General features: G+C 45.1%; 43 protein-coding genes (2 of these 43 running past the window's edge). 29 read left to right on the top strand and 14 right to left on the bottom strand.

Annotated elements, in window-relative coordinates:
* Nucleotides 1–1,127: the 5' portion of an N-acetylglucosamine-6-phosphate deacetylase gene (gene nagA, locus H6F98_RS15630; protein WP_192219620.1), read on the bottom strand. 91 nt of this gene lie to the left of the window's left edge; 1,127 of the gene's 1,218 nt are visible here — the first part of the coding sequence; its start codon is at nucleotides 1,125–1,127; its stop codon lies off the left edge, out of view.
* Nucleotides 1,128–1,207: 80 nt separating this feature from the next.
* Here nagA and purE point away from each other — a divergent pair, with 80 nt between their 5' ends.
* The 12 genes from purE to H6F98_RS15690 all read left to right on the top strand — a co-directional run bounded on the left by purE (nucleotide 1,208) and on the right by H6F98_RS15690 (nucleotide 16,536).
* Complete coding sequence (gene purE, locus H6F98_RS15635) at nucleotides 1,208–1,726, top strand: 5-(carboxyamino)imidazole ribonucleotide mutase (protein WP_192219621.1); 519 nt, start codon at nucleotides 1,208–1,210, stop codon at nucleotides 1,724–1,726.
* A gap of 725 nt (nucleotides 1,727–2,451) precedes the next feature.
* Nucleotides 2,452–4,077: an ammonium transporter gene (locus tag H6F98_RS15640; protein ID WP_192219671.1), complete on the top strand. Its 1,626-nt coding sequence runs from the start codon at nucleotides 2,452–2,454 to the stop codon at nucleotides 4,075–4,077.
* 185 nt (nucleotides 4,078–4,262) lie between these two features.
* Nucleotides 4,263–5,105 carry a GDSL-type esterase/lipase family protein gene (locus tag H6F98_RS15645; RefSeq protein ID WP_192219622.1) on the top strand — a complete coding sequence of 281 codons (843 nt, stop codon included), beginning with the start codon at nucleotides 4,263–4,265 and terminating at the stop codon, nucleotides 5,103–5,105.
* 131 nt (nucleotides 5,106–5,236) lie between these two features.
* Nucleotides 5,237–6,442: a 4-hydroxy-3-methylbut-2-enyl diphosphate reductase gene (locus H6F98_RS15650; RefSeq protein WP_192219623.1), complete on the top strand. Its 1,206-nt coding sequence runs from the start codon at nucleotides 5,237–5,239 to the stop codon at nucleotides 6,440–6,442.
* Between the two features lie 162 nt (nucleotides 6,443–6,604).
* Complete coding sequence (gene clpB / locus H6F98_RS15655; RefSeq protein ID WP_192219624.1) at nucleotides 6,605–9,247, top strand: ATP-dependent chaperone ClpB; 2,643 nt, start codon at nucleotides 6,605–6,607, stop codon at nucleotides 9,245–9,247.
* 152 nt (nucleotides 9,248–9,399) lie between these two features.
* Nucleotides 9,400–10,395 (top strand): glycosyltransferase, encoded by a 996-nt coding sequence (locus H6F98_RS15660; protein WP_192219625.1) that lies wholly within the window; start codon nucleotides 9,400–9,402, stop codon nucleotides 10,393–10,395.
* Nucleotides 10,396–10,496: 101 nt separating this feature from the next.
* On the top strand, nucleotides 10,497–11,480 hold the full coding sequence (locus tag H6F98_RS15665; protein WP_192219626.1) for a glycosyltransferase: 984 nt from the start codon (nucleotides 10,497–10,499) through the stop codon (nucleotides 11,478–11,480).
* A gap of 32 nt (nucleotides 11,481–11,512) precedes the next feature.
* Nucleotides 11,513–12,526 carry a glycosyltransferase gene (locus tag H6F98_RS15670; RefSeq protein ID WP_192219627.1) on the top strand — a complete coding sequence of 338 codons (1,014 nt, stop codon included), beginning with the start codon at nucleotides 11,513–11,515 and terminating at the stop codon, nucleotides 12,524–12,526.
* A 6-nt stretch (nucleotides 12,527–12,532) separates the two neighbouring features.
* A complete protein-coding gene (locus tag H6F98_RS15675) occupies nucleotides 12,533–13,519 on the top strand; it encodes a glycosyltransferase (RefSeq protein ID WP_192219628.1) in 987 nt (328 codons plus the stop codon).
* 33 nt (nucleotides 13,520–13,552) lie between these two features.
* Nucleotides 13,553–14,539, top strand: a complete 987-nt coding sequence (locus H6F98_RS15680; RefSeq protein WP_192219629.1) for a glycosyltransferase — start codon at nucleotides 13,553–13,555, stop codon at nucleotides 14,537–14,539.
* A 31-nt stretch (nucleotides 14,540–14,570) separates the two neighbouring features.
* Entirely contained in the window at nucleotides 14,571–15,563 is a 993-nt protein-coding gene (locus H6F98_RS15685; protein ID WP_192219630.1) for a glycosyltransferase, read from the top strand.
* A gap of 19 nt (nucleotides 15,564–15,582) precedes the next feature.
* On the top strand, nucleotides 15,583–16,536 hold the full coding sequence (locus H6F98_RS15690; protein ID WP_192219631.1) for a glycosyltransferase: 954 nt from the start codon (nucleotides 15,583–15,585) through the stop codon (nucleotides 16,534–16,536).
* Between the two features lie 43 nt (nucleotides 16,537–16,579).
* Here the strand turns inward: H6F98_RS15690 and H6F98_RS15695 are convergent, their stop codons facing one another.
* On the bottom strand, nucleotides 16,580–17,335 hold the full coding sequence (locus H6F98_RS15695; protein WP_192219632.1) for a bifunctional 2-polyprenyl-6-hydroxyphenol methylase/3-demethylubiquinol 3-O-methyltransferase UbiG: 756 nt from the start codon (nucleotides 17,333–17,335) through the stop codon (nucleotides 16,580–16,582).
* Nucleotides 17,336–17,650: 315 nt separating this feature from the next.
* Here H6F98_RS15695 and htpG point away from each other — a divergent pair, with 315 nt between their 5' ends.
* The 7 genes from htpG (at nucleotide 17,651) to H6F98_RS15730 (ending at nucleotide 30,018) form a co-directional block, all read left to right on the top strand.
* On the top strand, nucleotides 17,651–19,681 hold the full coding sequence (htpG, locus tag H6F98_RS15700) for a molecular chaperone HtpG (RefSeq protein ID WP_192219633.1): 2,031 nt from the start codon (nucleotides 17,651–17,653) through the stop codon (nucleotides 19,679–19,681).
* Nucleotides 19,682–19,917: 236 nt separating this feature from the next.
* Entirely contained in the window at nucleotides 19,918–20,154 is a 237-nt protein-coding gene (gene rpmB / locus H6F98_RS15705) for a 50S ribosomal protein L28 (protein ID WP_192219634.1), read from the top strand.
* Between the two features lie 634 nt (nucleotides 20,155–20,788).
* A complete protein-coding gene (hpsA, locus tag H6F98_RS15710) occupies nucleotides 20,789–26,221 on the top strand; it encodes a hormogonium polysaccharide biosynthesis protein HpsA (protein ID WP_192219635.1) in 5,433 nt (1,810 codons plus the stop codon).
* Between the two features lie 348 nt (nucleotides 26,222–26,569).
* Entirely contained in the window at nucleotides 26,570–27,331 is a 762-nt protein-coding gene (locus H6F98_RS15715; RefSeq protein WP_192219636.1) for a prepilin-type N-terminal cleavage/methylation domain-containing protein, read from the top strand.
* A 120-nt stretch (nucleotides 27,332–27,451) separates the two neighbouring features.
* Nucleotides 27,452–28,534: a hormogonium polysaccharide secretion pseudopilin HpsC gene (hpsC, locus tag H6F98_RS15720; protein WP_192219637.1), complete on the top strand. Its 1,083-nt coding sequence runs from the start codon at nucleotides 27,452–27,454 to the stop codon at nucleotides 28,532–28,534.
* Between the two features lie 29 nt (nucleotides 28,535–28,563).
* Complete coding sequence (locus H6F98_RS15725; RefSeq protein WP_192219638.1) at nucleotides 28,564–29,259, top strand: prepilin-type N-terminal cleavage/methylation domain-containing protein; 696 nt, start codon at nucleotides 28,564–28,566, stop codon at nucleotides 29,257–29,259.
* A 207-nt stretch (nucleotides 29,260–29,466) separates the two neighbouring features.
* On the top strand, nucleotides 29,467–30,018 hold the full coding sequence (locus H6F98_RS15730) for a Tfp pilus assembly protein FimT/FimU (RefSeq protein WP_192219639.1): 552 nt from the start codon (nucleotides 29,467–29,469) through the stop codon (nucleotides 30,016–30,018).
* A gap of 301 nt (nucleotides 30,019–30,319) precedes the next feature.
* On the opposite strand, the gene glgB is transcribed toward H6F98_RS15730, so the two are convergent.
* The 3 genes from glgB to H6F98_RS15745 all read right to left on the bottom strand — a co-directional run bounded on the left by glgB (nucleotide 30,320) and on the right by H6F98_RS15745 (nucleotide 33,574).
* A complete protein-coding gene (gene glgB / locus H6F98_RS15735; protein WP_192219640.1) occupies nucleotides 30,320–32,614 on the bottom strand; it encodes a 1,4-alpha-glucan branching enzyme in 2,295 nt (764 codons plus the stop codon).
* Between the two features lie 276 nt (nucleotides 32,615–32,890).
* The gene (locus tag H6F98_RS15740; RefSeq protein WP_192219641.1) at nucleotides 32,891–33,181 is read right to left on the bottom strand and encodes a hypothetical protein; all 291 of its coding nucleotides are present in this window, start codon (nucleotides 33,179–33,181) and stop codon (nucleotides 32,891–32,893) included.
* 255 nt (nucleotides 33,182–33,436) lie between these two features.
* The gene (locus H6F98_RS15745; protein ID WP_192219642.1) at nucleotides 33,437–33,574 is read right to left on the bottom strand and encodes a hypothetical protein; all 138 of its coding nucleotides are present in this window, start codon (nucleotides 33,572–33,574) and stop codon (nucleotides 33,437–33,439) included.
* Nucleotides 33,575–33,937: 363 nt separating this feature from the next.
* Here H6F98_RS15745 and H6F98_RS15750 point away from each other — a divergent pair, with 363 nt between their 5' ends.
* The 3 genes from H6F98_RS15750 (at nucleotide 33,938) to H6F98_RS15760 (ending at nucleotide 38,876) form a co-directional block, all read left to right on the top strand.
* Entirely contained in the window at nucleotides 33,938–36,286 is a 2,349-nt protein-coding gene (locus tag H6F98_RS15750; protein ID WP_192219643.1) for a GAF domain-containing protein, read from the top strand.
* Between the two features lie 236 nt (nucleotides 36,287–36,522).
* A complete protein-coding gene (locus H6F98_RS15755; RefSeq protein ID WP_192219644.1) occupies nucleotides 36,523–37,044 on the top strand; it encodes a hypothetical protein in 522 nt (173 codons plus the stop codon).
* 11 nt (nucleotides 37,045–37,055) lie between these two features.
* Complete coding sequence (locus H6F98_RS15760) at nucleotides 37,056–38,876, top strand: peptidoglycan D,D-transpeptidase FtsI family protein (protein WP_396812092.1); 1,821 nt, start codon at nucleotides 37,056–37,058, stop codon at nucleotides 38,874–38,876.
* Between the two features lie 51 nt (nucleotides 38,877–38,927).
* Here H6F98_RS15760 and H6F98_RS15765 read toward each other — a convergent pair whose 3' ends face one another.
* A complete protein-coding gene (locus H6F98_RS15765; protein WP_192219645.1) occupies nucleotides 38,928–40,991 on the bottom strand; it encodes a thioredoxin domain-containing protein in 2,064 nt (687 codons plus the stop codon).
* 142 nt (nucleotides 40,992–41,133) lie between these two features.
* A complete protein-coding gene (locus tag H6F98_RS15770; protein ID WP_192219646.1) occupies nucleotides 41,134–41,349 on the bottom strand; it encodes a hypothetical protein in 216 nt (71 codons plus the stop codon).
* Between the two features lie 140 nt (nucleotides 41,350–41,489).
* On the opposite strand from H6F98_RS15770, the gene H6F98_RS15775 reads away from it, so the two are divergent.
* Together H6F98_RS15775 and H6F98_RS15780 are read left to right on the top strand one after the other, a co-directional pair.
* On the top strand, nucleotides 41,490–42,071 hold the full coding sequence (locus H6F98_RS15775; RefSeq protein ID WP_192219647.1) for an HD domain-containing protein: 582 nt from the start codon (nucleotides 41,490–41,492) through the stop codon (nucleotides 42,069–42,071).
* Between the two features lie 311 nt (nucleotides 42,072–42,382).
* The gene (locus H6F98_RS15780; RefSeq protein ID WP_192219648.1) at nucleotides 42,383–42,604 is read left to right on the top strand and encodes a hypothetical protein; all 222 of its coding nucleotides are present in this window, start codon (nucleotides 42,383–42,385) and stop codon (nucleotides 42,602–42,604) included.
* A 78-nt stretch (nucleotides 42,605–42,682) separates the two neighbouring features.
* Here H6F98_RS15780 and H6F98_RS15785 read toward each other — a convergent pair whose 3' ends face one another.
* Nucleotides 42,683–43,666, bottom strand: a complete 984-nt coding sequence (locus tag H6F98_RS15785; protein WP_192219649.1) for a dienelactone hydrolase — start codon at nucleotides 43,664–43,666, stop codon at nucleotides 42,683–42,685.
* Between the two features lie 434 nt (nucleotides 43,667–44,100).
* Nucleotides 44,101–45,291 (bottom strand): 1-deoxy-D-xylulose-5-phosphate reductoisomerase, encoded by a 1,191-nt coding sequence (dxr, locus tag H6F98_RS15790; RefSeq protein WP_192219650.1) that lies wholly within the window; start codon nucleotides 45,289–45,291, stop codon nucleotides 44,101–44,103.
* Nucleotides 45,292–45,424: 133 nt separating this feature from the next.
* Here dxr and H6F98_RS15795 point away from each other — a divergent pair, with 133 nt between their 5' ends.
* Nucleotides 45,425–47,038 carry a hypothetical protein gene (locus H6F98_RS15795; RefSeq protein WP_206759656.1) on the top strand — a complete coding sequence of 538 codons (1,614 nt, stop codon included), beginning with the start codon at nucleotides 45,425–45,427 and terminating at the stop codon, nucleotides 47,036–47,038.
* A gap of 65 nt (nucleotides 47,039–47,103) precedes the next feature.
* Nucleotides 47,104–48,552 (top strand): DUF2079 domain-containing protein, encoded by a 1,449-nt coding sequence (locus H6F98_RS15800; RefSeq protein WP_242058556.1) that lies wholly within the window; start codon nucleotides 47,104–47,106, stop codon nucleotides 48,550–48,552.
* A 191-nt stretch (nucleotides 48,553–48,743) separates the two neighbouring features.
* Here H6F98_RS15800 and puuE read toward each other — a convergent pair whose 3' ends face one another.
* The 3 genes from puuE to H6F98_RS15815 all read right to left on the bottom strand — a co-directional run bounded on the left by puuE (nucleotide 48,744) and on the right by H6F98_RS15815 (nucleotide 51,024).
* On the bottom strand, nucleotides 48,744–49,664 hold the full coding sequence (gene puuE / locus H6F98_RS15805; RefSeq protein WP_192219652.1) for an allantoinase PuuE: 921 nt from the start codon (nucleotides 49,662–49,664) through the stop codon (nucleotides 48,744–48,746).
* 153 nt (nucleotides 49,665–49,817) lie between these two features.
* A complete protein-coding gene (locus H6F98_RS15810) occupies nucleotides 49,818–50,399 on the bottom strand; it encodes a Uma2 family endonuclease (protein ID WP_313929879.1) in 582 nt (193 codons plus the stop codon).
* The gene (locus H6F98_RS15815; protein WP_192219653.1) at nucleotides 50,392–51,024 is read right to left on the bottom strand and encodes a type I restriction endonuclease; all 633 of its coding nucleotides are present in this window, start codon (nucleotides 51,022–51,024) and stop codon (nucleotides 50,392–50,394) included. The genes H6F98_RS15810 and H6F98_RS15815 overlap by 8 nt, the downstream gene beginning before the upstream one ends.
* 121 nt (nucleotides 51,025–51,145) lie before the next feature.
* Here H6F98_RS15815 and H6F98_RS15820 point away from each other — a divergent pair, with 121 nt between their 5' ends.
* Nucleotides 51,146–53,320 (top strand): DEAD/DEAH box helicase, encoded by a 2,175-nt coding sequence (locus H6F98_RS15820; protein ID WP_192219654.1) that lies wholly within the window; start codon nucleotides 51,146–51,148, stop codon nucleotides 53,318–53,320.
* Between the two features lie 60 nt (nucleotides 53,321–53,380).
* On the opposite strand, the gene H6F98_RS15825 is transcribed toward H6F98_RS15820, so the two are convergent.
* Together H6F98_RS15825 and H6F98_RS15830 are read right to left on the bottom strand one after the other, a co-directional pair.
* A complete protein-coding gene (locus H6F98_RS15825; RefSeq protein ID WP_192219655.1) occupies nucleotides 53,381–53,830 on the bottom strand; it encodes a hypothetical protein in 450 nt (149 codons plus the stop codon).
* Nucleotides 53,831–54,059: 229 nt separating this feature from the next.
* Nucleotides 54,060–55,019, bottom strand: a complete 960-nt coding sequence (locus H6F98_RS15830; protein ID WP_192219656.1) for a ribonuclease Z — start codon at nucleotides 55,017–55,019, stop codon at nucleotides 54,060–54,062.
* Between the two features lie 503 nt (nucleotides 55,020–55,522).
* On the opposite strand from H6F98_RS15830, the gene H6F98_RS15835 reads away from it, so the two are divergent.
* Together H6F98_RS15835 and H6F98_RS15840 are read left to right on the top strand one after the other, a co-directional pair.
* Nucleotides 55,523–56,674 carry a SpoIID/LytB domain-containing protein gene (locus H6F98_RS15835; protein ID WP_192219657.1) on the top strand — a complete coding sequence of 384 codons (1,152 nt, stop codon included), beginning with the start codon at nucleotides 55,523–55,525 and terminating at the stop codon, nucleotides 56,672–56,674.
* 501 nt (nucleotides 56,675–57,175) lie between these two features.
* Nucleotides 57,176–57,671: the 5' portion of an endonuclease/exonuclease/phosphatase family protein gene (locus H6F98_RS15840; RefSeq protein WP_242058557.1), read on the top strand. Its footprint extends 230 nt past the window's final position; the window shows 496 of its 726 coding nt (coding positions 1–496); the start codon lies at nucleotides 57,176–57,178; the stop codon falls past the right edge of the window.

The following is a 57,671-nucleotide window of genomic DNA, read 5'->3' on the forward strand; positions in this document are numbered from 1 at the left end:
GCAATTTTAGGTAAATTGATTGCGTATCGAGGCGCATCTGTAGCCAGTGCGATCGCTTTTTCTGGCTCACAAATTCCCCACTCCACAAGATTCTGCACTCCTACCAATAGCGGTAGCGTTGTCCCCGCCAGAGTCCCATCCGGTAGCTGTGCTGTGCCGTTTTTCACTTCAATCTGCCGCGTATCCCAGGCGTAAATACCATCAGGTAGCCCTAAGGGGGAGAGCGCATCACTGACAAGAAAAATTCCTTGCTCGTAGCCACTCGCGCCAAGTAGCAACTGAATCATCGTAGGACAGACGTGCTGACCATCTGCAATTAGACCACACTGAACATCTGGATGGACGAGAGCCGCACCTAGTAAGCCAGGTTCCCGATGATGTAATCCCGGCATGGCATTAAACGCATGAGTAACCATTGAGGCTCCGAGTTTAAATGCTTGCTGGGCTTGAGCGGCTGTAGCGAGGGAGTGACCAAGGCTAATGGTGATACCAAGAGAATGTAGGTAAGGAATTACCTCTCCGGTGCTGTCTAATTCTGGTGCTAAGGTTATCACTTTTACAAGCTCGGCGTAATCGCCCAAAACCCGCTTTACATTATCTAGGGTTAGAGGCAGCAGATACTCGGCTGGATGCGCCCCTCGCTTTTGGGGATTAAGGAATGGCCCTTCGAGATGCACGCCCAGAATTTGAGCAATTGGTTGCTCATCGGGTGGAGAGTTCACAAATTCAGCTAGTACCGAGAGTGACTGATGAATCTTTTCTACAGACGTTGTAACTAAGGTCGGTAAAAAGCCATCAATGCCTTGCTGCCATAGAAATTGGCAAATTTTTTGAAGTGTTTCGCCATCACCCGAACTCAAGTCTGGAAAGGCCAAGCCCAAGGCTCCATTGATTTGGAGATCGATACCACCGAGTGATACCCAATCTCCAGCAACATCGATAGTTTGTAAACCCTCACGAGGCAATCGCTTGAAAACAGCGTCAGTTGGCAATATTTGTGAAATTATCCCCTGTGAATCAACACAGATTTGCTGTAAACCTTGGTAACCAGGCACCTGAGCATTGATAATGTCTACGTTAGTGCAAGTGAAATTTGATTGAGCGATCGCATATCGTATTGCTTCCATAATCACTTTGGCGACAAAATGCCTAAACTTCCATACAAATTCAGTAATCCATTGAACAACCCTTAATCCAAAAGCGGAACATGACTCAAGCGTTAATTGGCATCATTATGGGCAGTGATTCAGATTTACCAATCATGCAGGATGCGATCGCAATTTGCGAAGAATTCAGCATCCCTTGTGAGGTCGCCATTGTCTCTGCTCACCGAACACCAGAACGGATGGTGAAATATGCCCAAGAAGCCCATCAACGTGGTATTAAAGTCATTATCGCGGGTGCAGGGGGAGCAGCTCATCTACCCGGTATGGTAGCCTCACTGACACCTTTGCCTGTGATTGGGGTACCTGTACCCAGCCGTCATTTACAAGGTGTCGATTCACTGTACTCGATTGTGCAAATGCCTGCGGGGATTCCTGTCGCTACGGTTGCGATCGGTAATGCCAAAAATGCTGGTCTATTGGCTGTGCAAATTTTAGCTTCCCATCAATCCGAATTACTAGAGCAAGTGCAGCAGTACCGTCAGAATTTAGCTCAATCTGTCATGGAAAAGCAGACTAAGCTTGATCAACTCGGCTACCAGCAATACTTGGCAAAGCAATAACCTGTCTCAACACTGCGTATCGAGTTTTACCTTTGTAATTGTGCTTACTAGAATGCTGAGTTCCGATTTAATTGCAAATCTTTCTCAAGTAGTAATAACTTGAGAGTTTTGTTAGATCTGCCCGTTCGATTTAGATAAACACAGGTGGTCTTTATAAATAGCAAATTATTAAATATTAAGCCTAAAGTTTAACATTCTTACAGTCGAGTCAGTTTTATTTTTTATCACGCATTTAAGTCTCTAATAACTCCTATCCGATTAATACACTTATTTGACAAAACACACACCTTGTGAATGGACAGCTACCTATGAGTGTTAAAGGCGTTTTTATTGTTTCTGGCAGTTGTAGAACTTCAAACGCTTCCCAAAAAGGTATATTCTGATACAGAAACTCAGGTTAAGAAAATCCAAAATTTGGAGATTTCTAATACATAACTGTCTTTGTGCAAGGGGAACTAAATCTCTTGACTAGGTTACCGCTTGTTTGTACGGTTTTGTCTGAAGGTGACGATTCAGCTTTATACTAAGCTTCTTGATTTCTTAAGACGAGAAGTGTTCTAGTAGCTGGTAGGAAAATGTCTAAATAGGAGCAGCATTCTACTTAACGAAGCTCCTCAACTTAAGGATATGCTCCTCGATTAAAATGACCAGATTTCCGGCTTCTGGCTAAGGGTTGGGATGTGTTTTGCAGACGAAGGAAAGTCCAGTAGATGATGTCCAGGCTAATGCTCAATAAAACTCTCAAGAGAAAAAAATTGCCAACTCAAAGTAGGCGACGCTCTTCTAATCAACCCGCTCAATTTCGTCGGGTTACCTCATCTTTTAAAGAATTACAAACGGCTATCAAGCGGCTAACTCCAAGTTGGCAAGCTTGCATACCCCTAGCCGCCGTTATCGTGCTGGTATGGAGCTATGCTGCATCGGCTCAGGCTCCAGCGGCTGAAGGTCCGACCACAGCTGACCTGAAGGTGGGTTTAGACACCATGTGGGTGATGATTGCTGGAATGCTGGTGTTTTTCATGAACGCTGGCTTCGGTATGTTAGAGACAGGCTTCTGCCGCCAAAAGAACGCCGTTAACGTTCTGGCAAAGAACCTGATTGTGTTTGCTCTATCTACCATTGCGTTCTGGGCTATTGGCTTTGGCTTAATGTTCAGTGATGGCGGTGGTTTAAATAGTTTCATGGGCACAGGCGGATTCTTTTTGGCTGGGGCGGATAATAGCCCTGCAACTGGAGATGCCTATCAGGGAGTTTTTGGCTCTCTCAATTGGACAGGGGTGCCACTACTCGCGAAGTTTTTCTTCCAATTGGTGTTTGCTGGAACAGCGGCAACGATTGTTTCGGGTGCTGTTGCTGAACGGATTAAGTTTGTTGACTTCTTAATTTTCAGCCTCTTACTGGTAGGGATTGCTTATCCCATCACCGGACACTGGATTTGGGGCGGTGGCTGGCTTGCACAAGCAGGCTTCTATGATTTTGCAGGCTGTTCAGTGGTTCACTCCGTTGGGGGTTGGGCGGCTTTAATGGGTGCGGCATTTTTGGGACCCCGTTTGGGTAGATATCAAGATGGTCAGGTAGCAGCCCTACCCGGTCACAATATGAGCATCGCTACCCTAGGGTGTTTGATTCTCTGGTTGGGCTGGTTTGGTTTCAACCCCGGTTCAACAATGGCAGCCGATCCAAATGCGATCGCTCATATCGCCATCACTACCAACACAGCAGGCGCATTTGGCGGCGTAGCTGCAACTGTTACGGCTTGGCTATACCTTGGTAAGCCAGACCTCTCGATGATCATCAACGGTATCCTCGCGGGCTTGGTCGGTGTAACAGCCTCTTGTGCGTTCATCAACATCCCATCCGCTGCGATTATTGGTCTAATTGCAGGTGTCTTAGTCGTTTTCTCGGTTGGGTTCTTTGACAAACTCAGAATTGACGATCCAGTAGGAGCTACCTCAGTTCACCTGGTTTGCGGTATCTGGGGAACCTTAGCCGTTGGTTTATTTAGCGTTGGTCCAGACGTCGTGTTACATGGAGGCACTCCGCTATACACAACAGGTCCTGCGGCAGGATTGTTATTTGGGGGAGGCATTAGCCAATTGTGGCCCCAAATCCTCGGTATTCTTTCTGTGGGGGGAATGACAGTTCTTCTGAGTACAATCTTCTGGGTAGTACTCAAGGCAACCCTAGGTGTTCGTGTGACTCCTGAAGAGGAACTGGATGGCTTGGATATTGGCGAACATGGTATGGAAGCCTACAGTGGGTTTGTTAAAGAGGCCGGTCCTGGCGGTCTGTCCCGTAGCAGCATGAGTGGTTTGCAGGGTAGTGCTGGTGAGATTCCTGGTAGCTATTAAGTAGACTTTCCTAGTTACCTTTTCTAATAAGAAATAGAGAGAAATCGGCTTGCCCTTTTGACAATTAGTTGCAAAGGGCAAGCTGTATTTTTTGCTTTTCAACGCTAAACGAAGCTGAAGTTTATTTGAGTCGAGGGTGCGATGCCACTAAAATCTGATTCAAACCCGATGCTGGATCTAATCAAGTGTCCACTCGCTCGAAGACTATTCCGACTTGGCTCTTTTTTTCACTCGCGGCTAATGGCTTGTTGCTCTTAGCGATCGCGTGGGTACTACAGCGTGAGTACCAATGGTCAGTACCCTCTCCTGCCAGCCACTCCACCGTGACGACTGGGTTAGCTTATCCGACACCTAGCCCACTACCTCCTGAACTAGGCCCACGCCATCAGCTCAATTACCAACAGTGGGTTGCCCTTCTCGAAAAGGAAGCAGAGGTAATTGCTGACCAAAAGCCCGAAAACCTCAGCATCCTCATTGGTGATTCTCTAAGCTTGTGGTTTCCTAGTGAACTGCTGCCGAAGGAGCGTTCTTGGCTAAATCAGGGAATTTCTGGTGAAACCTCAGCCGGATTAATGAACCGCTTAGAGCTGTTGGACAAGACGCAGCCAGAGGTCATTTTTGTAATGATCGGCATTAATGACTTAATACGGGGTGTAAAAGACAAAACAATTTTGGCAAACCAACAGCTAATTGTTCGCTACCTACAACAAGTGCATCCCCAAGCTAAGATTGTTGTTCAATCGATTTTGCCCCATAGTACCGACAAAGTAACTTGGGAGGGGCGCGATCGCTTGTTGAAAATCCCCAACAGCCGCATCCGAGAACTAAATCGGCAGATAAAAGCGATCGCTCAAGATGAAGGCATCATTTATCTTGACCTGTATCCCCTCTTTGCCGACACAGAAGGTAACCTCCAAATTGAGTTGAGTACTGATGGCTTGCACTTAAATCCCCAAGGTTATCTGGTTTGGCGTAATGCACTCCTAGTCCTTACTCAGCTTCTACTAGAGCCTGCTGCTAAAGAGTAGGGACTGGGGAGTAGGGGGGATTTTCAAGAACTTCTTATCTTCCAATTCCCAATTCCCTAACCAACGTGCCATGAGCATCTTATGATCAAGGGTGGTAAGAGTTGTATCAGTAATCTCAGTAGACACGCGGCATGGATACAAAAGCCTTCAAACGCTCACTCCACAATTCAGAGAACTACCATCGCAAAGGATTTGGTCACGAAGCCGAAGTTGCTACTCAGCTAGAGTCGGAGTATCAAAGCAACCTGATTCAAGAAATTCGCGATAACAACTACAGACTGCAACGGGGAGAAGTCACCATCAGACTTGCAGAAGCATTTGGCTTTTGCTGGGGTGTTGAGCGAGCGGTAGCCATGGCGTATGAAACTCGTCAACACTTCCCCACAGAGCGCATCTGGATGACCAATGAAATTATTCATAACCCCTCTGTAAACCAGCGTTTGCAGGATATGCAAGTAGAGTTTGTTCCAGTTGAGGCAGCCGAGAAAGACTTTTCCGTCGTCGGTGCTGGTGACGTGGTGATTTTACCGGCTTTCGGCGCAAGCGTTCAGGAAATGCAGCTCTTGAACGACAAAAACTGCAAGATTGTTGATACGACTTGTCCGTGGGTGTCCAAAGTTTGGAACACCGTAGAGAAGCACAAGAAAAAAGACTACACCTCAATTATTCACGGCAAGTACAAGCACGAAGAAACAGTCGCTACCAGTTCCTTTGCAGGCAAATACCTAGTAGTGCTGAATCTGAAAGAAGCCCAGTACGTCACTGACTACATCCTCAATGGTGGCAACAAGGGCGAGTTTATGGAGAAGTTTAGCCGCGCTTGCTCGGTTGGCTTTGACCCGGATCAAGATTTAGAGCAGATTGGGATTGCCAACCAAACTACCATGCTCAAGAGCGAAACCGAGCAGATTGGCAAGCTGTTTGAGCGCACGATGATGAAGAAGTATGGCCCATCTGAGTTGAATAATCACTTCCAAAACTTCAATACCATCTGTGATGCTACCCAAGAGCGGCAGGATGCCATGCTAGGGCTAGTAGAAGAAAAATTAGACTTGATGGTGGTAATTGGTGGCTTCAACTCCTCCAACACCACACAACTTCAACAAATTGCCATTGAGCGAGGTATTCCTTCCTATCACATTGATAGCGCCCAGCGGATTGCAGGAAATCAGTTGGAGCATAAACCTTTAGGGCGCGATTTGGAAGTAACAGAAAACTGGCTTCCCTCAGGCTCGATTGTTGTAGGCATCACCTCCGGAGCTTCGACCCCCGATAAAGTGGTGGAGGATGTCATTGAGAAGATTTTTGAGATTAAAGCAGCAACAGTGCTGATTTAGGGCAGAGCGCTCAATGCGGGTTTAGACTAGAGGGTAGAAGGATGTAAGTTGTTGCTTGTTGGTTGTAGTAAGAAAAAGAACAAAAACTGCCACTACAATACCCGTCAAACAACTAACAACTGACAACTAGCAACTAACAACTAACAACTAACGACTGAGTAAATGCAGCCCACTGACTCTAGCAAATTTACCGATAAAGCTTGGGACGCGATTGTAAAATCCCAAGATGTTGCCCGCCGCTTGAAAAATCAACAGCTAGAGGTAGAGCATGTTGCGATCGCACTTCTAGAACAAGAAGACTCAGCCAATGATATTCTGACGCGGGTTACCGTTGATATCCCTCAATTTCAGCAACAACTCGAAGCCTTTGCCAACCGTCAAGCCAAAGTACAGATTGTTGACCAATTGTACCTAGGGCGCGGCTTGGACATCATGCTGGACAAAGCTGAGGCAGCCAGAACGGCATTACAAGACGATTTCATCGCTGTCGATCATCTCTTGTTGGGTTTAGCCGAAGATGACCGGGTAGGGCGGCGCTTGCTAAAGACCCATAACGTTGATACTCCAAAGCTAGAAGCAGCGATTAAAGCGCTGCGAGGTAGTCAAAAAGTTACCGATCAAAGTTCCGAGTCGCGTTACGACGCTTTAGCAAAGTATGGTCGGGACTTAACCGAACAAGCCAAAGCTGGCAAGCTTGACCCAGTGATTGGACGGGATGAAGAAATTCGTCGGGTGGTGCAGGTACTATCGCGTCGCTCAAAAAATAACCCGGTACTGATTGGAGAACCAGGTGTTGGTAAAACTGCGATCGCAGAAGGACTCGCTCAGCGTATCGTTAATGGTGACGTTCCTGAATCCCTGAAAGACCGCCAGCTAATTTCTCTCGATATGGGTAGCCTGATTGCCGGGGCAAAATATCGGGGAGAATTTGAAGACCGCCTGAGAGCGGTTTTGCGAGAAGTTACCCATTCTGAGGGTCAGATTGTCCTATTTATTGATGAGTTGCACACCGTTGTTGGTGCAGGGGCAACCCAAGGGGCAATGGATGCGAGTAACTTACTCAAACCGATGCTGGCACGGGGAGAACTGCGCTGTATCGGCGCAACCACCCTGGATGAGTACCGCAAGCACATCGAAAAAGATGCAGCGCTTGAACGACGGTTTCAACCCGTTTTTGTTAAGCAGCCATCGGTTGAGGATACGATTTCGATCCTACGCGGTCTTAAGGAACGCTATGAAGTTCACCACGGGGTCAACATCACCGACTCTGCCTTAGTGGCGGCGGCTACTTTATCTAATCGTTATATTAGCGATCGCTTTCTTCCCGATAAAGCGATCGATTTAGTGGATGAGGCGGCTGCCAAAATCAAAATGGAGATTACCTCCAAACCAGTAGAACTGGAGGCAACCGATCGACGGCTAAGGCAGCTAGAGATGGAAAAGTTGTCCCTAGAGGGAGAAAATAAAACGTCTTCTGGTAGCATCACAGCCGAACGACTCCAGCGCATCAACAAGGAAATCGTCAATCTAACGGAGAGACAACAAGCTTTATCCTCTAAATGGGAATCTGAGAAGCATTTATTACAAGAGATTAGTACGCTCAAAGAAGAAGAAGAACAACTGGGGCGACAGATTGACCAGGCAGAACGAGCTTACGACCTCAACAAGGCAGCGCAGCTAAAGTATGGGCGTTTAGAGATTGTCCAGCGTGAGCGCGAAGCTAAAGAAACCTTGATGTTAGAAATTCAAGCAGGTGGCACAGCTTTGTTGCGCGAACAAGTCACCGAAGCAGATATTGCCGAAATTGTTGCCAACTGGACAGGTATTCCAGTAACCCGACTGCTAGAGTCAGAACGTCAAAAGCTCTTGCAGTTGGAAGGACATTTGCATCAACGGGTAATTGGACAAACCGAAGCCGTTGCCTCTGTTGCGGCGGCGATTCGTCGTGCGAGGGCGGGGATGAAAGACCTCGGACGTCCTATCGGTTCCTTCTTATTTATGGGGCCAACTGGTGTTGGTAAAACTGAACTCGCTCGTGCTCTTGCTCAGTTTCTCTTTGACAGCGATGATGCCATAGTCCGGATCGATATGTCTGAGTACATGGAGAAACACGCTGTTTCACGCTTAGTTGGTGCCCCTCCGGGATATGTGGGTTATGAGGAAGGCGGACAACTCTCAGAAGCTGTGCGTCGTCGTCCCTATTCTGTGGTGCTACTAGATGAAGTGGAAAAGGCACACCCGGATGTTTTCAACATCTTGCTGCAAGTGCTGGATGACGGACGGATTACTGACTCCCAAGGGCGAGTGGTAGATTTCCGCAATACGATCATTGTGATGACCAGCAACATTGGCAGCGATCATATTCTGAGTGTTGCTGGAGATGATTCTCAGTACGAAGAAATGCAGAAACGGGTGACGGGTGCTTTGCGTAAGCACTTCCGCCCGGAATTTGTCAACCGTGTTGATGACATCATCATCTTCCACACCCTCAGCCGTGAGGAACTGCGCCAGATTGTCAGCATTCAACTCAAACGCATTGAGCGTCTCTTGGCTGATCAAAAAATCACGCTTGAAATTTCTTCAAAGGCTGTTACTTATCTAGCGGATGTTGGGTACGATCCAGTGTACGGGGCGCGTCCACTCAAACGGGCAATTCAGCGGAAACTGGAAAATGCGATCGCAACCAAAATCCTGGAAAACACCTTTATCGAGGGCGACACCATTTTCATTGATTGTGTGGATGATGCTCTCACCTTCAGCAAACAAATACCACTTAAACTCTCGGAACCTCAGGCAATTTCATGAAAATCGGCATTCCCCTAGCAGGTGCAAACGCGACGATGGAGGTTTTCTGGACACAGTTAGCCCATTCTTGACGACGATAGCAATTTGTGGGGACGTTACCTGTAGCGTCTCTACAAAAAGGATGACTTCTACCACTAACTAATGGAGCTGGTATGCCATTAATCTCCGTTGTTATTCCTGCTTATAATGCTGAAAAAACAATAAAAAATACGATTGAATCAGTTCTAAATCAAACGTTTTCAGATTTTGAGCTAATCGTTATCAATGACGGTTCCCAGGATTCAACATTAGCGATTGTCTCTAATATTCCTGACTCTCGAATTAGGGTATTTTCTTACTCAAATTCTGGTCCTCAAAAAAGCCGCAATCGGGGAATCTCTCAATCAACGGGTGAATACGTTTCCTTCATTGATGCCGATGACCTCTGGACACCTGATAAGCTAGAAGCTCAGCTCAAAGCCTTGCAAGAAAATCCCAAAGCGGGTGTAGCTTATAGCTGGACTGACTATATTGACGCGGAATCTGGTCAAGTTTTACCTCAAGGACCCCACGCAATTTTTGCTGGTAATGTCTTTGCGACGCTCTTGTTAGCTGATTTTATTGGCAGTGGTTCTAACCCTTTAATTCTCAAGCTGGCTTTAATTGAGGTGGCTGGTTTTGATGAATCACTTGTCGCGGGGCAAGATTGGGATATGTGGTTGCGGTTGGCTCATCGCTATCATTTTGCCGTGGTACCCTCTGTTCAAGTTCTTTATCGCCTCTCTGCTAATTCTTGGTCGTCTAATTTAGAAAGGCGGGAAGCTGGTTTCAGACGAGTGATTGAAAAAGCGATCGCTCAAGCTCCCGACTCTCTAAAGCTTATTAAGAAAGACATCATTTCTAATCGCTACAAGTGCCTTACTATTGATGCTTTGCAAGGAGACCCAGAGCGAAAAAGAGGTTTACTTGCAGCTAAGTTTCTTTTGATTGCTGTTAGGCATGACCTTATGAGCCTGCGAAGACGGGCAACCTGGCAAGTATTATTGAAAATTGCGATTATAGTTTCCTTTCCTACTAAAACAGCTCAATTCTTACTCAATAAACATAAAATAAAGCGTCTGTCTAACCTTGATAGTTTTCTTTTACATCTTCGACTAGAACCATTTTGAATTATTGATTTCTTATCCAAGAACATCTATGACGTAGTAGGCGAGTAAGTAGTTTTTTAGCAGAAAGGAAGCTAGGAAGTCTTCTAGATAGCTGAGATAATATGCCGATAATTTCTGTTGTCATACCAGTCTACAATGGTGAAAAAACCATTCGAGAGACGATTGAATCAGTTTTAGAACAAACCTTCCAAGATGTTGAAATAATTGTAGTTAATGATGGTTCTCAAGACAAAACGTTAGAAATAGTTGATAGCATCAAAGACCCACGTATTAAGGTATTTTCTTATCCAAATGCGGGTCCAAGCCCTAGTCGTAATCGAGGAATTTCTCCGGCAACTGGCGAATACATTGCTTTTCTTGATGCCGACGATCTATGGAAACCCGATAAACTAGAAGCTCAATTAAAGGCACTACAAGCTAATCCTCAAGCGGCTCTTGCTTATAGCTGGACGGATTACATTGATGAATCTGGGCAATTTTTACGTCAAGGTGCCCACATTACTATATCGGGGGATGTTTATAAACACCTTGTATTAAGTAATTTTTTGGATAGTGGTTCAAACCCTTTAATTCGCAGTCACGCTTTAGCAGAAGTGGGTGGCTTTGATGAATCATTAACCCATGCTGAGGATTGGGACTTATGGCTTCGGCTAGCTAGCCGTTATCCTTTTGTAGTTGTGCGATCGCCACATATCTTATATCGAACATATGGTACTTCAAACTCTTCTAATCTTTCTAAGCTAGAAGCTGGCAGCTTGCCAGTCATTAACCGAACGTTCGCTCAATCTCCGTCGTTGGGGTACCTCAAGCAGACCTCTATTGCTAACCTCTACAATTACCTGATATTCAAAGCCCTTGAAGAACCACCAGTACGACACAAAGGTTTGTTAGCGCTAAGATTCCTCTGGAAGGCTGTCAGCAACGACCCTTCACTCATCCAGAAGCAAATCATCTGGAAAGTGTTGTTGAAAATTGCGATCGTGGTTCTACTTCCTCCTCAACAGGCTTTAGTCTTGCTAACAAAAAGAAAGCGACTTTCTAATCTCGACACTTTACTTTTAAGTAATCGACTCGAACCGTTCTAAATCAAGGCTATCTCCTGACGAGGTGAGCTACTATGCCAGTCGTTTCGGTAATTATTCCAGTTTACAATGGTGAAAAAACAATACAAGAGACAATTGAAGCTGTCTTAAACCAAACGCTATCAGATTTTGAATTGCTCATTATTAATGATGGTTCCCAGGATGCAACAGTAGAGATTGTTGAGCGCGTCCAAGACACCCGTCTGAAGATATTTTCTTACCCTAACGCGGGCTTAGCAGCGAGTCGTAACCGGGGAATTGCTCTAGCCGTTAGCAACTATATTTCTTTTATAGATGCTGATGATCTGTGGACACCCGATAAACTAGAAGCCCAATTTAAAGCATTGCAAGCCAATCCTCATGCGGCTGTTGCTTATAGCTGGACTGACTGTATCGACGAATCCGGTCAATTTTCACGCCAAGGTAGCCACATCACAGCTAATGGAAATGTTTATGCAAATCTCTTATTACTTAATTTTTTAGAGAATGGCTCTAACCCTTTAATTCGGCGGGAAGCATTAACTGAAGTCGGTGGTTTCGACGAATCCTTAACAGCGGCGGAAGATTGGGACATGTATCTGCGATTAGCTGCCCTGTATCATTTTGTTGCTGTACCGTCTTCTCAAATTCTGTACCGAGTTTCTGTCAAGTCTATGTCTTCTAATCTTACTAAGCAAGAAACAGAGACTCTAAAAGTGCTTGAACAAGCTTATACTCAAGCTTCTAAATCTTTACAGCACCTGAAAAGACATAGCCTCGCTAACTTCTACACATATCTTACCTTCAAGTGTCTTGAAGGAATCCCAGAACGAGGGAAATCCTTGGCAGCTATTAGATTTCTTTGGCATATTGTCAACAATGATTTGTCACTTTTGCACAAGCAAATTATTTGGATGGTTTTGTTAAGAATTGTGATTGTCATTTTTCTCCCTACTCACCTAGCTTTAGCCTTGCTAGCAAAAAAGAAGCATTTATTTAATCCTGAGACTTTATTTATATACAACAAAGTAAATCCATCTGATTTGAAAATATCTCACAAATTAAGCTAAGTTAATATGACTCTAATTTCGGTGATTGTACCAGTATATAATGGAGAAAAAACAATTGAAGAAACAATTAATTCTGTTTTAAATCAAACTTTCTCGGATTTGGAATTGTTGGTAATTAACGATGGATCAAAAGATTCTACGTTAAAAATTATTTCAACAATTCAAGACCCTAGATTGAAGGTATTTTCTTATACAAATGCAGGCTTGTCTGCAACGCGGAATCGAGGAATTTCTCTAGCAAAGGGTGAATATATTTCGTTCATTGATGCTGATGATTTATGGACATCTGATAAGCTACAATCCCAACTAAAGGCATTGCAAGAAAATCCACAAGCCGCTGTTGCCTATAGCTGGACTGATCATATCGATGAATCTGGTCAATTTTTGCGTTCCGGTCCTCAACAAACTTTCAACGGCGATGTTTATGCAAGACTATTATTGGAAGATTTTATTGGCAATGGGTCTAATCCTTTGATTCGCGCTCATGCTTTTGCCGAAGTTGGTAACTTTGATGAGTCACTCCTTGCCGTTGAGGATTGGGATATGTGGCTGCGGTTAGCTGCCCGATATCATTTTGTCGCTGTACCACACCCTCAAATTCTCTATCGGGTGTTTGTTACGTCTATGTCTTTTGATGTTAGGAAGATGGAAGTAGCCAGTTTGCGAGTTATTGAGAGAGCTGTTGCAGTAGCTCCTGAAACTGTAGGACATTTGAAACAAGCTAGCCTTGGAAATCGCTATAAGTACTTGACGTGGAAAGCACTAGATGGAATTCCAGAGCGCCATCGAGCTATTACTGCAATTAGATTACTTTGGCATACAGTTAGGAACGATCCACCACTTCTGTACAAACGTATCGTCTGGAAAGTGTTGTTGAAAAGTGCGATCGCGCTTTTCTTCCCTCCTCAAGTAGCTTTATCATTGTTACAAAAAATGGGTCGGCTATCCAATCTTGATACCTTATTTATACACAAACAAAGTGAACCATTTTAACTTCCGATTTTATCCTAACGGAGTTGAGCTAATATGCCAGTAATATCGGTAATTATCCCAGTTTACAATGGTGAAAAAACAATTCAAGAAACTATTAAATCCATTTTAAATCAAACCTTTTCAGATTTTGAATTACTAGTCATCAACGACGGTTCGCAAGACTCTACTTTGAAGATTGTTTCCGATATTCATGACTCTCGAATCAAAGTGTTTTCCTATCCGAATGCCGGGGTATCAGTAAGCCGTAACCGTGGATTGTATCATGCCACGGGCGAATTTATTTCCTTTATCGATGCTGATGACCTTTGGATACCCAATAAGCTAGAAGCTCAAGTCAAAGCATTGCAAGAAAATCCCCAAGCGGCAGTCGCTTATAGTTGGACGGATTGGATTGATGAATCAAATCAATTATTAGGTCGAGGTAGCTATCTTCCTGAGCAAGGAGATGTATTTGCTAAGCTGTTGTTAAATGATTTTGTGGCAAGTGGCTCCAACTGTTTAATTCGGCGGCAAGCTTTAATCGAAGTTGGTCGTTTTGATGAATCACTGGCTCATGGAGAGGATTGGGATTTGTGGCTGCGGTTGGCAGCACGTTATGAGTTTATCCTTGTTCCTTCACCACAAATCTTATATCGAGTTTCTTCTAACTCAGCATCTTTTAATGTTTGGGAAATGGAAAGAGGAAGCTTAAAAGTTATTGAAAAAGCCTATGCTATTGCTCCTGAATCTCTACAGCACCTGAAGCAGCAGAGCTTAGCTAATCGATACAAATACCTTACCTTCAAAGCACTTGAAGGTTCTCCTGAAGGTAAAAAAGGTTTACTAGCAGCAAGGTTTCTTGGGTACGCTATCCGCAACGATCCGGCTCTACTCCGAACCAGAGTTATCTGGAAAGTATTGCTTAAAATTGTGACAGTTGTGCTACTGCCTCCTCAACAAGCTCAGATGTTGCTAACTAAGATGAAAGGATTGTTTAATATCGGTGCTTTATTTGTTCATGTTCAAAGAGAACCCTCTTGAATGAAGCCGTTCTTCTTATGGAATAAGTTATATGCCGTTAATTTCAGTTATAGTCCCAGTCTACAATGCTGAAAAAACAATTCAAGAAACAATTGAATCAATTTTAAATCAAACCTTTACAGACTTTGATTTAATCATAATTAATGATGGTTGCCAAGACTCCACTTTAAAGGTTATCTCAACTATTCAAGACCCTCGATTAAAAGTATTTTCTTATTTAAATAGTGGTGTATCAGCCAGTCGTAATCGCGGACTAGCTCAGGCTACAGGTGAATTTATCTCTTTTATTGATGCTGATGACCTTTGGACAGCCAATAAGTTAGAAAATCAACTAAGGGTTCTACGAGAAAATATCCAAGCTGCGGTTGCTTATAGCTGGACTGATTGGATTGATGAATCAGGTCAAATTTTAGGCAAAGGTAGCTACATTACCCAGGAAGGAAATGTTTTTGCCCAAATGCTCCTGAATGATTTTGTGGCAAATGGCTCCAACTGTTTAATTCGGCGGCAAGCTTTAATCGAAGTTGGTGGCTTTGATGAAACACTAGCTCATGGCGAGGATTGGGATTTGTGGTTGCGGTTAGCAGCACGCTATGAGTTTATTGCTATACCTTCACCGCAAGTCTTATATCGAATTTCTTCTAGTTCAGCGTCTTGTGATGTTTGGAATATGGAAGCAGGAAGCTTAAAAATCATTGAAAAAGCCTACGCCATTGCTCCTGAATCTCTACAGCATTTAAAGAAGCATAGTTTGGGTAACCGTTATAAATACCTTACTTTCAAAGCGCTGGAAGGTACTCCTGAACGTAGAAAAGGTTTAGCCTCTGCTCGATTTTTCTACCATGCTATCAACAATGATTTATCTCTTCTCCAGGCTAAAGTTATCTGGAAAGTATTATTTAGAATTGTCGTAATAACTTTATTACCTCCTAGACTAGCTCAGGTAGTGCTGGCAAAATTTAAACCACTATTTAATACAGTAACTTTATTAGGATATATGAAATTAAATATATTAGAATGTTAATTCATAATATTAAAATGATATGCCAATTATCTCTGTTATCATACCCATTTACAATGGTGAGCGGACAATTAGAAAAACGATTGAGTCAGTCTTGAACCAGACGTTCACTGACCTTGAAATAATTGCAATTAATGATGGTTCAAAGGATTCAACCTTAGAGATTATTAACGATGTTCTAGACTCACGTTTAAAGGTATTTTCTTACCCAAATGCTGGGGTAGCTGCAAGTCGTAATCGTGGACTAGCACTAGCTACAGGTGACTATATTTCCTTCATTGATGCTGATGACCTCTGGACACCGGATAAACTAGAAGCTCAATTTAAAGCACTGCAAGCTAACCCTCAAGCCGCTGTAGCTTATAGCTGGACAGCCTGGATTGATGAATCTGGTCAATTTTTACGTCCGGGTGGCAATATTACTGTCAATGGCAGTGCTTATGAGAAGCTGTTGTTAAGGGATTTTGTGGAGAGTGGCTCTAATCCTCTCATTCGTAGGCAAGCTTTGGCTGAAGTGGGTAGTTTTGATCAATCCGTCACTCCTGCTGAGGATTGGGATATGTGGCTACGGTTAGCGGCTCAGTATGAGTTTGTGACGGTGCCATCGGCACAAATCCTATATCGAGTTTATCCTGGCTCTGCATCTTTTAATGTTTGGAAAATGGAGACAGCAAGCTTAAAAGTAATTGAGAAAACGTTTGCTCAGGCTCCAGAATCGCTACAGCACTTGAAAAAAAAGGTTCTTGGTAACCGATACAAGTACTTGACGTTGAAGGCAATTGAGGGAACTCCAGAGCGTAAAAGAGGACTCACTGCCACTCGATTTTTCTGGAAAGCTGTCAATTATGATCCTACTTGGCTTCGGAGAACGCAATTGATGTTAATCGTCTTATTTAAGATTGCTATAGCTACATTACTCCCTCCTCAACAGGCTCAAGCTTTATTAACACTCGCGAAGAGCAAAGCTAGACACTAATTTATTAGGCTTTTGAATTCTGGATGTAGATAATGCGATCGCATTATTCCTCTACAGCTTTTATTTTCTCAAAAACACCTATCCAACCATCAGTTCTACCAATAATTCCGAACGAACCTCGGCAGAGTAAAATGCTACAAAACTCTACAAGGTTTAAAAAGCTTGAAGTTTTGTCTTCTAGATATTTTCCCTTGAAAAATTGTGGTCTATAGTGCCGTTTGCGAAACCATAAGTCTTTAAGTTTTAGCTTATTTTTTGAATAGTACTGAACCTGATCACCCTGATTTTCTCCAAACACCATTATAATTCCAGTAGGAGAGTAAGGTTTAACATGATCAAAATCATCATAGAAAAAACTACTAAGTAAAGGAGTCGCAATTATTAAATGTCCACCGATTTTCAAGCGTTCTAGATAAGAATCCATAAAGTCTTTCAAATCAAGAGGATTGAAATGTTCAATAATATGAGACATTAGAATAATATCGAATTGCTCTGAATCTTGAGCAAATTCTTCTAGTGTTGCACACTTCATTCCTTTAGCTTTGTTAGCCTCAATAAGTTTTGGATTTACATCTACTCCCAAAGCATCATAACCACTTTTCTGAAGAGCGTTCAGCTTTTTGCCATAGCCACAACCAACATCTAAAACTTTGCATTTAGAGGTTTCATCCTGAGAGTACTTTGCAAAAAACTTGAGAATTTGAGGCAGGTCATAATCATAGCTAAGCATTGCATAATATTTATTTTTGACTCTGCTATAAATTCCAGGATATTTTTTTTTCTTATCGGGTTGGCTCATGCTGGCGAATCTCCCAGATTGGCTCAAAGGAACTGTGTTGATAATGCCACAAGTTTCAGAATCACTGAAAATGCTTTAAAACCTTTGCCACTTTACGCTGTCCATAACACAGACTTACCAACGAGCAGGCTAAAAAGCTGAGTAAGAAAATAGTGGATAAGCAAAGGCTTCAGGTTGTTCCAACTTTCGTTCCTGGCATCTACACTCATAAAGTAGGGAGATCCGAATCTTCCATAGGGGGCAATCCGAGAAGCAAAACCCCATGGGATCGCACAGAATCGTCTTAAAGACCTTGCATAGGATTAAGTGACACCCATGACGATGTTAGAACAGGGCACTATCAGTATTCATACTGAGAATATTTTCCCGATTATCAAGAAGTCTCTCTACACTGACCACGAAATCTTCTTGCGGGAGCTGATTTCCAACGCCGTGGATGCCATCCAAAAATTGAAGATGGTCTCTTTCGCCGGGGAGGTGGACGGAGAACTGGAAGCCCCGGAAATTCAAATCAGCATTGATAAAGACAAAAAGACCCTCTCCATCTCTGATAACGGCATCGGCATGACCGTTGACGAGGTAAAGAAGTACATTAACCAAGTGGCATTCTCCAGCGCCGAAGAATTTGTTCAAAAATACCAAAAAGACGCCGACCAACAGATTATCGGTCACTTCGGTTTAGGCTTCTACTCCTCGTTCATGGTGGCGAGTAAGGTTGAAATTGATACACTCTCCTACAAGCAAGGGGCACAAGCGGTTCATTGGTCTTGTGATGGTTCACCCGCGTTTCAGCTAGAAGACTCTTCACGTACTCAGCGAGGCACTACCGTTACGCTCACCCTCCAAGACGAGGAACAGGAGTACCTAGAACCAATCCGGATTAAGCAGTTGGTCACAGCCTACTGCGATTTCATGCCAGTGCCCATCAAGCTGGATGGTGAGCAAGTTAATAGACAAAGAGCATTGTGGAAGGAATCGCCACAAAGCCTGACGAAAGAAGATTATTTAGACTTCTACCGCTACCTTTACCCATTCCAGGATGAACCTCTGTTGTGGGTGCATTTGAATACTGACTATCCCTTCCTGCTTAACGGTATTCTCTACTTCCCCAAGCTAAAGCCTGATGTAGATGTGACCAAGGGTAACATCAAGCTGTTCTGCAATCAGGTATTTGTCAGCGACCACTGCGAAGAAGTGATTCCCAAGTTCCTGATGCCACTGCGGGGAGTGATTGATAGCCCCGATATTCCCCTAAATGTCTCTCGTAGTGCGCTGACGAATGACCGAACCGTGCGCCGGATTGCTGACTTCATTGCCAAGAAAGTAGGCGATCGCCTAAAATCCCTTTACAACGAGCAGCGTGATGAATACATTCAGAGCTGGCAAGATGTAGGCACCTTTGTCAAATTTGGCTCCCTCAACGACGACAAGTTCAAAAAACAAGTCGAAGACATCATCATCTACCGCACCACCTACGAACCTGGAGTGCAGGAGAACAAGGAAGTAACACAAGCTAGCAACGCGGAAACGCCAGCCGTACAGGTGCAGTCTGAAGAAGGAGACGCTTGGCAAGATGTAACTTCAGCGTCAAGCAGCGAATCTCAACTCCCAACTTCCAACTCCCAACTCCCCAATTCCCAGTACACCACCCTCAAAGAGTATCTAGAGCGCAACAAAGAGCGCAATGAAAACCGAGTCTTCTACTGCACTGATGAAGCGCCACAAGCGACCTATGTAGAACTGCACAAAAAGCAAGGTCTGGAAGTGCTGTTTATGGACTCCTTCATCGACACCCACTTCATCAGCTTCCTAGAACGTGAGTACTCCGATGTCAAATTTTCACGAGTGGACTCGGACTTGGATAACACCCTGATTGACCAGGATAAGGCAGCAGAAATTGTTGACCCCAAGACCAACAAAACTCGTAATGAACTGATTAAAGAGATATTTGAGAAAGCCCTCAACAAGCCAAAAGTCAACATCCGCACCCAAGCGCTGAAGTCTGATGACCCCCAAGGCACACCTCCAGCGATTGTCCTCTTACCAGAAGCGCTGCGGCGTCTCCAGGAAATGACGGCACTGATGCAGCAGCAGTCGGCTCAGTTTCCTGAAGAGCATATCTTAGTCGTGAACACAGCTCACCCATTGATTCAGAACTTAACTGAACTGAGTCAGGGAAGCATCGTTCAAGGTAGCGGACAGTCTCCTTCGGGTGAACTCGCTAACCTGATTTGCCAGCATGTCTACGACTTGGCACTGATGGCTCAAAAAGGCTTCGACGCTGATAGCATGAAAGCCTTCGTTGAGCGGTCGAATCAGGTACTTACCCGTCTGACTACACGTTAGAGACATTAGACCTGTCTTGAAAGCGTTAAATTTAGATCCCCCCAGCCCCCCCTAAAAAGGGGGGAGAATTTAATCAAAGTCCCCCTTTTTAAGGGGATTTAGGGGGATCTTCCGGATTAATCGCCAGGTACTTTTGCCAAAATGGGACGCTCCCTCCAATCGCCCCACCTCCCCCTGCCTATTTTCCTGGGACGGGCAAGATATGATAGATGACGGAGACAATCTGGAGGTTAACAATGTCACGCAAATGTCAGCTAACGGGCAAAAAAGCAAACAATGCTTATGCCATCTCTCACTCACACCGACGTACTAAGAAGCTACAGGAAGTTAACCTACAGTGGAAGCGGATTTGGTGGTCGCAGGGCAATCGTTGGGTGAAGTTACGGCTTTCCACCAAGGCAATCAAGACATTGGAGAAGAACGGTTTGCAAGCAATGGCGAAGCAAGCTGGGATTGACCTGAATCAATACTAGACACAACTAGTGCATCCACCGCAGCAATCGCTGTACAGTTCCCTTGTAGAGACGTTAACTGTAATGTCTCTACTCCATTTATGAAACTCTATACTTATTAAGGTCTCTAATACTGACCCAGCTAGAATGCTTCTGTGCTACGTGGCATGGGTATATTGTCAGTCTCACGATGGAAGTTTGATCTTTGGGACAAGTGATAGATTTTTTAAAGCAATTGGGTAGGATAAGCGCAGTTACCTTCGCACCCAGTTTTGTTTTAGTTCTTTTAAGGAAAAATGCCACATCTTAAGCATCCTTCTAGGGGAACTGACTTAACTCACTTTTAACAAGTGAGAGCCAGTGTCTTTTTCTCAAACTACTGCCTAAGTTTGACCCATACCGGATAATTCCTAAAAAAATCATACCTGTTTGCAGCGGGAAGCTAATTTCCCATTGATACCGTAGTTACTCCTTATTAATACCGAGAGAGTAGGATTGCTAGGTCGATGAAGTTTTCATGAAACTTACGACAAGCCCCCAAGGGAAAGCAAGTTGTAGTTCAACTGAGTATCACTCGCTACTTAGCCCATCCCCTCAAAAGCGTCACTTTTGAATTCTCCCCCATCAGAGGAAGCCGTCTGTCAGGAAAGCCGCTATGTCAATTCCTAAAAAACCCAAGAAGAACCCTCGAAATCTATTCCACAGGATGTGGAAGCTAACAGAAACCGCTGTTAAAGCCGTGGTGAATTGGATTTTGCGTGGGTTGTTGAGGACTAACAAGCGACCTCGCCTCGCCAAAGCCAAAGCTGGATTTACCCTACCAACAACAGTCATGGTGATGTTGGTGGTGATTTTGCTAACTATGGCGATGGTAATGCGTTCATTTGACCGCAACCGCAATGCTGTCAATGCGAGATCTGAGCAGGTCATCCAAAATGCCTCAACTCCAGCCATTGACCGTGCCCAAGCAAAACTGACAGCTCTTTTAGCAGATCCCAACTTGCCGAGGGGAACGCCGCCAGACGATGTAATTCTCAATGCAATGAATGATGAAAAATATACTTTTGGGGATGAAACGCGGTTGAAGCTGGCGTTTGACTTTGGTGACGGCAACGGCGGTGATAACCAGGATGGAACTATTCAAACGAGCCAGAATGTTAAAAATGATGAGTCACTCAACACGGCTTGGAAGTATCCAGTAGATACCGATGGTAATGGCTTGTATGATTCCTTCACGCTCTATGGTCTTTACTGGCGTAGCCCGAAGCGGACAGGACAAAACTTTGATAGACCAAGAAATCCATTAGAGGCTCGCTCTATTCCTCAAGCCCTCGTTGGTTTAGGTGATATATGTGAAACGGCAGGACAGTCAGCAGCGACGGCTGTTGGTGAGGGAGACTGGTACCAACAAGGTGGAAATCTCAGTAAAGCCTTTTATGTCTACGCGGCAACTGTCCCAATTACTAGTACAGATACTGATTTCTCACCCCAACCTTTCAATGCCGATAAATATGAAGTCAATAAGCAACCCAATAAAGCGTTTGCGGGGCTAGAGTTTCAGCAAGACCGCTACCGTGCTGGGGTCAATAATACTTCGGTTTGGTATCAAGATGACCTAGTAATCGCGCCAGGTGGAACATTCCGCTTGAATGGAAGGGTGTTCACGAATGGTAACTTGCTAGTTGGTGGACTTGCCCCCTTCTCCAACCTCCAGTTGTATCAGGTCAGCAGCCCATATTCCTGCTTCTATGAGCAAGTGAACGCCAAGATTAATGTTGGCGGTAACGTGGGAACTGGAGATATTACTACAAGTACGAATCAAGCAGATGTAACTGCTTATCTCTACAAGGGTGACGAGGACAAAGGTAAAGCCACTCTGGATGCTGTCGCGATTAACGGAACTAATAAATCAACGACAAGTCAAGGCGGTAGTCAAATCGCCTACAACGATGCAGCTTACAATCGGCGAATTACGTTGATGAAGAATACGGCATTGAGTTTATGTGGTGCCTGCACACCAGCATCAACACCGAAAGCCGCTGCTTTAGGCGTAGCAGCATACACTGCTGACGAGGATTTGGGAACCAGATTAGAGGACGTATTACAAGACAATGTGACAGTAAATTACGACATCCTGTCAAAGGAGCTTGAAATTTACCTCCGCAACCGTACCCGCCGCGTTCCCTACGCAGAGATTGATTCACCCGAAGGGGCTAATGCGGTAGCTCCATACGATACTGATGGCGATAATATTGACACTGGAGTTTTTGGTTCCGGAATTGAGCCACCTGCCGCGTGGCGAGAACCAACAAATGCAAATACCGGAGTGACGCTGGAAGCCGACCTAGGACTAGAGCAAACCAATCCAGAAGTACAAATCAACCAAAACGACTACAAAGAAGATTTCATAGGCGATCGCATTAACGTTGGTAATAACTTACCCGCCTATTGGAAAAATGGTGACGGTGAATATGTTGCGGCTGTACCCGATGGAGTAGCTCCAGAAGCACAGCGCCAATACACAGGCGGTAACTGGACAGCAGGTGGTGGAGCACGATACCGCACCACTCAATTACAGGCACTAGACGACTTAGGTGCCGCAGATAGAGGCGGCTTCTGGGAAGTAGCGGCGGGTTCAAACCCTCAAAATGTTATTCCCGGTGGCGGTGGTTTACGGATTATCACAGGTGCTGGAATCTATGTTGACGATCCTGATTTAACTGCACCAGATACCGCTGCTGCCTATCCTCGTGCTGCCAATTCTTTCTTACCTTCTGTCTCTTGGGATACAAAGTTTGTCGATCCAACTGAAACGTCTGACCCTACTGAAAATAAAATTTTTCCATCTATCCTTCAGTTCAATGGTCAAGATCCAATTCTCGTTTGGTCTGACCTGATGCCCATGACAGGTGGTGATGCAGAAATTATTACTGGTGCCAACCGGAAGGGCGACCTGCAGATGCGAGCTACGGCAGTTTATCACTATGTGGACAACAGGGTGGAACAAGAAGGTGATCCCCCTAACCAAACGCCTATTGCTTGCGTGAGTAGCTACTATGATCCAACCAACGCAGAAACGGCAACAGACATTAATGCGGGTGGAAAATCGAACAACGGTAAAGTTTACAACTACCCTGGTAGAAATATAGGTACCTACCAAACTCAACTTGAGCGTCAGGCGAGACTGGTGTTTCCTGACGGACATTTTGCTAATCCTCCCTTGAGAAACGCAATGCAGAAGTTTATCGCAGGGGGAGTAGCGAATTTTACCTGGGAAGATTATTCAGCGGTTGATACAGCAATTTGTAGTATCGCAATTCTTGATGGTACGGCAACTACAAGTACCGCTATCCCAGATGGGGCAATTAAAGAAGCCTCATTCCTCGATGCTCGTGAAGTCAAAGCAATTGATAAACTTAGGCCAAGCGATCCAGCTTATGACATCACTAGTAACTACAACCTTCCTTTGGAGGATCGTCAACCTTTAGAAATTCGGGTAACGGATATCAATGTTGGAGTACTGGCTGAGAATGGATTTGGACAGTTTGACTCAAACGCTGATGGTACTAACGAAGATGAGTATCTCCTCCCTAATAGTGGGATTATCTATGCTTCCCGTGATGATGCTTTCCCGGATGAAAGTAATCCTACTGACATCTCGCTGAGTTCTACTGATTTCAGACTTGATCCAAAGCGCCGTCCGAATGGCATCCGATTAGTTAACGGTCTACGTCTAGCACGAGGAACTGGAAATGTCTACAGAACGGAAGAGAAAGGTTTAATCCTTGCGACTAATCTACCTGTTTATGTGAAGGGTCACTTCAACCCCCATTTACCATCCGGGACAACAGCCTTCAATGCAGGTGACTCAGAACTCGAAGAATTTAACCAAGAGTTACTGCCTAACTGGAGTAACTTTGAGGAGCGTGGCGCTGGAGGTGCAGGGGACTTAAACCTACAATTTGCTTGTCGTGTGGGGGAACCTCTTTGTGAAGCTCCTGGAGACCAATGGCGCCCTGCTACGGTAATTGCTGATGCGATTACTGTCCAATCTGTCAATTTCAAAGATGGGTATCGCAACCAAGGAGACTTCGATTTAAGAAATAATGCTGGTACTCCATTAGCGGGCAAACGAGCAGGCAAAGGCTTCTTTGACAATAGCTTTGTGACGAGTGCTAAGTGGTGGGACAACACCAATGCAAATGGCTTACCTAACGATGAATCACGAGTGTCTTATCTGTTGAATGGTGTGACACCCATCCAGCGGAGGGCTACAGTCATTCCCTACCCGACAGAGGAGTGTACGATAGTTCCACTATCTGAATGTACTCCTGATGCTTGGACTGTTGAAGGTGATACGTCCGATGTAGATCCAACACTGCCTAATCAACGCTATGCCCGACGAGTCCGCTTCAAGAGGTTTGGCTCAAGATATGCCTATGACCAAGATGGCTATCCAGAGTTTGAGTCACCACTACCAACGGCACCAGTAGAAAACACTCTATGGTTCCAGACACGAGAGGCTGATGGCACCCCAAGCTTTGATGGCGGTACTGCAGCGACTAGTCAGCCATTCATCTTTCAGCCTCGGTATCCCCAAGATGCTCTTGTGGGAGCAGGCGAGCTTCAGCTTCCTGATCTAGGCTGGCTTCGGGGTTATGCGGCGGCAACTAACACCAAAAATGCAACCTTTTCTCCTGCTTCTCTTGCTGACCCCGATGCTGATCCTGTCGTAGCAGCCGACATACCTGCTACTAGTGGTGCTCCACCCCATAACATCAACCCAGGACAGTCTGTCGCCCAAAGAATCAACGATATCTTCGACCAATTCACAGACACTAATAAGTTTGACCAGGCGAATGTGTTCAACTTAGCGACTGAGAAAGCGTTCTTGAACTTTAATACTCCTGACCCTAGAACGATTGAACTAACCGGGGGAGGTCAGATGCGGGTATTCAGCGGTGGAAATGCTTTCCCCATTAATCTAAACGCCGGCACACCAGACATACTAATTGGAGACGAATCTTCTGTATTTGTCTTCCTCCTACCCAGAATTAACTTGACAGCAGGAACATTAGCTGCCATTAAGGAGTTAAAGCTAGAGGGTGTACTTCCTGAGAATGTGTATTGGTTGGTTGAGAGAAACGTCGTTATCCCTCGTTTCATCAAATTTAAAGGTAATATCTTAGCTAAAGGTGGCATCCGACTAGTACGATCCGAAATCGAAGGACGTATCTTGGCGGGAGGAAATATTGGCTTACAAAATGGCGCTTCAGTCAAACCACCTAGTGGCAATCAACCAAGAGTTGTCCCAGTCACGCAAATCCACAGCGTAGCTGGTGTTCCTGGAACTCACAATGATAATGGCAATGTTTCCAATAGCTTATACGGTGACATTAAAACCTACCCAGTGAGATGGTTACAGCAGGCTAGCTCCACAAACTACAACATTGCCTTTGTCGGCGGTGATAGTTCGCTACGCCCTTCTGAAGTAAGTGCTGGTCTAAGCAACTTTGTGAGATTGCAGGAAAATTGGGATGGTCCAACAGAGAGTCCAGGCGATAACGCAACAGTGACGGTTAAGGGTAGCTTTATCCAACAAAAGCGCAGTTCTTATGCAACAGCGCCCTTTGCCACAATTCGTCAGGGGGGAAACGCAGAACCCTCTCCGAAGCTTTCACTGGAGGATGGAACAAATGCTGATGGTAGCTTGAGTATCTTTGGTTACAGAAGTACTCGCTACTTGACGAGTAACGGTACGCCAACGGGAACCCTGCCCTACTACGGCACACCAAGTCGTCAATGGGGTTTTGATGTCGGTCTCTTATCCCAAGCTCCAGACATTTTCTCCCAAAAGTTCACCCAAGATATCGACAAAGTCCAAAGCTACTACAGAGCCGTTGAGCGAAATGATCAGTGGATTCAGGCTTTGCTCTGTGCGGCTCAACCAGCCAATCCTACAGATCAGGAACGAGTTGGAGGATCTGGTACAAGTTACACACAGTATGCTGTGGCTGAAAGTGAGCGTCCAGACTGTCCGAGTCCGAATGTGACGAACGCGAACCTCCCTTACCCTGCTAATCCTTAAAAGAAACCCTTGGTGATGACCATGCTCAAACTTAGGAGAAAAACCGGATTCATGGAGCTTCAACCAAACAGGCAGGAGGGAAGCTTGTTAGCCCCTCCCTCCTCCCAGATGGTAGCCTACTGTTTAGACACATCTCCTGATCAACCCCAAAATTCCGATCCCCCCCATCCAGGGCTGAAAAGGGGGGATAATTCAGTCAAAATCCCTCCTTTTAACCCTGATTTAGGGGGATATCCGGGTTTGAAAACGCTCCTTATCTTCACAAAATTGACGGGAACCAGATTTTCAAAGTCCCCAAAAATTGGGGGATTTAGGGAGCCGACAAGTCTAGGACTTGAGGAAAGAAACTTGAGTAGACACGACAATAGGTCGGGAGTAGAAACAGGAGAAGCTACGGTAGAGGAGAAGACGAGAGAGATAGCTTTCTCCCAAGTTCCCCTTTCAAAACCTTCTCAATCAACACAGTCAGGCTTCACCATCATTGAATCCTTGTTGGCAATGATGATCGTGACTATTCTGCTGGTAGGAATTTCACCACTGCTGGTGCTATCGACTGCTTCTCGCGTACAGGCAAGACGGATCGATTTGGCAACTCAAGCAGCTAGAAGCTACGTTGATGCACTACGTGCGAATGCGATTCTTCCTCCTGGTAGGGATAACGCTGATTTCACGGCAGCAGACTTAGGAGTTCCTGCCCCCCCCAATATACCCAATCAAGTTAGAAACCCAAGAACCTGTTTAGACAAAAATCTTCAGCCTCTTGTCCCCTGTAGCAATCCCGCGTTCGTGATTCAAGCCTTTCGAGATCCCTTACCCAACGGTGGTACCGATACAGATTTCGATGGAACAACTCAAACAGAAGCCCAACAACAAGGCTACTGCTTGGGACTTCGAGTTTATCGAGGTGATGCCTTTGGTGGTGGCAATGCTCCTTCGGAAATCAAGCCACTCCCGTCGATGTTCACAGAAACGGCTAATACAAAAGAGTATCCGTTGGTGGTGATGACAACACAAATCATTAACCGCACTAGCTTTGAACAATATCAAAATCGCTTTCCTGATGATGATGGTGACCCTACTACTCCTCGTAAGGGTAGTTCCTGTCAATAACTTGCTTTCAATTCAAAGTAAGTAGTTTGTATTAGCTGTATTGTGTTTTTTGACCGTTAATAATCTCTAATATTAACCAGCATTCAGTCTGCTCCTGATTAGCCAAAAAGTCGTATTACTATGAGTGCAGCAAAGTTTATTCTTAATATCCTATCAAAGCACCCTCAGCGAGGAAAAAGAGCAAAAGGCTTTACGCTGATTGAATTGCTGGTAGCTATGATTTTAACGGCTCTGATTATCACGCCGCTCTTGGGTTTTGCGGTGTCGATCATGACTACTGACCGCCAGGAACAAGCTAAAGTTGCCTCGCAACAGGAAATACAGGCAGCTCTAGACTACATTGCCCAAGATATGCAGCAGGCGATTTACATCTACGATGCTCAAGGGTTAAGTGCTGGTGCTGATGGGATTCTTGAGCAAATCCCACCGCTTGCACCAACGACAGGTTGTAATAACGCTAGTGAATGTACACCCGTTCTTGCCTTTTGGAAGCGCAAGTACTTAGACAAAGATGATGTAATTAATGGTGTAAGGATTGGCGACATTGATAATGATAATTTACCAGGAGAAGGAAGCGATCGCTTTGTTTACGCTTTAGTTGTCTACTACCTCATTAAAGATGGTCAGGCAACATGGTCACCTGTAGCTCGGATTGGCAGATTTGAAATTCGAGGTGGCATCACAGGCACTACTACTAGTCTTCCCCCTAGCGATGGTTTTGCTGACTTTCCTCAAGTGATCAATGAGTGGCAAAAAGGTACAGGCGCTTATACTACAGCCGTTGAAACATTAATTGACTATATTGATGATACTCCTGCTGCTAATTTCACAGCTACTGCTCCTCAATTTCAGCCCCCAGGCAATAATGGTCCCATTACTGCTACAGGCGCTCCCACATCAATTGTATGTAATCAACGGATTGCAGCTAATGAACCTGCGGCTTATAAAAATGCATCACGGGTACCAACCGATGATACTAGCCTCGCAGTAACAACAGGAAGCTTTTATGCTTGTGTTAATCCAATTAATTCCCAAGGGCAGTCAGTCGCACAAATCTTCATTCGGGGAAATGCCCTCCCTCGCATAAACACAAGTCCAAATAGCTGGGCAGTAACTGCTGGTAATCAGACAAGTCAGCTAGCTAACCGCCCTGTAGCTAGTGTGCTAGTTTCAGTCCGTGGTTTAATCAGCGGCGACGAATAACTTCTGAACTCTCGACATTACGCTCTTCCATGGAAAACACTACACTGACCCAGACATTATTACAAATAATCTGTCGCTACAGGTTACGCACGGACTCCAATAGACAAGCCGGATTCACTTTTATTGAATTGCTAGTAGTCATCATCATGATTGGTGTTCTTTCTGCAATCGCCGCTCCTGGTTGGCTTGGCTTTGTACAGCAGAGAAGGGCAGGTGCTGCAAGTGATGCTATGGTAAGGGCAATGCAGGAAGCTCAGAGTTTAGCAAAAACTCGAAAGCTGAGCTATAGCGTTAGTTTTAGAAATGAAGGCGGAGTTCCCCAAGTTGCTATTTACCCATATAAAAATACTACTGGAAATGAAATAAACCCTAATAATCTTGATGATATTAGCTGGAAAAGTTTAGGTAATGAACAGTTAGCCTTAAAGCCCGGACAAATTATCCTGCGGACAAACTTAGGGACAGCCAACCAAGGTACTAATGCTATCAACACAATTCCTAATGGTGAAGTCAAAACGATTACCTTTAGTTTTCTAGGTACTTTACCAACAGACCCAACACCCGTCCTAAATCCTGGCGGTGGTGCACAAGAAGGACTAGTCGTTGAAGTGGGTGCACCTCAAGGGACTGATGGCGTAATTCCTGTAACAAGGCGATGTGCCAAGATACTCACTCTTTTAGGGTCATTGCAAACTAAAAAAGGAAACCAATGTAATCTCAGTTAATCCTTCATGTGGATTGTATATCCTTAGATGAATAGCATCCTGATTTAATACACTAAAGCTAAATAAATACATCCGAGAAAACCCTGACTTTAAGAAGTTGGGGTTTTTTATTATTCAGCCTTTTTACGATTTTTTTTCTTTAACCAATCGAATTAAATCAGATACATCAGGTATCACGTAAAACGCTGAATATCAGGGTGAATTTAGATGCGACTGAAGGCTCACTACTCCAACAACGCTGGATTTACACTACTCGAAACCATTATTGCAGTAGCAATGATTGGAATATTATGTGCGATCGCAACACCAACTTGGAATGGCTTCGTCAACCGTCAGCGCCTCAATACTGCCCAACACCAAGTTTATCGAGGTATGCAGGAAACAAAAAGCCAAGCAGTGTTACAAAAGGTAACCTGGCAATTTAGCATTCGGGAAGTAACAGTTGACGGTAAAGCAGTTGTTCAGTGGGCAGTTCATCCCAAAAGTGTAAGCCCTGCTAACGCCACTTGGCACAATCTAGACTCACACATCCGCCTCTATCGCCCAGAGACGACGTTCCATAAAGACAAAAAAAATGGCATCCAGCGAGTCCAGTTTAACTACATCGGCAACACCAACGGACAACTAGGACAGCTAACCCTAGTAGCGAATAACAGCGACAAAGTAAAACGCTGCGTATATGTTTCAACCCTGATCGGAACCATGCGAATGGGTAAAGAGCATCCTAAACCAAATAGCAGAGAGAAGTATTGTTACTGATTGATAGCCCTACAAGGGAAGGGGGCTAATTTCAAAGCCTCTCTCCTTGTAGGATACTGCTGGCGAATGGTGGGTTTGCCCCCTCACCCCAAGGAATTTACAGGGTTTACCAGGCAAGCTAAATAATGCGATCGCCAGCTGAAAGCATTAATTTCTCGTTGAAGTGAGGGGTGTTACCCCTGATTCGCCAGCAGTATCCTTGTAGGAGAGGGGTTTGGAGAGAGGTTAAAACTGTACTGCGCGTACAATTGAAAGCCGCTATATATTCGCTTTTAGTCTTTTGTCAAACTAATGTAGGGCTTTATACAGTCTGCTGCAATGCTGCCTTAGTCTTCTCTCGGTTTAGCTTCAGAATCAATACCCCTAACGGTGGCAAACACAAGTCTAACGAGTAAGGCTGATTGTGGAACGACCATTCATCTGTCCACTTGCCTCCCAGATTTCCCATGTTGCTACCACCATACTCACGGGCATCACTGTTGAAGAGTTCCGTATAAAACCCCACTTCTGGAACACCAACCCGATAGTGACTATGAGGTTGAGGAGTGAAATTGCAAACCGTAACAACAAACTCATCAGAATCCTTAGCACGGCGAATGAATGCAACCACACTATGGCGATTGTCACTACAATCAATCCACTCAAACCCCTCTTGGGCAAAATCCTGAGTATAGAGCGCAATTTCAGTGCGGTACAGTTGGTTGAGGTCACTGACAAACTGCTTTAACTTTTGATGTGGCTCAAATTGCAACAAATGCCACTCCAAATCCGCCCAAGCATTCCACTCACTCCACTGCCCAAACTCCATACTCATGAAGAGAGTTTTCTTACCAGGGTGAGTGAACATATAAGCAAACAAGCAGCGGACATTCGCAAACTTCTGCCACTCATCTCCTGGCATCTTGCCCAGCATATTGCTCTTGCCGTGGACAATCTCATCATGAGAAAGCGCCAGCATATAGTTCTCGCTGTGGTTGTACCACATACTGAACGTGATGTTGTTCTGGTGGAATTGGCGGAACCAAGGATCCATGTGGAAGTAATCCAACATGTCATGCATCCAACCCATGTTCCACTTCAAGTTAAAACCCAGTCCTCCCACATAAGTCGGCCAAGACACCATCGGCCAATCTGTGGACTCTTCAGCAATCGAGAGGATACCAGGGAAGTAGCTAAAGATAGTGTGATTCGTCTGACGGAGAAAATCAGCCGCATCAATATTTTCCCGACCTCCATACTGGTTGAGTAACCATTCTCCAGCAGGGCGACAATAGTCCAGGTAGAGCATTGAAGCCACAGCATCCACCCGCATTCCATCAATATGGTACTTGTCGAACCAGAACAGAGCGTTCGACACCAAGAAGTTACGCACCTCATTGCGGGAATAGTTGAATACCAGAGTTCCCCACTCCTTATGTTCCCCCTTACGTGGGTCAGCATGTTCATAAAGGTGAGTACCATCAAAAAACGCCAACCCGTGACCATCTTTGGGAAAATGTCCCGGTACCCAGTCCACAATCACACCAATCCCATTTTGGTGGCACTGGTCAATGAAATACATGAAATCTTCTGGTGTTCCAAAGCGGGAAGTGCAAGCATAATAGCCCGTCACCTGATAACCCCAAGAGCCATCAAAGGGATGTTCCGCTATCGGTAGTAGCTCAATATGGGTGAATCCCAGTTCCTTTACATAAGGAATTAGCTGCTGCGCTAATTCTCGATAGGTCAGGAAACGTGCCCCTGGTCTGAGTTCCGAAACGACTACTACAGGCTCTTCCCCATTCTCAAGCTTAGCTGGTTCTCCTGAAGAGGCATGAAGCCAAGAACCCAGGTGAACCTCATACACAGAAATCGGCTGAGTTAAAGCATCTGTATGTCGCCGATGCTCCATCCAGTCAGAATCCTGCCACTGATAAGCATCCAAGTCAGTAACAATTGAAGCCGTTTTCGGTCGAGGTTCTTGCTGAAAGCCATAAGGGTCAGATTTTTCGTAAATATGCCCATCAAAGTTTTTGATTTCGTATTTGTAATGTTCCCCAACACCAAGGGAGGGAATGAAGAGTTCCCAAACCCCAGTTGAACCTTTACGCATCTGATGTTTGCGCCCATCCCAATAGTTAAAATCTCCCAAAACCGAAACGTTACGAGCATTAGGTGCCCAAACGGCAAAGTACACACCTTTTACACCGTCTATTTCTGTTGCGTGTGCGCCCAGCTTCTCGTAGATGCGGTGGTGATTGCCTTCACTAAATAGATGTAAATCGAAGTCTGTTAAAAGAGGAGAACGGAAAGCGTAGGGGTCGTGGATAACTCGCTCATGCTCACCTTCCTTGAGCCGTAGCTGGTAATTTGCCAGTTCAGGTGTCTCAATTTCTGCTTCAAAAAAGTGAGGATGGTGAACAGGATGCATTGGGTATTCCAGGCGTTCTTCTGGACGAACCACCCAAGCCGCTTCCGCATTTGGTAGATAAGCCCGCACTACCCAACTAGTCTTCCCATTTTGCTCAACTCGATGGGGACCAAGGATTTCAAACGGGTCATGATGTTGATTCCAGACAATCCGGTCAACTTGTTCAGGGGCAATTATCGGGGACATCAAGCTATCTACCTCTATAAACGGGGAGCCAGGGCACCATACACAACACAATTTTAATATTTATATACAAATTTATTGCTTTGTACACATTTTTACCGACAATACTGGCGACTAAGGGGCTAGAACACTAGCTAGAGAGGTATTTATAGCAAAAGAGGAGAGAGGGCAGAAGGGAAAAGATTGAAGCAGAAGTAAGACCCTCACCCATTGAGCAGGAATAAGATTACGATTACTCCCAAGATAGTTTTCGACTTGGGTTGATGAGTGAAATTTTTGTTAAAGCGGAGTCAGTGTTCGGAACAGATGGCGCAGACGCAACAGAAAAATTAATTCCTGGATTCGTGGGTTCAATTCAGGCGAGGTAGGGCGCTGTGCCAACCGGGCTTGCAGTTGCGCGTATTGGGCGGCTGTCAGTACCTTACCATCAATAGGCGATCGCGCTTCGGTAATAATCTCGGTTCTTAACACCTCTTCTGGCACATCTTCCGGTGGTGGCAAACAAAAAGCGGGTTCAGCCACAACGAACGATAGTCCGATTACCAAACTCAAGAATCCGCTCTGTTTCATGGCTTAGCTTGCCTCTTAACCATCCACAACTCGCTTGCTCGTCCAGTACCAGCCGTGCGTTTCGACAATAACTAAAGATGTCGCCAAAAACACACTATTCACATCTAGCACGCTAAAAATGACTCCGTAGTTCATCCAACCTTTCCAGGCTCCTTAATCAAAATAGCGACACCAGACAAGGGTCTGAATGTCGCCATCAATCTAAAGAGCGAGTCTCTTGGCTTGTGATCGAACGTAGCGCGATCGCGCTTCTTACTAGCTAGGCGATGTAGTTGGAGACTCAGCCGGAGAATCAGCAGGGGTCGTTTCGCCAGTACCACCTTCACCTGACTGGCAGGCACCTAAGGTAGTAGCTAGGGCAAACACGAGAGCTAAACCAATTAATTTCTTCATACACTCCTCTTTTATCACGGCTGGCATCAAAAGAGATGTTATGCCAGTCCATCTACAATTCTACAGTTTTAGCATGAAGAATTATTTTTTACTCTATTTCTTTAGAAAGATCGGCTTTTTTTAAATTTATGCTTGTTTATGCCTAGCTTGATCCTCGTAAATCCCTACTCCTGGGTCTACGCTTTCTGTAGAGGGCGTTTTTCGTAGTCTAGACTACAACTTTTCGTAAGAGTAACCTGATATCTTACATAGATATGTCAGTTTGGGAAGTCGTCTTTAGGTTGATTTGAAAATTGGAATTCTTCTCGCTGCCCAAAATGAACGAGTTAAGGTGGGTGCGGAGTATTCTTCAAGGGAGGCATTGTGTTCCCGATCGCTAATTATGCTTTTCAATTTTTCCAAGCCTGGATCAGGTATCCCAGACTGCAAGCCGTACTTAGCCAAAAAATTGTTGACCGTATCCGCAATTCCTTGGAGTTGCAAGTAGTCCTCCAAACAGCTGCTGATGAGGTAGGTACCTTACTCAATTTAGATAGCTGTAGCTTCCTATGGTACTTCAAAGACACGCAGCGAGTGCAGGTAGTCTGTGAGTGGAATAACAAGCGAAAAACATCGCTATTGGGATACTATCCCTTATGCCGCTTTGGAGCGATCGCATCTGCACTCGTGAATGGGGAGCGGATTGTGAACAATGGCATCGTGCCATCTAAGCCAAAATCATTATTGCTGGGTTTGCTAGCTCAACAGTTCCCTTTGCTAAAGCATTGGCGCAACAAAAAGCCTCAGCAAGCGAGTCATGTGCTTGGGGCAAACCGAGAACCCTTCGGGCAGGAAAGCAACCTGAGCGGATGTGGGGATAGCCTAGCTGGACTACCTCTAGTCGCTCCCGACAAGATGATAGGAGAAGCCTTATTAAGTGCTTCAGGGGAGCTGACAACGCAAGAAAATCACCTTTGTGCAAATCATCCTGTACTGGGATATAGAGCTAGCGTACTGATTCCCGTTACTGCCACCAGCGAAGGAACCGGGTTCATTGCTTGTCTTTCAGAACAACCTCGTCGTTGGTCGGCGGGGGAAATTGAGTTTTTAGAGTCGATTGCCGAGCCACTAGAAATTGCAATCCGTCAAGCTAAGCTTTACGAAAAAACACAAAAACAGGCAATTCGAGAACGGCTAGTCAATCAAATCACCCGTCAAACCCGTCAGAGTTTTGATCCAGAGATAATTTTAACGGAAGCGATCGCACAACTGTTGGAGGTACTAGAGGCAGACCGATGCCTTGTTCACCTCGTCGAAGACCTCAACAACCCTGAAATTATTGAAGCTAACTCAGAACGCCCTACAACTTTTGCTTGTGGCGCATTCCGGCGCAAGCATATCTACGAAGTTTGCCGCCAGCCGTTTTCCCCTTCCCTAGAAGTCTTCGATATCAACGGCCCCATAACCCAGTGGGTAATCCAGCATCGTCAATTGGTAATGATTCCAGACATTACCCAAGATGAGCGGATTGGTAAGGCGAATCCTGAATACCAAAAGACTCAGATTAAGTCATCGCTTGTCATCCCCGTCCAAGCGAACGGCAAACTCCACGCCCTACTCTATATCAATCAGTGTTCGCAGACCCGGTACTGGTCAAAAAATGACCAACAACTTGCCGAAGCCGTAGCCGATCAATTGGCAATTTCCCTGCAACAGGCTTATTTGTATGCTTGCACTCAGCAGCAAGCTGCCCATAGTGCCCTGCAAGCGCAGAAGATGGCAGAAATGATCGAGGAACTGCGACTAACTCAAGCCCAACTGATACAAAGTGAAAAAATGTCAAGCTTGGGTCGGATGATTGCTGGTGTGGCACATGAAATCAACAACCCCGTTGGCTTTATCTACGGCAACATTCCTTATGTTGAAAATTATGTAAGTGAATTAATTCGCCTCGTACAAGCCTACCAAGCTTACTATCCCCACCCACCTGACGGAATCCAACAATTGACACAGGAAGCAGAAATCGATTTTTTACTCAGAGATTTACCCAAAATCCTGAAGTCTATGGGATCGGGGGCAGAACGGATTCAGGAGATTGTGCAGTTATTGCAGAAATTTTCTGGCACCAATGGTGCCCCTGTAAAACCAGTTGATCTCAATGCAGCATTGGAAAGTACACTGTTGATTTTGCACAGTCAACTTGTCGGCAAAATTCAGGTAGAGCGACACTACGACAACTTACCGCCAGTGGAATGTTATGCCAAGCAGATCAACCAAGCCTTTTTGAGTATCCTAACGAATGCCATTGAATCACTCAACCGCTTGGCTGATCCGACTAAAGTCATTACGCTGCGGACAAAGTGGGTTCCCAGTCTTGATTCGGGACAAGAGGGTCGAGTACAAATTGCGATCGCCGATAATGGTCCAGGAATTAAGCCAGAAATTCAGGCGAGAATCTTTGAGCCTTTTTTCACAACCAAAGACGTTGGTCAAGGTAGAGGATTGGGTCTAACCGTCACTTATCAAACCATTGTCAACCAACATCATGGTCAAATAGACTGTCAATCTCAGCTAGGTCAAGGTGCTACGTTCCTGATTGAAATTCCAGTGAAGCATCCCCAATTCTTGACATCAGAGCCATCTTCATATGCAGGGATGACTACTATGTCTCAAGCCAAATCTAAAGCCCCTAGCCGACATTCAGTAGCTGCTGCCACCAACAGCGGATGTTAGGATGAGTTCGATTATCGAGTTTTAGGCGAATTGCATTTTTGCGATCGCTAGTATCACGTTTGCTATCATTATTCGCTCTTTACGGGAATTGCTAGATATACCTTGTTTAGGGTAGTAGACATAGGTTCCCCGTCAGGACTCTGTTGCATCAGATAACGGACAAAAAGCAACAACGCCTAGCTGACGTGATCCAATGGACTTGAGATAACTTCCAACCTAAGAACGGTGAAATGCTTATGAACGCTGTCCCTCGCTCAGTTCTACCCCAACGACATCAACCCAGACGACAAGCGACCAACTCCAAGGGAACGCGATCGAGGGCAACACTCTCATCAACCGTGAGTGTACCGTCTAGAAACACTGGCAAGAAGGTAGAAAAACTCAACACCCCGCGACAGCAAACACCAATTTGGCTCTCATCACTACTGTTTTTGCAGCGTAGCTCCGACGTTGTAACATTCCTTCTGGTTGCCGCTACGCTCACAATCTACTCATGGACAGTTTATACACAGCAGCAGTGGACAAAAGAATACCAAAAGTTAGAAACACTGCAACGTCATGAACGCCATCTAACGACAACGAACGCAGTGATTAAAGACCAACTAGCGCAACAAGCCGAAAACCCAGCGACAGGGCTAGTGACTCCTACCCCAGCCAACACAATTTTTCTGCCACCAGCACCTCAACGCCAAGCCCAAACTATCCCAACTTCAACAGCTGAACCAGAGTCAAAGGCAACTACACCACTGGGATACTGAGGTGACGAATCATGAGTTATGAGTTAAAAGAGCCTGACCGCTCTAAGGTCAAGCCACCTCACGGAGGAACGCCTTCACACAACTCAAAACCAGCTAAGCTGCCCCAGCTCAGACTGCTGCTGGTTTGGGCACTCATGATGGCAGGCAGCATCGGGCTACTCCTAAACTTGTATCGGCTGCAAGTTGACCAGGGACGACTATTAGAGGGGAAAGCACGTCAGCAGCAGATGGTATCGTTACGTCCCTTTGTCCCTCGTCGTCCAATTGTTGACCGCAATGGCAACGTTTTGGCAGTTGACCGACCAGTCTATACCCTGTACGCCCATCCAAAGTTTTTCAAGATCTCCAAGCAGAAAATGGCAACAATCCTGGCTCCCCTAATTGGGAAGACAGCAAGCGACTTGGAGAAGCTATTTGACAAAAAAAACAGTGGAATTCGCCTGGGTCGGGCACTGACTGAAGACGTTGCGGACCGGATTGCCGCGATGCAAGTCGATGGTCTAGAGCTGATTCGGCAATACTCCCGCCTTTATCCCCAGCAGGATTTAGCGGCTGATGTCGTGGGTTACGTTGATGTCGATCATCGTGGTCAGGCAGGATTGGAATACTCTCAGGAAAACTTACTAGAACGTGCGGTTCGCACGATTCGCCTCAGTCGTGCTGGCAATGGCGCACTGATGCCAGATCATGTTCCAGAGGGATTTTTGCACTTTGATGATTTACAGTTGCAGTTGACGCTCGATAGCCGCCTCCAAAGAGCGGCTCGCTTTGCTCTCAAGCAAAAAATTGAGCAGTTCAATGCTGAGCGGGGGACGGTCATTGTTATGGATGCGCGGGATGGTTCTTTATTAGCGCTGGTTTCCGAGCCAACTTATAACCCCAATCAGTACTACAACTTTGATGTTGGTCTATTTAAAAACTGGGCGCTGACAGACTTGTATGAACCCGGTTCGACGTTCAAGCCCCTGAATGTTGCGATCGCATTAGAAACTGGAGCCATCCAACCCGACAGTCTGTTCAACGATACGGGGCGGATACAAATCGGCAAGTGGCCAATTGCCAACCATGACTTTGAGTCAATCGGCGCTCGTGGGATGCTCAGCGTCACCCAAATCCTTGAGCATTCCAGCAATATCGGCATGGTTCGGATAATCCGACAAATGAAGCCAGATCTCTATTACAGTTGGCTAGAACGCCTAGGACTGGGGCAGGATGTTGAAATTGACTTACCCTTCGAGGCACCGGGGCAGTTCAAAAGTCAGCGGCAGTTTACGACTTCAGCAATTGAACCCGCTACTACTGCCTTTGGTCAGGGCTTTTCCTTAACGCCGATGCAACTCGTTCAGATGCACGGTGTTTTGGCGAATGGAGGCAAGTTGGTGACTCCTCATGTGGTTCAGGGGCTATTTGATAGCAAAGGGCAAATGCATTGGCAGCCTCGTCTGAGTGCGGCGCGTCCAATCTTCTCACCAACAACCACCCAATCAGTTCTCTCCATGATGGAAAGCGTGGTTCGTGAAGGCTCAGGGAGCAATGCTCAAGTTCCGGGTTATCGCATTGCCGGAAAAACGGGTACCGCTCAGAAAGCCAGTCCGACAGGCGGCTATTACAGCAATGCTAAAATTACCAGCTTTGTCGGGATTTTTCCGGTGGAATCTCCTCGCTATGTGGTTCTAGCTGTAGTTGATGAACCGAAAGGAGATGTTTTTGGTTCAACTGTCGCTGCACCGATTGTTAAGTCGGTGATTGAAGCACTAATTGCCATTGAGCGAATTCCACCTAGTCAGTTACCAGAGTCAATGAACTCCACTCAGTCGCTACCGATGAACTAAAGCAAGGGAGGTTGGGCAGGGGGATGTTCATTCGCGCTGATGGCAGGCGAACTAACTTCTAGTTTGGCTTTGCTGTACTTGCTTCAATAGCTGCTCTGGAGAGTGAGCAGGTGCAAGACAACTGAGTCCTTGGCAGACTAAGCCCACAGAGCCTTCAGGCAGATGGGTTTCTAGCTGATAAACACTTACAGGCAAGTACTGAGTGATTAGGGACGTTAGCTGGTCACTGTTGGAGCGAATCAGGGTACAGTAGCGGTACCAATCTAGGGCGGTAAATAGCGTTGGACAGGATTGAGGAGCCTGGTTCATGGCACTGCTAAACGCTTGTAGGGATTGCTCCGCTTTGTCAAGGTATTCGAGGTCTTCGGTAAGTAAAGCAAGACGAACTAGATTTGCGATCGCTACTCCATTGGCAGAAGGTGTCGCATTGTCAGCATAACTACGCTCCCGCACCAACAAGTCACCACTGGTGTCAGTCGCCGAGTTATAATACCCACCCAGTTCCGCACTCCACAAGAATTCATCAAACTCTTCCTGTACCTTGAGGGCTTTTTCTAACCAGTTGTTTGGTGTTCCACTGGCGACTGACAAACTTGCTTGATGCAAATCTAGGAGGGCTTTGATAAACAGAGCGTAATCTTCAGACTGTGCTTGCACTGAAGGCTGACCATCGTAGTTGAGTCGGTGGAAACGCCCTTCAACCCATTGATTGTCCAAAATAAATTTGGCAGCGTTATTGGCTAATGCCCAGTAATCCGGTTGATGGAACACACTGTAAGCTCGTGCTAAGCCAGAAATCATCAAGCTATTCCAGGCAACAATCATTTTCGTGTCCGTGACGGGTGGAATCCGACCTGACCACTTGTTAGTTTTTGCTTCTTGATTGTTTCGGGCTGGTGGGAAGGTTTCTAAGGCATCAGGATTAGAACCATAACGCGCCTCAAAGAGCTTTGCCAAAGCCGCTTCCAACGTCTCGCTGAGTTGTTCAGAGTGACGGCGTTGGAGAACATTGTGCCCCTCAAAGTTGCCTTCAGGTGCAACTGTAAATTCCTTTTTAAGTTCTGCGAGTTCTGATGAAGTGAGGAGTTGTTCCAGTTCTATGTAACTCCAGACATAAAACGCTCCTTCTTCTGGTTCAGTAGCTGTAGGAGTCGTAAAATTGTCGGCATCTTGGGCGGCGTAAAAGAAGCCTTGAGAGGCAGTCATTTCCCGCTTGAGCCATTGTACTGTTCCTGCGATCGCACGTTCAAATGCCGGTTCTTGAACACTTGCACTCCACAAATTCGCTAGGTACTCGACAATCTGCCCGTTGTCATAGAGCATTTTTTCAAAATGGGGTACTGTCCAAGTTGCATCAACGGTGTAGCGGTGAAAGCCACCAGCAACGTGATCATAGATACCTCCCCTTGCTAAGTCCAATCCTCGCTGAGCGCAGGCTTGATAGGCATCATATTCAGATTCATAACTCAACCGAGTACCCCGTAGGGCAAGCTCAGCATACGGTATCATCGGGAAGCTTGGCCCATAACTTCCTCCACTGATTACGCCCGTATTCGTCTCAATGCCACGCTCTAATAACTCATCACTTAGCTGAGTGGATGCTTGGAGCATGGCTGACTGCTGGAGGTTCAGCAAAATTTCTTCTTTGAATGTTTGTAGCTTAGTTTTTTCGATGTCGTAGAAGCGGCGAATCGCTTGTAGTACCTGTAAAAATCCAGGACGTCCGTAGCGTGGTTCTACAGGAAAGTAGGTGCCTCCATAAAACGGCACTAAGTCATCAGGGGTGAGGAAAACATTAAGCGGCCAACCTCCTTGCCCTGTCATCATTTGCAAGGCTTGCATATAAATGCTGTCGATATCTGGTCGCTCTTCCCGATCCACTTTGATCGGCAAGAAATTAGCATTCATATACTGCGCGATCGCAGGGTCAGAAAAGGCTTCTCCTTCCATCACCGTACACCAGTGACAACTAGAGTAACCAATGGAAAGGAAAATCGGTCTGTTGTTTGCCTTAGCGGTTGCCAGCGCTTCATCAGACCAAGGCCACCAGTCTATGGGATTTTCAGCGTGCTTACGAAGATAAAGACTTTGGGTTTGAACAAGGCGGTTAGTCATGGGAACAGATACTTAAAAACTGAGTAGACGCGCTTTGTGGCTATCTGGAGAGTCAGTGTATGAGGGGCGTGAGTAATCCTCTTGGCTGGAGTAGAGACAGCAGGGTTCAAGAAGGACTCTCAAAGAGAAGGTAGGGCTAGGTTCAATTTGATGTCAAATTCGCTTTCGCTTTTTCATAGGCAGACTTCTGCTGAGGTGTTGATGCTTGTAGGCACTCAGCATGAACACGCTCCAAACCCTCGATGTACTCCTGATTCTTGCCCAAAACTGGGTTGGCGCGAGAGGAGGCAATGAGAGCCAGTTGCGCCCTTAGAGGCAATTGGCGGAACGCTTCTAAGCGTTTTTCTAAAGAAGACATAGTTTTAAAAACAGCTCTTTCAACAGGGATGAGTAAATTAACCAACACCGAACAGACTGTGACACCATTAGCTTATCTAATGCTTTGGTTCACTATGGGCAGAATCTCAGCCTTTTTTAACCTATTCGTGAATTGCTCTCATGAAGCTTTCGGAACGTTTTACAGATGCTTTAACCTTTGCCACGCAGTTGCACGCCAACCAAACTCGGAAAGGCGGTGGAGTTCCTTACATTTCCCACCTCCTGGGTGTGGCGAGTATCGCTCTAGAGTATGGGGCAAATGAAGATGAAGCGATCGCAGCTTTACTTCATGATGCGATTGAAGACCAAGGTGGTGCTGCTACACGAGAAGAAATTCGCCGCTGCTTTGGTGATGTCGTGACAGAAATTGTTGATGGTTGTACTGACTCCGACCAAACACCGAAACCCCCTTGGCTTCAGCGCAAGGAGGCTTATATTGCTCACATTCCCACAGCATCAGCCTCAGTCCGTTTAGTGTCAGCAGCCGACAAGCTGCACAATGCCTGGTCAATCCTGAAGGATTATCGCCTTACAGGAGATGCAGTTTGGGAACGCTTCCAAGGTGGCAAGCACGGCACACTTTGGTATTACCGCTCCTTAGTTAAGGCGTTTCACACGGCTGGGTCAACCCCTCTAGTTGAAGAATTTGAGCGCGTTGTGGATGAACTGGAACGCTTAGCTGGCATTCAAGCAAATGAATAACCAGCAAAAAAGTTAGCGATCGCTCTTTTCTAAACCAACTGCTTTTTCTATACTCTGTTCATCATTAATGACTGCTGAAAATTTCGACAAAAAGTGAACTCACTTTGAATACTTTTGCAATACAAGCGTAATTCATGCACATTACTGATGTATTACTTTTCTCTCTTTGGAGTGAAATTAATGGCTCCTGAATTCTCCTTTCTTCTTCAAAAATATCTCTTTAGACCTACTCCTTTAGATAGAGCTTATTACAGATGTATGACAGTCACAGTAAGTAAAGAAACTTGTACTAATTAAAAGATTCATTACTCGTGGCTTCACCCTGGACAAATCCACTCCCGCTAGAAGAGTTTGCAGCAACCAAAGTCGTAATCTGTTCTTATGACGATCGCTGGGTTCCCATTACATTTTCCAATTTGGCTGAGGCAATAAAAATCTATCATCAGGCATTGCTTCACGGTGCAGAAATTTTTGTATTTCCACCGGATTCAACACTGGATCATTCGACAATAGGGCTTTTGTCCTCTCGGTAGGAAGCGATCGCTCATGCTGAACAACAGCATCAGTTAGACTAAGCTTCTAAAACAATCAACCAGTTTTCAGATCGCAATCTACTTGCGCTCGAACGATGCGATCAAAGGATGGGTAGAACCTAATATTTGATTTAGCGCGTCGAGAGCGGTTGGCTGAGAATGAACATGAGCATCAATAAATAAACCAATCGCTTCCGCCATCAAATTTCTCAGTTGGTCTTCTGGTTGGGTTGCTGGAAAGTCTAGAAATGGTCTACCCGTAGTAGCATCAAACGGATCGACGACAGAAAAATGGTTGGCTCCTTCCAGAAGCAGTAGATAACTATCATCTCTCCCGCCTTTGATCGCTTCCCGAAAAGTACGCATCACTGGAGTTGTCGCCTGTTCCCACGCCACTCCATAGGGATGACTGCTGTTCGCAATGACTCCATCGCAGGTTCCCCCCATCAGGAGTAGAGGTAAGGAATCCGGTAAAGGGAGGATTGTGCCAGATGCATAGCCTAGCTGTACAATTGCTGCGGTATGAGCAGCATAGGCAAAAGCGGCTGCCACTTGTGGATGAAACCGCGAGTCTGCACTTTCGATGGCTACTCTACCTCCAGCCGAGTGCCCACCCAGAATAATGTGGTCTAAATCGAGCAAACCAGCTAAAACCCCTTCAGCTTGTAACCGCTCTAGTGCTGCCAGTAAAGCGGGCAAAGCAGAGGCTGTTGGCCCTGTACCGTAGGCGTTTGGAGCCAACATCTTCAGGTCAACCCCTGGAGTAAGCGCTACCATACCGGGTAAATTCTCGGCAATCCAAGAAAAGGTAACGACCACAAGTCCACGATCCGCCAATTTAACTGCCAACCATTGATACAACTCAGGACCACAGTTAATCCCGTTGAAAACAATGACAACCTTGAATGGAGCTTGTTGAGAATCAGCAGGAACAACACCCAGATTCTGTTCTTGATCACTGCCTGACATCTGGGCTGGGTAGAAAACCTTGAGCTGAATGGTGTCATAGGGTGAAGCAGCAGTTTCAACTTTAGCAGTTTGGAAAAGTGCCCGAACAGTCATGATATTCAAATGTCAGCTACTCAAATCCGGATCATCCTATCACTGCTTTGAAACAGTTCGCAAATCTCCAAAACACATGACTTATGATTTCAGTTTGATGAGTAATCATGAACATCATTTCCTCTCAACTTTGAAGAATAAAATGATGCAATTCAACTATATCAACGTCATTTAGGAGAAGAGATGGAAGTTTCCGTACCTCACTAGTGCAAGAAGGCAGAAGGAAGGGGGCAAAAGGTCGAAAGGCTTATACGTCTCAGTTTTGGCTCTGTTATATCATGTCTCGATTCTACCTTTATTGCTTCTAAATTTTCGTTTAAGTCTCGTTAGGGTGGTGGTGAATTTGGAGGAGAAGGAATCAGCCCCCCTTGCAAAGGCAGGGCTGAGGTGGGGTAATAATAACTTGCTGGAAGAGCTGAGTTATAGCAAGCAAGTTAAATGTTGAGCAGCTTACCTTTCTCCAAAATTTCACTAGCTCTTAACACTTCCTGTCTTGCCCATTGATCGGTGGCTAGGATGTCATCTAAGGAAGGATTCGGACAGTTATCTGTTTGATGGTGATCGCATATTTGTTCAATCAGACGCGCAATATCCAAATATCCAATTTTCTCGTCTAAAAATAACGCTACTGCCTGTTCATTTGCCGCATTCAACACGGCTGGCATAGAACCCCCTGCACGTCCTGCGGCATAAGCGAGTTGCATACAAGGATACTTTTGATGGTCAGGTTCCCTAAACGTGAGATTTCCAGCCTTCACCAAATCTAGCTGTTCCCAGTCTGTATAAATGCGATCGGGCCAGGATAACGCATACAGTAGCGGTAAGCGCATATCCGGCCACCCTAGCTGCGCTAAAACTGAGGTATCTTGTAGCTCAATCAACGAGTGAATAATACTTTGGGGATGGATGACAATATCAATGCGATCGTAGTCCATGCCGAAGAGAAAGTGAGCCTCAATCACTTCCAACCCTTTATTCATCAACGTGGCAGAGTCTACTGTAATTTTGCGTCCCATTGACCAGTTTGGATGCTTTAAAGCATCAGCAACAGTAACCTCTGGTAACTTCTCTACAGGCCAATCGCGGAATGCCCCCCCAGAGGCAGTCAGCAGAATCCGCCGCAATCCCCCCGTTGGAACCCCTTGGAGACACTGAAAAATTGCAGAATGTTCTGAATCTGCGGGTAATAATTTGACACCATATTTCTCAACCAGCGGTAGCACAACAGGAGCACCCGCAATTAGAGTTTCCTTATTCGCTAGCGCAATATCTTTACCTGCTTCAATTGCAGCAATAGTTGGTAACAAACCTGCACAGCCAACAATACCAGTCACTACAGTTTCAGCATCCCCGTAACGGGCAACTTCTGTAACCCCAGCTTCACCCGCTAGGAGAATCGGTTGGGGATCGAGGTCAGCTAGTGCTTCTTTGAGTTCTGGTAACTTTTCTTCTATACAGATGGCAGCAATTGCTGGTCGAAATTGCCGAATCTGAGACGCTAACATTTCAACATTACGCCCTGCTGCCAATCCAACAAGCCGGAATTGGTCAGGATACTGAGCAACAATATCTAACGTCTGAGTACCGATAGAGCCGGTGGAGCCTAGGAGAGTAATCGCTTTCACAATGCTTTTAGAATTAGACGCCACTCCACTATAAAATTCTTTGGGTTAATTCTTCGCAAGCTTTCTATGGAAAAAACTTAAGGAGTCTGGGATAGAGCATATTCTACAAGCCTATATTTACGGTATTGTGCCTTTGGGCACTGCTGACAGAATGCGGTTTGGCTTGTTGCCTCATTTGGGGATAAGCAGTGATAGTCCTGGACAGCCTTGTTACCGGAGTAAGCGATCGCATTTTCCCATCTCGCTGGATAGCACATCCATAAAGACTGAAATGACAAAGCAAAAAATCAGCCAAATAGTCAACTCATCTTTGCTGATTGGTGGTGCCTTTCTTCTTTGTGCAGCCTTGGGGATGTTGATTAATCCTAATACGTTTTATAAATTCTTTTCTCCAGTTCAATTAGTCCCCGATCCGATTCCTCCTTCCCAGAGTGTCAGTTACTACTGGGATTTAAAAGGTTATGCGGAGATGGCGTTGAATAATCAATGTATTGCCTTCTACCCTCTCTGGCCGCTCTTGATTCGTACCCTTTTTCATCCTCAGAGTGTAGAGCAAGCAGCTTATGCTTTTTTGGTGCTTTCTGCTGTTCTCTTCTTTATCTCTCTTCCACTGTTAGTGTGGATTTTCAAGAAAGCTTTAAACCACCAAAGCTTAGCGTTTCTCGTGGTTTTAGCATTTTCGCTAAGTCCAATGGCAATTTTTCGAGTCATCGGTTATACAGAAAGTTTCTTTACTATCCTTAGTGCTATTTTTATTTGGTGTTGCTTACGTCAAAGTCGTTTACATGAAACACTTCGACTCGCTTTAGTATTTTGCGTAACGTTTGTTATGTCTTTAACTCGACCGATTTTAATGCCATTTATCTTTTCCTCAATTGCTGCATTGGGAACAATTTATTTATTTGATTGGTTGCGATTAGAACGTCGAAGTAGAAGCAGTCTATTGACAAACGCTCATCATTATGGTGAAGAAATTAAAATTACCATTACCCTTTGCCTTGCCACAGTAATAGGCTATTTACCCTATGGTTTGTTTTGTCTGCATTCGAGAGGAAGCTTTTTTGCTCCGTTCACCGATCAATCGCTTTGGGGTACTAAATTAGGGTTGCATTTAGAACTCTTGCTCTTCCCTAAATCTCCTTTATTTGACTTGTATGGGTTGTATTTCCCGATATTAGTCTTAGTGCTTTCGCTGTTCTTGGTTTACTTCAAGGTTAGAAATGAAGAACCCTTGGTGTGGATTCCTCAGTCGCCGCTGTGGCTGATTTTATTTTTATATCCACCGCTACTTGTAGTAACCTATATAGCTAATTATCTCAGGTTAACGAGTAATACTAATTGGGTGAGGCAAGACGAAATTTCACACCCCCCGTATCAAGGGGGGAGCAATCAAAGAATATGGGACAAAATTAAACCAAATGGGTCTAAGGCATCTAGAGGTGCTAGTTCTCTAACTAAGCTTGTCACATCGGATTTTGCCCAAAGCTTGAGTCATAACTATCTATTTTGGTTTTGTGCCTACTTCGCGGTGTTCCACTCACTTCTAATCTTTTTCACACGCGATCGCCTTTATAGTTTGGGGAGATATAGCTTCGGACTTCCCTTCTTCTTTCTTGCACTGGGATATCTTTGTTGCTGTATTCCGGGTAAAAGAACGAACCTTGCCTTATGGTTGTTTATTTGGGTTAGTGCGATCGCATTAGTTGAACAATGGGTAAATTATGGGCAAAATCAGTGGCTTGGTTGAAATAAGAACAAATTTTGCACTCCAATAAAATAGATTTTCGGTCATTCAGTGGTTGAGAGGAGAGTATGGAATCATCGGCTGACAGTATCAAAGCATCCGGTAACGATACCGAGAAATTAACGAAGGCAAGGTTGATGCCAAAGTCTGTTGGTTGGATGATTTGTGTCAGTGCCTTGATTTTATTTGTGTGTAGCAGTGTGCGCCACGCATTGTTTCAATCATCAGCGTTTGATTTGGGGATTTATGACCAAGTTATTTACCTGATGAGTCAAGGGCAACCCCCCATTTCCTCATTCTTGGGTTTCCATCATCTAGGCAACCATACTGCTTATTCTGTCTATCTGTTGGGTTTGCTGTACAAAATTTACCCGACGATTCACTGGTTGTTTGCGGTGCAAGCCATTGGTTTGTCGTTAGGTGCGCTACCCATTTGGCATCTGGCGCGTCATGCGGGGTTGAATGAGTCACAAGCGACAGCAATGGCAGCAGTGTATTTGTTGTACCCGTTGATTTTCAACCTCAATATTTTTGACTTTCACCCAGAAGTCATGGCTGTCTCGGTAATCTTAGGGGCAGTTTTGGCGGCGCGATTGGGGAAGGTAGGCTGGTTCTGTTGCGCCATCTTTTTTGTGTTGGGATGTAAGGCGGCGCTTTCCCTAACGGTGGTAGCGATGGGAGTTTGGCTGCTTGTCTTTGAGAAGAAACGAGTTTGTGGTGCGATCGCAATTGTCGCGGGTGTCGCTTGGTTTATTATTGCGACTCAAATTATCATTCCTCAATTCAGTGGCACAGAGGCAGCGGCTGTCTTTCGTTATGCCTATTTAGGAGATTCGGTACTGGATATTGCAAAAAATCTCTTATTCAAGCCAAATCTGGTACTAGGAAAAATCTTTTCCCTCGGTACGCTGGAATATTTAGCGTTGTTGCTATCGCCAGTAATTTGGGGACTTTCACCTCGTTATTTGACACCGTTAGTAGCCGCGATTCCGGCGCTAACGATGAATATTCTTGCGGCTTATCCCTATCAACGGGATTTAATTCATCAGTATTCTCTGCCAGTCTTACCCTTTCTTTTGTTGTCGGTAATTGCAACGCTGGCAGCGGGTAAAGGCTTGTTACGCAACAAACGAGAGATCATACTTTGGTCGTTGGTAGCATTTTTAGCGTTAGCGAAGTTTGGTTATTTCTGGAGTCGGTATTTGCGTCCGATTGAGACTTGGCAAGCTACAAAAGATGCGATCGCATTAGTAAAAACAAAAGAAGGTGTTTTAGCATCAGCTCATATTGCCCCTCATCTTACTCACCGTACCTTAATCAAAGCAGCTTTTCCCGGTTCAGAGTCAGCAGACTTAAATCAGTTTCGGTATGTCGTACTCAATGTACGTTACCCTGGCTTGGGGCTGCCGATGGAAGTTGGGACAACTTTGGTAAAGCGGCTTAGTCAAACGCCAGAGTTTCGGTTGAGTTATCAGCGGGATGATGTATTTGTGTTTGAAAAGGTTGCTGATTCATAGTTCCGTAAGTGTCAAATCTGCCTTCAAGCGTGTTTAGAACAATCAGCAGAATCAGGAAAAATTAGGAAGTTGAACTACTTGAGCAACACAACTACATCGAGTTGAGCCGTAACGCGCTAATTGTCCATCAATAATCACCCGAAAATGATGCAAAGTCTTTTAGAATATCGATACAGTAGTTGTTAAAACACTCAATGCTTGGGTTGGTAAGGATGATGTTCCATCCAGTGTCGAGCAATATCCAGACGGCGGCAAATCCAAACCTTGTCATGCTTCTGGACATAATCGAGGAAACGCGCCAACGCCGCTGTACGCCCAGGACGCCCTGCTAACCGTGCGTGCAACCCAACCGACATCATTTTTGGTGCTGTCTCTCCTTCCTGGTAAAGCACATCAAACGCATCTTTGAGATAAGTAAAGAAGTCGTCTCCACTGTTGAATCCAGGTGCAACGCAGAACTTCATATCGTTGTTGTCTAGAGTGTAGGGAATTACTAAGTGCGGCTTCCCCTCGACTTCTACCCAGTAAGGTAAGTCATCGTTATAGCCATCGGAGTCGTAAAGAAAGCCACCCTCTTCAACAACTAAGCGACGGGTATTAACACTAGGCGCATAACGACAGTACCAACCAAGAGGACGTTCACCCGTTAGTTTCTGTAAGGACTCAATCGCCCAACGCATTTGTGCGCGTTCCTCGACTTCACTCATGTTTTGGAAGCCAATCCAACGCCAACCATGACAACAGATATCATATCCAGCTTTTGCGATCGCATCTGCTGCTTCTGGATTTCGCTCTAACGCCAGTGCCGCACCAAATACAGTAATGGGAATATTTTGTTGAGCAAATAAGCGCATCAACCGCCAAAATCCTGCCCGACTCCCATACTCATAAACCGACTCAACAATTAAGTCTCGCCTCCCCGATTCCATCGAAGCACCAGGCACTTCCCAAAGATACGTTTCTGAGCGATTATCACCATCAGGAATCGAGTATTCTGACCCTTCTTCATAGTTCATCACAATTTGCAGGGCAAGGCGAGCGCCTCCAGGCCATTTTGGATCAGGTGGGTTTGCCCCATAGCCAATTAAGTCACGCGGGTAAGGCTGGGTCATGAGATCAGTAGATGAACACGAGTTGACAGTAACTATAATTGCATCTCTGGTGCTGTAAGCTGTTGGCAAATTCATTGCTGTAGGGGCCAATGGCATTCATTGGTGTCAACTTAAGACCCGCTCATTGGTTTGGCTGACCATATTATTTGTTTTCTATTGGTATTGATTCATCAGTCGTTGCACCTGAATCTGCACATCTTGAAAGGCAAGAGGAGACACAACCCCAGTTCTGAAGGTTTGTTCGGTGGTGTAGCGCCCGTTCTCTAAGTCTCGAAAGACTGTAAGTTCCTTATCTTTAAGATTTACTACCCAATATTCAGCAATACCTGCTTCGCCATAGACAGCTTTTTTCTCGTTCAGGTCTTTGCTGAGAGTAGTGTTTGAGAACTCAATTAGCCAAAAAATGTCATCTGGATAGGGATGGTGTTCTAGATAGACTGCTCCCAGTGGTTTAACAATTGCCAAATCTGGGGCGGGTTCGGAGTCATGGGGCAGGGTGATGGGGTGCGCCTCGCGGATTTTGACCCGATTGCCCAGCAATGTCCGCAAATAATCGCCAACTTCACTGTTGTAGTAGGCGTGGGGTTCTCGCTCTGGCGGCATAACTACAAGATCTCCGCGCAATAGCTCGACGGGTTGATCGTCAAACAGCCCAGCATCAATCGCCCGGTGATAGCGTTCAATTGTCCATTTGTAGGTGGTAACAGTCATGGCTTGTAAGCGGATCTTATTCATTTTTTTGAATGAATAGCTGACTCAGCCGTTTTAATATTCCTAAAACTGTATACGAATCATTACCCCGCCTTAACGTAAATTCATCCGATAACGCATACAGTGGAACCTCTTGCTGAATCATTTTAAGAAAAATAAAATTACTTCCATTCGTTACCAAACCAAACAGAGGCTTTTCAGGTTGAGGACTTGCCAACATATAAGCTAAAGCCTGCGGAATTCCTGGCTCTAGAGACAGTCCTGGGCGTTTCGACTCAATGACAATTACCCAAAACCGATCTTGCAACACCAAAACATCAATCTTGCCTCGGATAACAACCTCTTCATCCTGCTCAACAATCTCTACTGATTCCTCACTTTGGCTGTAAAACGGTGCCAGATAAAAGCCCGCTAAATCCAACAGGGGTGATAGCACGACCATTTTGACCATATCCTCTAGCATTGGACGCATGGTTAAGTTGAGATAGCTCTCCTTAACCCGATCTAATCGCTGCCTTTCTCCATCAGTTAGTTCAGGTAATTCCCCTTGCCATTCCTGAAAAAATTGCTCGTCTTCAGACCGCCTTAACTTAAACTTTTTTACTAAATCATATAATGTTACTTTCTCAGCCTGAATGACCTGAACCATAAACCTCATCCTACTTCTTTTGAGATGAAGCATAACTCAACTACTGAAGAAACACATCCAACCCCTGACACGTCTCATCCCGTTCTGTCTCAATCTCCTGCCAACTTAACAACAACTTGGTATGACTGAACAGCCTTTTGATAGCGTCGCACCGTTTATTCAGGAATACATCTACACACAAGGCTGGACTGAATTCAGGCAAGTTCAAGTCGAAGCTTGCCGCATTATTTTTGATACAGATGCTCACCTTTTACTAGCAGCAGGAACCGCCTCAGGTAAGACAGAAGCAGCTTTTTTGCCAGTCCTAACTCGGCTTCACAAAAACCCATCTACAACAATTGGCGTACTCTACATCGGACCCATTAAAGCGCTAATTAACGACCAATTTGAACGCCTCAACGACTTACTCAAACAAGCTGATATTCCAGTTTATGCTTGGCATGGCGATGTCTCACAACGCCGCAAACAACAGCTACTCAAAAATCCCAAAGGTGTACTACAAATTACCCCAGAATCCTTAGAAAGCTTACTTATTAATAAAACCAGTGAACTTAGTCAACTATTTGGAGATTTACAATTTGTCGTTATTGATGAAATTCATGCTTTCATGGGTTCTGAACGGGGTTGTCAGATTCTCAGCCAATTGTCACGCCTCTCTCGATTCATTAAAACTCCACCGCGCCGGATTGGCTTATCAGCCACGTTGGGCGATTACTCACTAGCAGAGAAGTGGCTATGTTCAGGAACCAATAGAGCCGTTATTATTCCTAAAATTCAGGGTGGGCAACGAAAAGTGCAGTTAGCTTTAGAACACTTCTACCGTTCCCCTGAACCTGATGATGAAGCGTTCAATGATTCTTACTACAACTACATTTTCGACAACAGCAAATCTCGAAAGTGCTTGATTTTTGCTAACAATCGTACTGAGACAGAATCAGTTATCGCTAAGCTGCGTCAAATTGCGAAAACAAAAGGATTACCAGATATTTACCATGTTCATCATGGCAGCATTTCTGCTTCACTTCGAGAATCAGCGGAGGAAGCCATGCGTGAGGCTTCAACACCTGCTGTTACAGCTGCAACCGTTACTTTAGAGTTAGGCATTGATATTGGTCAACTTGAACGAGTAATTCAGCTAGATGCACCCCTTTCTGTTTCTAGTTTTTTACAACGCTTGGGACGTACTGGGAGACGGGGGAGTCCTGCTGATATGCGCTTTGTCTGCACTGAAGTTGAGCCATCTGGTGAAGAATCCTTACCTGAGAGAATTCCATGGCAACTCTTGCAGTGTATTGCCATCATCCAGCTTTATATAGAAGAACGTTGGATTGAACCCATTGAGCCGATTCGGTATCCCTTTAGCTTGTTGTATCACCAAACAATGAGCATCTTACTAGGGATGGGAGAACTCTCACCGGCTGCCCTCGCTCAAGAGGTTTTAAGCCTGCCTAGTTTTGCGGCAATTACACGAGCAGATTTTCGGCAACTGCTACGTTACCTGATTGATATTGACCATATTCAACAGACTGAAAACGGTGGACTAATTATTGGTTTAACTGGCGAACGGATTGTCCGAAATTTTCACTTTTACGCTGTCTTTCCAGACAATGTAGAATATGTTGTCCGGGATGAATCAGGAGAAATTGGCAGTATTGCAATGCCTCCTCAGCGAGGAAATCGGTTTGCCTTGGCAGGGAGAAGCTGGGAAGTTTTGGATATTGATACCAAACGAAAAGCTGTCTTTGTTAAGCAAGCCGATGGGAGTGCTAGTATTTCCTGGCAAGGTGGTAGTTGCAGCATTCACACCAAAATTCTGGAACGGATGCGAAAAGTTTTAATTGAAGACACGCAATATCCTTACTTGCAAACTAAAGCAAAAGAACGCCTAAAAGCAGCGCATCAACTTGCAAAAGTAGAGGGATTGGCACAAGAGAATATCCTGTGTATTGATGAGAGAATCTGCTGTATTTTTCCTTGGATGGGAACAGTTGCCTATCGCACCTTGGAACGGTTACTCAATTTTGTTGTCAGGGAGTCTTTAGATATCAGAAGTATTAAAGGTAAATCACCTTATTATCTGATAATAAAATTGGGACATGAGAGAGTAGAAGAGATTCGCCAGGAAATTTTTAACTTATGTAATAAAGGATTGACGGAAGATGATTTAGTTACTGCTGAAGAAGCGCCAAAACTCCAAAAATATGATGAATTTATTCCTAACAACTTGCTTCGCAAAGCTTTTGCACTTGATTATCTAGATGTAGCGGAACTCCGACAACTTCTCAATAAGTGGTAGCTGTTGGCAAGAGGTAGTTCTTGTGGGAGTTACTATTCAGTGATAGTTAAATTTTAATCGCTACATAGCAGAGGAATTAAGGACGGGAACCGCTTCAATATTTAATGCTTTCTTAGCATCTTCTAATCGAGCAAGCGCAAAGTCCATCTCTCGGTTAGGTTTGCAACGCTCTAAAAGAGTATTCAGAACAATTTCAAATCTGGATGCTACTGACTCAACTTGCTCCGAGGAATCTGAAGAAACGCTGCTTGCTTTGGAGTAGTCAGTTCGCTTGTACCCAATTTGTTCGCCTCGCTTAAGTGACAGTCCTGCCCAATCACGGGACTCTTCTAAATACGCGATCGCTTCATGGACTTGGGCATCTAATAGATATGTCCGTAAAATGATGTCAAATAGTTGAACAAACTCAAATTCAATTTTTAGGATTTGAGCAAGTCCTTCTTGCGTTTGCTGTGGATATCTAGACAGGCGCTCCCGCAACGCTTTAGCTTCTTGTGTAAATTCTGACATAAGCCGGATAAAACTTTTGAATGAAAAAAATCAGCGACTTTTGAACCGGCACCCTACACCATATAGTCTATCAAAATACCCATTGAGACTGTGATGAAAATCAACATAAGCTTATGAAAACACTTAGAGAAATTAAGAGGAAGCGATTTCTTGTCCTCTCCTTAAATCCGGAAGATTAAATAAATTTTATACATTCACTCTCGTAAGGTATTGAAAGCGAACTCGTGTTCTAGACTGCCGTCTTTGCCAGTTCTTTAGGTAGACGGCGAGGCACATCATAGGTTAAAAAATCATAGGCTAATTTCGTTGGTGGGAAAATTGCTCGTGCTTCCTCCAGCAAGTCATCCAACATAATTGCATTTCCCGGAGCGTAGCGCGGACTGAAGTGTGTCATAATTAGCTGCTTTACCCCAGCACTTAGAGCAACTTGTGCTGCCATTGTTGAAGTAGAGTGCAAGCGGTCAAAGGCGAGTTGGGCATCTTGGTGAGCAAACGTGGCTTCGTGAATCAGAACGTCAGCATCACGGGCAAGTTCTACTGCATTATCACAATAGACCGTATCAGTACAATAAACGAACTTACGCCCAATTTCTGTTTCTCCACACAGTTCAGAACCTTGAATTTGCCGACCATCTGGCAAGGTTACTGTTTCACCGCGCTTCAGCTTGCCGTAAAGAGGCCCTGAGGGAATTCCTAATTCAGTAGCTTTTTCTACGTCAAAACGTCCCGGTCGGTCTTTTTCCTCGACTCGGTAGCCAAAAGCTGGAACACGATGTTTGAGGCTACGGCAGCTAACGATAAACTCGCTGTCTTCGTAGACTACACCTGGACTAACTGTATGAACCTGGACGGGGTAAGAAAAATGGGTTTGGGAGTACTTTTTACCAGCCCGAAGGTAGTCATCTAAATCCGCTGGCCCGTAAAGATCAATCCGATCTGTGTTTCCTGCCAGTCCACAGCTTGCTAAGAGTCCCATCAACCCATAGATGTGATCACCGTGCATATGGGTGATGAAAATTCGGCTGATCTGACTGACCTTGAGGTCACTACGCAGCAGTTGGTGTTGGGTACCTTCACCACAGTCAAACAGCCAGATTTCCGCACGCTGAGGTAGACGGAGGGCAACGCTGGAAACATTACGCGATCGCGTTGGGACTCCAGAGCTTGTTCCTAAAAAAGTAATTTGCACAGGCGTTGACAACTTCACACAGGTCAGGGAATCAATCTCCCATCCCTATACTACATACTACACAGCAGCACTCTAGAACAGTTTTGTTGATTTTCCTAACTGTCTGTCGCGGAGAGGGTGATGCGGTGTTGGGGTGATGGGGTGATGAGGTGAAAAGCTCCAACGTTTATGTGTATTGCATCCCAATCTCCCCCACCTCCCCACCTCCCAAACTCCTCATCTATCTTGGGGAACATGCCTGACCTCTAGATCATCTAGATGAAAACTGAAGTTAGTGTTGACGCAATCAGTACTAAACGTGCTAAATGTATCCCAGGAATCTCTATAGGAGTATTACCCTAGATAGAGTCCATCGGTATGTTTAACCATGGCAACAACAATTAACTCAGATGAGTTTTCTCTATTCACGTCATGACTAATTAGTCCAGCAGTGGCTTGGAGCGAAATTCAATCAAATGTCGTTAATCCAAATATGAGACTAGTAGCGCTAGGAAGTTTTAAAGATGGCATCTAGACATTTCTCTGTCTCTCTTATGTCTTTGCTGAAGCAGATGATTTTACTGGGAGGGCGTCATTGGTGGCTCTCTTTTTTACTGTGGATTGTCCTAGTTGGTCCCGCGCAAGCGGCGATGGAACTACGGGTGGCCATTAAAGATGGTGTCAGCAGGGTGCAAGTGGGTAGTTCGACCAATGCTGTTGTCCGCGATAGTGCTGGTCAGCCAGTCGGAGAACTAGAAGCAATGAATGCCTTCAGCGCTCAAGGTGGGGGAGGTAATGTCGCTTTGGGACAGTGGCGATCGCGATCGCTTTGGGTTGAACCGGCTGGCGACGGTTATGTTTGGATTGGCGATCGCTGGTATCGGGGACGGACTCAACTGGTTCCGACTAGTAAGGGACTCACTGCGGTTAACCATGTCAATTTAGAACACTACCTCTATAGTGTTCTCGGAGCAGAAATGAGTCCTAGTTGGCCTCTAGAAGCCCTGAAAGCCCAAGCTGTTGCCGCTCGTTCGTTCGCCCTTCATAAGCGTTCATCAGGGACTAGTGCCTACGACGTTACCAACACAACATCGTCGCAAGTTTATAAAGGGATAGAAACCGAAGCGCAAAGCACACATCAGGCAGTTAACGCAACAGCAGGACAAGTAATGACTTATGGTGGCAAAGTTATCCTCGCCGCTTTTCACTCCTCTTCTGGAGGACATACAGAAAATGTAGAAGATATTTGGACACAACCATTACCCTATCTGCGGGGTGTCGCGGATTATGACATGGGCGCACCTGTCTTCCAATGGACAAAAAGCTTCTCCCAAGGTGAGATGAGCCGCTTGATTTCTGGTGTTGGCAATGTGGTATCTATGACACCAGAACGCAATACTCCTCGAGGCCGAGTCGTCACAATGAAAGTACAAGGCGATCGCGGCACAAAGCGGGTAAGCGGTAATGATTTACGCAGCGCCTTGGGCTTGAGAAGTACACTATTTGCCGTTTCTTCAACGGGTAGTGGTTTCCAAATTGATGGTCGTGGTTATGGACACGGACTTGGTTTGAGCCAATGGGGGGCGCACAATTTAGCCGCGCAGGGTACCAACTACCAGCAAATTTTGGGTCACTATTACCAAAGTGCGACTCTTGCCCAGCTTCAGGCAAATTAACTATAACGGTTCTCAATTCAGTGAGATAAATGTGTAGGGGCGCACCCCAAGAGCGCCCTTATCGTGATGTGTATTCGCTCTAAAAAGCGATCGCGTTCCAGAAAACCTGACGCAAAATGCCAACTAACTTGTCAGCACAGCATGATTTACCAGGTCGGTAAGCTCATAGTAGTTACTACTGCATTCGCAGTTACTAATAACTTTACAAAAAACGATTAACAGAACTTGATGCCATTTTAATTTAACTTTTTTATGCATCGCTCTAATTACTCATTTACCAATTTTGTCAAAAACTGGATTACCTGTTTTTTCATATTAGTGACTGTTATCGTCACTCTCTTATCTCTAGCAGGCTATCTGGGAAAACTCAACGTCTATCTAGAAATAATCAGTAACTTCAAATTTCAATATCTACTAGTTGCATTTTGTTCTTTTATCTTCTTTAGGCTAACTCGCTGCAAAAAGTGGTGGATAGTAAGCTTGTTTTGCCTATCAATTAACTTGACAGAAGTCGCCCCTTGGTATTTTCCCAAACTTGGAGTTAGTCATCAAAGTTCAGGTCAATCGATGCGGCTGTTTCTGTCAAATGTTTTGTTTTCCAATACTCGGTACGCTGATGTTATCTCCCTGGTGAGAGAAGAAAAACCTGCGATCGCTGTGTTTTTGGAAGCGACTAGCCCTTGGCCCGAAGAGTTGAACGTTTTACAGGATATTCTGCCCTATCATATCGGTGCAAAGAAACTTGAAATCGAAGTATATAGTAGTCTTCCTCTGGAAAACACCTCAATTCAGTTATACGGAGAGAAGCGGGGCAATGTCATATCCGATTTAACGATTCAAGGGAAAGCCGTCTCAATAATTGCGAGTCATGCTAATCCACAATTAGTTTTTGGTAGCCAAGGTTATGAGTGGCGAAATAGACATTTGGAAGAAGGTATTGGTGATTATGTGGCGCAACTCAAAAAGCCAGTTGTGTTAATTGGCGATTTGAATGCTA

It is taken from the genome of Microcoleus sp. FACHB-SPT15 (assembly GCF_014849525.1).
GTDB classification, from domain to species: domain Bacteria; phylum Cyanobacteriota; class Cyanobacteriia; order Cyanobacteriales; family Coleofasciculaceae; genus Symplocastrum; species Symplocastrum torsivum.

Coding starts and splice junctions, on each gene's coding strand:
- H6F98_RS15680 (WP_192219629.1), top strand. CDS start 13,553: ATGCCAGTAATATCGGTAATTATCCCAGTTTACAATGGTGAAAAAACA.
- H6F98_RS15775 (WP_192219647.1), top strand. CDS start 41,490: ATGAAGCTTTCGGAACGTTTTACAGATGCTTTAACCTTTGCCACGCAG.
- H6F98_RS15730 (WP_192219639.1), top strand. CDS start 29,467: ATGCGACTGAAGGCTCACTACTCCAACAACGCTGGATTTACACTACTC.
- htpG (WP_192219633.1), top strand. CDS start 17,651: ATGACGATGTTAGAACAGGGCACTATCAGTATTCATACTGAGAATATT.
- glgB (WP_192219640.1), bottom strand. CDS start 32,614: ATGTCCCCGATAATTGCCCCTGAACAAGTTGACCGGATTGTCTGGAAT.
- H6F98_RS15765 (WP_192219645.1), bottom strand. CDS start 40,991: ATGACTAACCGCCTTGTTCAAACCCAAAGTCTTTATCTTCGTAAGCAC.
- H6F98_RS15825 (WP_192219655.1), bottom strand. CDS start 53,830: ATGTCAGAATTTACACAAGAAGCTAAAGCGTTGCGGGAGCGCCTGTCT.
- H6F98_RS15740 (WP_192219641.1), bottom strand. CDS start 33,181: ATGAAACAGAGCGGATTCTTGAGTTTGGTAATCGGACTATCGTTCGTT.
- H6F98_RS15815 (WP_192219653.1), bottom strand. CDS start 51,024: ATGGTTCAGGTCATTCAGGCTGAGAAAGTAACATTATATGATTTAGTA.
- H6F98_RS15755 (WP_192219644.1), top strand. CDS start 36,523: ATGAACGCTGTCCCTCGCTCAGTTCTACCCCAACGACATCAACCCAGA.
- H6F98_RS15665 (WP_192219626.1), top strand. CDS start 10,497: ATGCCGATAATTTCTGTTGTCATACCAGTCTACAATGGTGAAAAAACC.
- hpsC (WP_192219637.1), top strand. CDS start 27,452: ATGAGTGCAGCAAAGTTTATTCTTAATATCCTATCAAAGCACCCTCAG.
- H6F98_RS15670 (WP_192219627.1), top strand. CDS start 11,513: ATGCCAGTCGTTTCGGTAATTATTCCAGTTTACAATGGTGAAAAAACA.
- H6F98_RS15660 (WP_192219625.1), top strand. CDS start 9,400: ATGCCATTAATCTCCGTTGTTATTCCTGCTTATAATGCTGAAAAAACA.
- H6F98_RS15760 (WP_396812092.1), top strand. CDS start 37,056: ATGAGTTATGAGTTAAAAGAGCCTGACCGCTCTAAGGTCAAGCCACCT.
- H6F98_RS15800 (WP_242058556.1), top strand. CDS start 47,104: ATGGAATCATCGGCTGACAGTATCAAAGCATCCGGTAACGATACCGAG.
- H6F98_RS15640 (WP_192219671.1), top strand. CDS start 2,452: ATGCTCAATAAAACTCTCAAGAGAAAAAAATTGCCAACTCAAAGTAGG.
- purE (WP_192219621.1), top strand. CDS start 1,208: ATGACTCAAGCGTTAATTGGCATCATTATGGGCAGTGATTCAGATTTA.
- H6F98_RS15770 (WP_192219646.1), bottom strand. CDS start 41,349: ATGTCTTCTTTAGAAAAACGCTTAGAAGCGTTCCGCCAATTGCCTCTA.
- H6F98_RS15650 (WP_192219623.1), top strand. CDS start 5,237: ATGGATACAAAAGCCTTCAAACGCTCACTCCACAATTCAGAGAACTAC.
- H6F98_RS15785 (WP_192219649.1), bottom strand. CDS start 43,666: ATGACTGTTCGGGCACTTTTCCAAACTGCTAAAGTTGAAACTGCTGCT.
- H6F98_RS15695 (WP_192219632.1), bottom strand. CDS start 17,335: ATGAGCCAACCCGATAAGAAAAAAAAATATCCTGGAATTTATAGCAGA.
- rpmB (WP_192219634.1), top strand. CDS start 19,918: ATGTCACGCAAATGTCAGCTAACGGGCAAAAAAGCAAACAATGCTTAT.
- H6F98_RS15690 (WP_192219631.1), top strand. CDS start 15,583: ATGCCAATTATCTCTGTTATCATACCCATTTACAATGGTGAGCGGACA.
- H6F98_RS15725 (WP_192219638.1), top strand. CDS start 28,564: ATGGAAAACACTACACTGACCCAGACATTATTACAAATAATCTGTCGC.
- H6F98_RS15675 (WP_192219628.1), top strand. CDS start 12,533: ATGACTCTAATTTCGGTGATTGTACCAGTATATAATGGAGAAAAAACA.
- H6F98_RS15810 (WP_313929879.1), bottom strand. CDS start 50,399: ATGAATAAGATCCGCTTACAAGCCATGACTGTTACCACCTACAAATGG.
- puuE (WP_192219652.1), bottom strand. CDS start 49,664: ATGACCCAGCCTTACCCGCGTGACTTAATTGGCTATGGGGCAAACCCA.
- H6F98_RS15820 (WP_192219654.1), top strand. CDS start 51,146: ATGACTGAACAGCCTTTTGATAGCGTCGCACCGTTTATTCAGGAATAC.
- hpsA (WP_192219635.1), top strand. CDS start 20,789: ATGTCAATTCCTAAAAAACCCAAGAAGAACCCTCGAAATCTATTCCAC.
- H6F98_RS15835 (WP_192219657.1), top strand. CDS start 55,523: ATGGCATCTAGACATTTCTCTGTCTCTCTTATGTCTTTGCTGAAGCAG.
- H6F98_RS15685 (WP_192219630.1), top strand. CDS start 14,571: ATGCCGTTAATTTCAGTTATAGTCCCAGTCTACAATGCTGAAAAAACA.
- H6F98_RS15745 (WP_192219642.1), bottom strand. CDS start 33,574: ATGAAGAAATTAATTGGTTTAGCTCTCGTGTTTGCCCTAGCTACTACC.
- clpB (WP_192219624.1), top strand. CDS start 6,605: ATGCAGCCCACTGACTCTAGCAAATTTACCGATAAAGCTTGGGACGCG.